General features: G+C 57.2%; 37 protein-coding genes and 1 pseudogene (2 of these 38 running past the window's edge). 18 read left to right on the top strand and 20 right to left on the bottom strand.

The genetic code is table 11. The annotated features are described in order from the left end of the window. The 7 genes from EC9_RS26180 to EC9_RS26150 form a co-directional block, all read right to left on the bottom strand. Window positions 1-279, bottom strand: the 5' end (the start) of a protein-coding gene (locus tag EC9_RS26180) for a tetratricopeptide repeat protein (protein WP_145348914.1). 312 nt of this gene lie to the left of the window's left edge; the window shows 279 of its 591 coding nt (coding positions 1-279); the start codon lies at window positions 277-279; its stop codon lies off the left edge, out of view. Between the two features lie 6 nt (window positions 280-285). Continuing rightward, window positions 286-1218 (bottom strand): vWA domain-containing protein, encoded by a 933-nt coding sequence (locus EC9_RS26175; protein WP_145348913.1) that lies wholly within the window; start codon window positions 1216-1218, stop codon window positions 286-288. Continuing rightward, window positions 1215-2252 carry a vWA domain-containing protein gene (locus EC9_RS26170; RefSeq protein WP_145348912.1) on the bottom strand — a complete coding sequence of 346 codons (1038 nt, stop codon included), beginning with the start codon at window positions 2250-2252 and terminating at the stop codon, window positions 1215-1217. The genes EC9_RS26175 and EC9_RS26170 overlap by 4 nt, the downstream gene beginning before the upstream one ends. After that, window positions 2246-2731, bottom strand: a complete 486-nt coding sequence (locus EC9_RS26165) for a DUF4381 domain-containing protein (protein WP_145348911.1) — start codon at window positions 2729-2731, stop codon at window positions 2246-2248. Before EC9_RS26165 ends, EC9_RS26170 begins: the two co-directional genes overlap by 7 nt. Window positions 2732-2733: 2 nt before the next feature. Continuing rightward, entirely contained in the window at window positions 2734-3669 is a 936-nt protein-coding gene (locus EC9_RS26160; protein ID WP_145348910.1) for a DUF58 domain-containing protein, read from the bottom strand. Between the two features lie 8 nt (window positions 3670-3677). Beyond that, window positions 3678-4637, bottom strand: a complete 960-nt coding sequence (locus tag EC9_RS26155; protein WP_145349360.1) for an AAA family ATPase — start codon at window positions 4635-4637, stop codon at window positions 3678-3680. A gap of 218 nt (window positions 4638-4855) precedes the next feature. Further along, window positions 4856-5779, bottom strand: coding sequence for a metallophosphoesterase (locus tag EC9_RS26150; RefSeq protein ID WP_145348909.1), 924 nt, complete (start codon window positions 5777-5779; stop codon window positions 4856-4858). 500 nt (window positions 5780-6279) lie between these two features. On the opposite strand from EC9_RS26150, the gene EC9_RS26145 reads away from it, so the two are divergent. The 8 genes from EC9_RS26145 (at window position 6280) to EC9_RS26115 (ending at window position 22622) form a co-directional block, all read left to right on the top strand. Then, complete coding sequence (locus EC9_RS26145; RefSeq protein ID WP_145348908.1) at window positions 6280-9420, top strand: CHAT domain-containing protein; 3141 nt, start codon at window positions 6280-6282, stop codon at window positions 9418-9420. An 816-nt stretch (window positions 9421-10236) separates the two neighbouring features. Next, entirely contained in the window at window positions 10237-12504 is a 2268-nt protein-coding gene (locus EC9_RS26140) for a caspase family protein (protein WP_218934466.1), read from the top strand. Between the two features lie 129 nt (window positions 12505-12633). Further along, complete coding sequence (locus EC9_RS26825) at window positions 12634-12807, top strand: hypothetical protein (RefSeq protein WP_218934465.1); 174 nt, start codon at window positions 12634-12636, stop codon at window positions 12805-12807. Window positions 12808-12822: 15 nt separating this feature from the next. Continuing rightward, window positions 12823-16644 (top strand): CHAT domain-containing tetratricopeptide repeat protein, encoded by a 3822-nt coding sequence (locus EC9_RS26135; protein ID WP_145348906.1) that lies wholly within the window; start codon window positions 12823-12825, stop codon window positions 16642-16644. 239 nt (window positions 16645-16883) lie between these two features. Beyond that, entirely contained in the window at window positions 16884-18713 is a 1830-nt protein-coding gene (locus EC9_RS26130) for a caspase family protein (RefSeq protein ID WP_218934464.1), read from the top strand. A gap of 221 nt (window positions 18714-18934) precedes the next feature. Further along, window positions 18935-20326 carry an FHA domain-containing protein gene (locus EC9_RS26125; RefSeq protein ID WP_218934463.1) on the top strand — a complete coding sequence of 464 codons (1392 nt, stop codon included), beginning with the start codon at window positions 18935-18937 and terminating at the stop codon, window positions 20324-20326. Window positions 20327-20466: 140 nt separating this feature from the next. After that, window positions 20467-22044, top strand: coding sequence for a serine/threonine-protein kinase (locus EC9_RS26120; RefSeq protein WP_218934462.1), 1578 nt, complete (start codon window positions 20467-20469; stop codon window positions 22042-22044). Then, window positions 22041-22622 (top strand): hypothetical protein, encoded by a 582-nt coding sequence (locus tag EC9_RS26115; RefSeq protein WP_145348902.1) that lies wholly within the window; start codon window positions 22041-22043, stop codon window positions 22620-22622. The genes EC9_RS26120 and EC9_RS26115 overlap by 4 nt, the downstream gene beginning before the upstream one ends. Before the next feature lie 35 nt (window positions 22623-22657). Here the strand turns inward: EC9_RS26115 and EC9_RS26110 are convergent, their stop codons facing one another. Beyond that, a complete protein-coding gene (locus tag EC9_RS26110) occupies window positions 22658-22882 on the bottom strand; it encodes a hypothetical protein (RefSeq protein ID WP_145348901.1) in 225 nt (74 codons plus the stop codon). Between the two features lie 537 nt (window positions 22883-23419). On the opposite strand from EC9_RS26110, the gene EC9_RS26105 reads away from it, so the two are divergent. From EC9_RS26105 to EC9_RS26095, 3 genes are all read left to right on the top strand, one after another. Beyond that, entirely contained in the window at window positions 23420-24691 is a 1272-nt protein-coding gene (locus EC9_RS26105) for a hypothetical protein (RefSeq protein WP_145348900.1), read from the top strand. 359 nt (window positions 24692-25050) lie between these two features. Further along, window positions 25051-26553: a S1C family serine protease gene (locus EC9_RS26100; protein ID WP_145348899.1), complete on the top strand. Its 1503-nt coding sequence runs from the start codon at window positions 25051-25053 to the stop codon at window positions 26551-26553. Window positions 26554-26754: 201 nt separating this feature from the next. Then, on the top strand, window positions 26755-28812 hold the full coding sequence (locus EC9_RS26095) for a serine/threonine protein kinase (RefSeq protein ID WP_145348898.1): 2058 nt from the start codon (window positions 26755-26757) through the stop codon (window positions 28810-28812). Between the two features lie 367 nt (window positions 28813-29179). Here the strand turns inward: EC9_RS26095 and EC9_RS26090 are convergent, their stop codons facing one another. The 4 genes from EC9_RS26090 to EC9_RS26075 all read right to left on the bottom strand — a co-directional run bounded on the left by EC9_RS26090 (window position 29180) and on the right by EC9_RS26075 (window position 34328). Then, window positions 29180-30037 (bottom strand): SDR family oxidoreductase, encoded by an 858-nt coding sequence (locus EC9_RS26090; RefSeq protein ID WP_145348897.1) that lies wholly within the window; start codon window positions 30035-30037, stop codon window positions 29180-29182. A 253-nt stretch (window positions 30038-30290) separates the two neighbouring features. After that, the gene (gene ahr / locus EC9_RS26085; RefSeq protein ID WP_145348896.1) at window positions 30291-31295 is read right to left on the bottom strand and encodes an NADPH-dependent aldehyde reductase Ahr; all 1005 of its coding nucleotides are present in this window, start codon (window positions 31293-31295) and stop codon (window positions 30291-30293) included. A gap of 415 nt (window positions 31296-31710) precedes the next feature. Then, window positions 31711-32394, bottom strand: coding sequence for a superoxide dismutase family protein (locus EC9_RS26080; RefSeq protein ID WP_246105886.1), 684 nt, complete (start codon window positions 32392-32394; stop codon window positions 31711-31713). Window positions 32395-32756: 362 nt separating this feature from the next. Continuing rightward, window positions 32757-34328 carry a bifunctional aminoglycoside phosphotransferase/ATP-binding protein gene (locus EC9_RS26075; RefSeq protein ID WP_145348895.1) on the bottom strand — a complete coding sequence of 524 codons (1572 nt, stop codon included), beginning with the start codon at window positions 34326-34328 and terminating at the stop codon, window positions 32757-32759. A 253-nt stretch (window positions 34329-34581) separates the two neighbouring features. Here EC9_RS26075 and EC9_RS26070 point away from each other — a divergent pair, with 253 nt between their 5' ends. Next, window positions 34582-35622 carry an AI-2E family transporter gene (locus EC9_RS26070; protein WP_145348894.1) on the top strand — a complete coding sequence of 347 codons (1041 nt, stop codon included), beginning with the start codon at window positions 34582-34584 and terminating at the stop codon, window positions 35620-35622. Window positions 35623-35702: 80 nt separating this feature from the next. On the opposite strand, the gene EC9_RS26065 is transcribed toward EC9_RS26070, so the two are convergent. Both EC9_RS26065 and EC9_RS26060 read right to left on the bottom strand, forming a co-directional pair. Then, a complete protein-coding gene (locus tag EC9_RS26065) occupies window positions 35703-38141 on the bottom strand; it encodes a serine/threonine-protein kinase (RefSeq protein ID WP_218934461.1) in 2439 nt (812 codons plus the stop codon). 122 nt (window positions 38142-38263) lie between these two features. Continuing rightward, window positions 38264-39469 carry a GntR family transcriptional regulator gene (locus EC9_RS26060; RefSeq protein ID WP_246105885.1) on the bottom strand — a complete coding sequence of 402 codons (1206 nt, stop codon included), beginning with the start codon at window positions 39467-39469 and terminating at the stop codon, window positions 38264-38266. A 240-nt stretch (window positions 39470-39709) separates the two neighbouring features. On the opposite strand from EC9_RS26060, the gene EC9_RS26055 reads away from it, so the two are divergent. The 3 genes from EC9_RS26055 to EC9_RS26045 all read left to right on the top strand — a co-directional run bounded on the left by EC9_RS26055 (window position 39710) and on the right by EC9_RS26045 (window position 43860). Beyond that, entirely contained in the window at window positions 39710-40621 is a 912-nt protein-coding gene (locus EC9_RS26055; RefSeq protein WP_145348892.1) for an HAD-IB family phosphatase, read from the top strand. 79 nt (window positions 40622-40700) lie between these two features. Then, window positions 40701-41948: an MFS transporter gene (locus tag EC9_RS26050; RefSeq protein WP_218934460.1), complete on the top strand. Its 1248-nt coding sequence runs from the start codon at window positions 40701-40703 to the stop codon at window positions 41946-41948. A gap of 655 nt (window positions 41949-42603) precedes the next feature. After that, window positions 42604-43860, top strand: a complete 1257-nt coding sequence (locus tag EC9_RS26045; protein ID WP_246105884.1) for a M14-type cytosolic carboxypeptidase — start codon at window positions 42604-42606, stop codon at window positions 43858-43860. Between the two features lie 99 nt (window positions 43861-43959). On the opposite strand, the gene EC9_RS27115 is transcribed toward EC9_RS26045, so the two are convergent. From EC9_RS27115 to EC9_RS26020, 5 genes are all read right to left on the bottom strand, one after another. Next, window positions 43960-45912 (bottom strand): BPSS1187 family protein, encoded by a 1953-nt coding sequence (locus EC9_RS27115; protein WP_145348889.1) that lies wholly within the window; start codon window positions 45910-45912, stop codon window positions 43960-43962. Window positions 45913-46864: 952 nt separating this feature from the next. Further along, window positions 46865-48346 (bottom strand): sulfatase, encoded by a 1482-nt coding sequence (locus EC9_RS26035; RefSeq protein ID WP_246105883.1) that lies wholly within the window; start codon window positions 48344-48346, stop codon window positions 46865-46867. A gap of 1803 nt (window positions 48347-50149) precedes the next feature. Continuing rightward, window positions 50150-50590 (bottom strand): ASCH domain-containing protein, encoded by a 441-nt coding sequence (locus EC9_RS26030; RefSeq protein WP_145348888.1) that lies wholly within the window; start codon window positions 50588-50590, stop codon window positions 50150-50152. A gap of 3 nt (window positions 50591-50593) precedes the next feature. Further along, window positions 50594-52699: a GNAT family N-acetyltransferase gene (locus tag EC9_RS26025; protein WP_145348887.1), complete on the bottom strand. Its 2106-nt coding sequence runs from the start codon at window positions 52697-52699 to the stop codon at window positions 50594-50596. A 136-nt stretch (window positions 52700-52835) separates the two neighbouring features. After that, a complete protein-coding gene (locus tag EC9_RS26020; protein ID WP_145348886.1) occupies window positions 52836-53771 on the bottom strand; it encodes a ParA family protein in 936 nt (311 codons plus the stop codon). Window positions 53772-54142: 371 nt separating this feature from the next. On the opposite strand from EC9_RS26020, the gene EC9_RS26015 reads away from it, so the two are divergent. From EC9_RS26015 to ltrA, 3 genes and pseudogenes are all read left to right on the top strand, one after another. Beyond that, a complete protein-coding gene (locus tag EC9_RS26015; RefSeq protein WP_145348885.1) occupies window positions 54143-54394 on the top strand; it encodes a hypothetical protein in 252 nt (83 codons plus the stop codon). Continuing rightward, entirely contained in the window at window positions 54391-54705 is a 315-nt protein-coding gene (locus EC9_RS26010; protein ID WP_145348884.1) for a hypothetical protein, read from the top strand. The genes EC9_RS26015 and EC9_RS26010 overlap by 4 nt, the downstream gene beginning before the upstream one ends. A gap of 536 nt (window positions 54706-55241) precedes the next feature. Beyond that, window positions 55242-56827, top strand: a pseudogene (ltrA, locus tag EC9_RS26000) (group II intron reverse transcriptase/maturase). 307 nt (window positions 56828-57134) lie between these two features. Here the strand turns inward: ltrA and EC9_RS25995 are convergent. Continuing rightward, window positions 57135-57671: the 3' portion of an outer membrane protein gene (locus EC9_RS25995; RefSeq protein ID WP_145348882.1), read on the bottom strand. 189 nt of this gene lie beyond the right edge of the window; 537 of the gene's 726 nt are visible here — the last part of the coding sequence; the start codon falls outside the window, past its right edge — the gene reads right to left on this strand; it ends in the stop codon at window positions 57135-57137.

Genomic DNA, 57671 nt, shown 5'->3' with positions numbered 1-57671 from the left:
ATAACTGGCGACCGCTTTGTCGTATTTACCCAACATCACCCAACAGTTTCCTTGGTTGAATTGCGCTTCGGGCGTTGCGACGCGAGCAAACGATTGAGTCGCTTTTTCGAATTCCCCCGCGCGATACCAAGCGACTCCCTGCCGCATTGGATCGTTGTAAACGGCCGCTGCGTCGGCAAATTTTTCCGCTTGCATCAAGCGATCGCCATGCTGATCGCCGGTCATCCAAAGACCGATCCAAGAGATGGCGACCACCGCAGCTCCGGTTTTCCAAATCATCACGGGCTACTCCTTGGGCTGCGAAGATTTTTGACGTCGAAACGATACGGCGACAAACAAAGCCAACAGCGGCGTCAACCAATAACCGGCCTCCTGCCAGCGGTTGCTCTCGCCCGAGACGCCTGCGGCGGCGCGACGTTGAGCGAAGCTGAGGATCTTTTGGATGTCGTCGTCTTCGATCGAAAGCGATTCGACCGAACCACCGATCGCCGCAGCGACGTCGCGAAGCGTTTTCGTCTCCGCAGAATCGGGATCGGTCAAAGCAAGGAACTCTATTGGCGGCGATCCGATCGAACGATGGGCTTTGGCCACTTCCGACGGATCGATCTCTGCGGCATCGGCGACGACCAACAGCGAGCCACCCGATCCCTGTTCTCGCAACAAGCCGCCCGCTGCCGCGATCGCCAAATCCAATCGATCCCCAGGAACGGGCATCACATCGGGGCTGATCTCCGCCGCCATCTCACCGATCACGGCGGTGTCTTGCGTCGGCGGAAGGACCAGGTGGGCCGAACCGGAATAAGCGAGCAGTCCCAACGGATCTCCCTTGCGCGCCTTCGCTAGATCGACGATTTTCAGTTGAGCACGCTCCATCCGAGATGGCGAAGGGTTGGTCTTCAACATGCTCTCGCCCGCTTTTAAGACGATCACCAAGGGCGGTGCGTCTTCGGCGAATGGATTGGGTTCCAGTTTCCAGGTTGGTCCTGCGATCGCGATCGCAGCGACGATCCAAGCGGCCAACATCGCATAACGCAGCGGATCGCGTTTCGCATCGCGATCGTCAACCAATGCTTCCAACAGATCGGGGTCGATCTGTTGCCGCCAACCGCGCAGCGGATCGAGCTGTCGCTGCCAATACCACCAGACCGCAATCGCGATTGGAATCATCCCCAGGGCAAGTGGGCGGACGAAATGCAAGTTGTGCAAGAGTCCCATCATCCGTCGACCTCCAAACTGCCAGTGATCGGATTGACGTGGACCCTTGTCGTTTGGGCGGCCAGTTCCGGCGGAGTCCGGCGGGAGAGGGCGGCGGCAAACTTGCTGGCCATCGAAAGCAGCAGCGCCACCGCTAGCGGCACGTAGTAAATATCGGTGCGTGGGCGATGGCTGACCGTTTTGACTTTCCGAGTTTCGATTTTGTCCAATTCGTCGTAGATCCCCACCAAGCTCTTTCGATCGGCAGCAAAAAAGTAGGACCCGCCGGTGGCCGAGGCGACGTCGCGGAGCGCTTGTTCGTCCAACACATCCTCGCCGACCGTCGTCGGATCGCCGATCGCGACGGTATGAATGTGGATGTCGCGTTGCGCCGCGACGCGTGCCGCTTCGATCGGCGGAATCTTGCTCTTGGTGTCGTTTCCATCGGTCAGCGCGATGATCGTCTTCGCCTGCGCATCGCTCTCGTCAAACAAACCAACTCCCAAACCGATGGCGTCTCCCAACGCGGTCCGCGGCCCCGCCATGCCGACTTGGCATTCGTCCAACAAGCGACGCGATAACTCGAGGTCGGTCGAAAACGGAGCTTGCAAATAAGCCGCGTCGCCGAAGACGACTAACCCGACGCGATCTCCCTGACGCCGGTCGAGAAACTCTCCCAGCACCTCTTTGACCGCCGCCAGCCGATCGACTTTCTGACCGCTCTTATTCGTAAAGTCTTTTTGGTCCATCGATCCCGACAGATCGACCAACAGCAGAAGATCGCGCGTTGGCAGTTCCTTGGTGATCGGCGGCTCGATCCACTGTGGCCGCGCGGCGGCGGCGAGGACCAGCGTCCAAAGAATTGCTGGCAGAATCCAACGCGTCGGCGCTGCCGCAGCGATCACGGCAACGGGACTGCGGGACATCGCTTCGGCAAGGCGATTGCCAAACGGAACGCGTACCGATACTTGTTGTGACTGGCGTGGCGGCAGCAACGCGCGCAACAACCACGGCAGCGGAAACAGCAGAAAAACCCAGAGGTAGTCGAAGGTCAGCATCCGTGGCGGTCCTCCGGCAATGAGTTCGTGGCGGCCGGAGTCTCGTGCGTTTGAATCCAGCCGCTGGCGTATTCCCGTAGCGAATTCAGTTCGCCGGTCGTTTCCGATTTGCGATAGATCGCCGATGCCAATTGCTCGCGGACCTGGGGCGGCATCGGCAGTGGAGCGGCTTCGGCTAACCAAGCCGCCCAACGATCACCGACCAAATCCGCGATCTCGCTTCGCGGTTGGATCGCCAGCGAGGTTCGACGCAAGATCTCCGAAATGGCCGCCGCGGAATCGGCCGACTGCAATTCTTGCAATGCCGCCCGCCGATAGCGATTCGCTTGCCAATGACGCCACGCGCGATAGGCAATCGCCAACACGCCTGCGGCGACCAGGATCATCACGGCGTACCAGCCCGGAGCCGGCGGCCACCAAGGGACCTCTGGCGGAACGACGATATCGTGCAAACGGTCTAGGCTAGTTGCGTCGTCCATCGTTACCGTGATTGATTGCCAAAGAGGGATCGGATCTGCGGAGCGACGGGCGAGGCGGTGGAGATCGGCAACACCGGGACTCGCAAGCCGTGAAAGATCTCTTTCCAATGATCCAGCAGCCGTTGAAACGTGGCTTGGAATTCGTCCCGAAAACCGGGGCTGTTCGAGATTTCCCAAACCCGGCCGCGATCATGGGCCAGCATTCCTGGAGCCCCGTTGATCGAGATCCCCAGCGGATCGTAGACCGCCACGATTAAGACATCGTTGTGCGCCGCCAACCGGCTGGTCAGTTGTTGCGTTTGGTCGTCGGCACCGTCGAGATCGCTGATCACGACGACCAAATGATCGTGCTTCACGACCTGCAGCGCATGTTCCAGAACGGCGTTCAGTTGGATCGGTTGATTGCCGGCATCGGTTTCGTTTTGCTTGGCGCTTGGATCTGCTAGCTGACCGTTCAATCGGACGACTTGGTGGAACAATTGCAGCACGCGATTTTGGCTGCGATGCGGACGCACCTCGGCGATTTCGTGGTCGTTGAATACCAGTCCACCGACGCGGTCGCCACTGTCCAAGGCACGCCAAGCTCCCAACGCCGCAACCTCTGCCGCCGCGACCGACTTCATCGCCCGGCGGCTGCCAAAAAACATCGGCGACCGTTGATCGACGACCATCAAAACGGGCCGCTCGCGTTCTTCGGAATAGACTCGGACGTGGGGCGATCGCAGCCGTGCTGTCGCTTTCCAGTCCATCAACCGGATGTCGTCCCCTTGGTGATAATGACGCAGTTCTTCGAACATCAGCCCCCGTCCGCGCAGCCGCGAAGCGTGCCGACCGGCCAGCAGCGAACCGACCGGCTGGCGAGGCGTCAACGAAAAGCCTCGCGCATCGGCTTTGAGCATCATTAAGTCTTCGAGCGTAATCGTCACCCGGGCTTTCATCGGCTGGCTCATACAGGGACGACGTTCTTCAACAGTTCTTCGATCACTTCGACCCGCGTAACCCCCGCCGCTTCGGCTTCGTAGGTCAAGTGGATGCGATGCGCCAAGCAGGCAGCGGCGACGGCGCGGATATTGTCGGGCGAGACGAAATCCTGCCCCTGCAACCAAGCGTGGGCCCGCGCGGCGGCGTCCAGTGCCAACGTTCCCCGCGGACTCGCTCCCAAGCGAATCCATCGCGCCAGTTGATCGCCGTACTGCTTCGGATTCCGCGTGGCGAGGATCAGGTCGACGATATACTTCTCCGCCGGCTCGGCGACGTGCACCGCATAGACCTCTTTTCTGGCCGCGAAGATCACATCTTGCGACAGCGGTGCGATCGGCTCAGCCGCTGCCCCCGACTTTTCGCCGCGGACCAGTCGCAGGATCGCGGTTTCGTTGTCGCCGACCGGGTAATCGACGCGAACGTACAACAGGAAACGGTCCATCTGGGCTTCGGGCAGCGGATACGTCCCCTCTTGCTCGATCGGGTTTTGCGTCGCCAGGACAAGGAACAACTCGGGCAGCGCGTGCGTCTTGGCAGCGACGGTCACCTGGCGTTCTTCCATCGCTTCGAGCAGCGCCGATTGGACCTTTGCCGGAGCCCGGTTGATCTCATCTGCGAGGATCAGATTGCCGAAGATCGGTCCGGGTTGGAACTCAAACGATCCGTCCTGCTCGCGGTAGATCTCCGATCCGGTGACATCCGAAGGGAGCAGATCGGGAGTGAATTGGACGCGGCCGAAATCGCTTTCGACAAGCTTCGACAACGTCTTGACCGACCGAGTTTTCGCCGTGCCGGGAAAACCTTCCATCAGCACGTGCCCGTCGGCCAACAGCGCGATCAGGATCCGTTCCACCACTTCCTGCTGGCCGATCACCGCCGCATTCATGGCAGCGGAAATTTTCAGAATTGCCTCGCGCGGCTCCATCATTCACTCCATGCATTTCCAGAGAATTCACCACCCGCGCCCCGAAGAGACGTACTTCAATGGAGCGGCGTGTTTGCGCCTCGACTTTGGGGCTTCGAGGTTGTCAGTTTAACGCCCCACCGCGCGGTGGCTACAACGACAGAACAATTTATCGATATGGATTCGCAACCGGTGCCGAGTCGCATTCAATTTTGCAGCAACAACGACGTGCGGCAGACCTATCGCGCGTCGGACGTCGTCTCGAGTTCGATCTTTTCTGGGACGTCGTCCATTCCCCAGTATCGATGTTCGATTCCGGTCTCAAGCACCGTCACGATGCGAAAGCCCGACGGGTCCTTCCCCAGCGGACGGCCGACGGGACCGGTGGTGATCATTTCCATCGATCCGGCGGTGCCGTAAGCGTTGCGGTGGTAATGTCCGGCGAAGACCGCGCGGACATCGGCCTGCTTCAGTTGGGCCAGCAAAGGGGTACGCCGCTGCAGCGGAATGTTGAAGTATTGATCGGGCTCATCCTCTTCCGCCAGAAAGAGCGGGTGATGTTGAAACATCAGGATGTGTTTCGCCTTTGCCGCGTTTGCTTCTTGCAGTTGTTGCTGGAGCCACGTTTGCTGAGCGGCCAAGACCTCGGGAGCCCCTTCGAGATCTTTGAGGACGCTGGAGTTGAGGACGATGTTGCAGACACCGCCGACCCAAAACGAAAAATAGTCGTCGCCAAAGTTCTCCTTGTAACGGGCGATTGACTGGGCAGTAGGTCGGTTGCCGACGTCGTGATTCCCACACACGCAGACCAACGGGATCTCCGCATCGACTTGGGAAAAGTCGCGATGGTACTGGGCTACCTGTTCGCGATAACGCGGATGCTCTGGCGTCGCATTTGTCAAATCGCCACAGACGATCACAAACCGCGGCCGCAGGCGGTTGATATGCTCGACAGCCCGGTGCACCAGATCGACCTCTTGCTCGAACCCCTTGTTGCCGCTGAAGAAGCCATACTGCGTATCGGCCATTTGCATAAAGAAGAACGGCCGCTGCCACGTTTGTTCCTCCTCGCGATCGAAGGCTTTAAACGTTCGATCGGCCGCCTGTTGAAATCGGCCGGTGGACGCACCGGCAAGTTCCTGTGCCGAGCAAAGATTCGCCATCGGTGTCGTGATAACGAGCGGTAAAAGGATCAAGAGTTTCTGGTGGATTCGCATTTAGATTGGGCCTGTGGATGGGAAGACAGACAACGGTCACAATCGCTGCTGCGCCGAATCGGAGCACCACCTAGGCTGCGGATTCTACAAAAAGAGAGGGGAGCGAAACCTATGGGGTTCCCGCGCGGGCTCTGTAACCTGGCAGTTTTTGACGACGAATACAGATCTTACGCCAGCGTCGAAAGGGGAGCAAACAGTAGCGTGTGGTGGCAACGATCCGCCGTCACGCGGATTAGCCATTCCCTGGGGCATCTGCAGATCAAACGCCAACATCGAATCGTTGGTACGATGCGGCATGACCGCCTGCGCCGACAAGGCATCTGTTGGAATCGGGAGTTTCTGGAAAGAATGCTGTCCGGATCGATCGCGATATCGTATCTCCATTGGACGAGGATCGTTGCGAGTCGCGGTGTGCGCGGAGAACAAGGGATCAGAGAGGGGCTGCAATGAATCACTGCAAAATTTGGAGTTTGGGATTTTTATCCCTGCTGACGATCCAAACGGCGGCCGGGCAAGAGGATCTCGCGATCGTCTTTCGCTTGGGCGACAAGGATGTCCAGTTGGAGACGTTGCCGCGCGCGGAAGCGCTCGATCAAAACAGCGGGGCGCTGACGATCTGGAGCCAGAACGGGATCGATCGATGGGTGATCGGTTCGCCCGATGCAACCGCTCCATTGGCTGCGGCAACGCGATCGTTCGACATCCAGATGACGCGGGATTCGAATCCTGTGGCAGCTTCCGCAGATGCCAACCCCAGATCTTCCTTGGACCAGATCGTGGGGCAGGTGGTGATTCGCGGGGAGGGATTTTTGACGCCCGCCCACGGAGGCCGGCATTTGGATGGAAAGCTGACTCTGCGTCGGCGGCCGCAACAAGGCGAGATCGCTTTCCCCCAAGACTCCATCACAATCTACCAGGGGAACAACCCATTACTGGAAGTCCCGCTTGCCGAAGGCGTCGCGAAGTTGTCGTGGGCTGAAATTCCCGATCTACCGCAGCAGTTCGCCGACGGCCTGCCGCCGGGCACCTATTCGCTGCGATACGCCGATGGCAAGAACAATACGTCGTTCACTGTCGAAGATGAAGAGACCGCCCAGTGGATGTTGGCGCGATCCGAGACGCTGGCCGACCTGCTGGGCGAATCATCGCATCCGCTGGTTCGCGTTCTCACGATCGGCGAAATGCTGTCGGCGATCGACGAGGATGGAAAGCCCAAGCCTTATCTGTGCGATGCGTTGGATCTGACCGAACAAGTCTCCAAAGAGGATTGGGCGCAGTACCTTCGAGAATGGAACGACAGGATTCTCCGCCAGTTAAAAGGAGAAGAGCCCGCGTCGACGCTCGAACAACCGACGGGGATCGCCACGATCGACGAAGCCCGGTCCTTGATCTTGCAGAATCGTTGGCAAGAAGCGACAGCGACGCTGCAACCCTTGCTCCAGGAGAGCGAGGACCGACGTGCGCAAGGTCTGGCGAATCTCTATACCGCGACGATCCTTTCGGAGTCCGCTGCCGACACAACCGCTGCGGCATCGGCGGATGAACATTTCGCGAAAGCAATCGAATGCCTGCAAGAAGCCCCCGCGTCCGACCGGTTTCGCGCGCACAACAACTATGCCAACTTCCTACTGCTGCGTTCTCAAGACCGCCTGTACAACTACGCCATCCAAGCTGCCTCGGGTGTCAGCAGCCCGCTGTTGCTGTCGGTCGGCCAGTGGCAACAGGCACGCGAACAATATGAGCAAGCTCTCCAACTTGCGGAGTCGCTGCCGCCGGGACAGATCGCGGCGACGCAAGTCAATCTCGCCCGAGCCTACGTGCTGTTAGCCGACATCGTCCAAACGCTGTGTCGCGATGAAGCCGAACTCAGCAGCGTCGGCCACGATCGGATCGTCGAATCGGCTCGGCAATCTGCCGCCGCAGCTAGCGAGAACGATCCCGACGCGATGACTCGAGGTGCCGCGGCGGAGATCCTCGCTCACTTAGCCTTTCGCGATGAAGACGCCGATACATGCCGTCGCCATCTGCAAGACGCTCTGAAAGCTTACACAGCGATTGGATATCTACCCGGAATCGAAAGCGGATACCGAACGCTCGGCATGATGAACCTGCGTTTGGGTTCGTCGGCGGCAGAGCAGAACCCTGCCGATACGCCTCTGAACTCGTTGATGATCTCTCAATTGCTCACCGAAATCTTGCGAGAACGGTTCGACAGTGGTCGAAGTGGTGCGATGCGATCGGGGTTCTTTGCACGACGAGCCTATGTGAACGAACAGATCGTCGAACTGCTGATCCAACAGGGCGATGCGATGGAAGCCCTGCGGTTTGCTGAACTGGGCAAAGCGCGTTCGCTGCAGGATGTACTGATGTCGAAAAACCTCGACGCGTCCGCGGCGATCGACGACAACGGCCCGGAACTCGACGAGCTACTAGAACATTGGCCCGATGACGTGGTGGGGCTGGAGTATTTTCTAGGGAGCGAAAACAGCTGGGTCTTCGTGATCGCCGCGGGAGAAGTTCAAGCCTTGCCGCTGGTCGACGGCGACGGCAATCCGATCGCTCCCAGGCAACTGATCGCCGAGGTCACTGAGTTCCTGCAGGGGATGAATTTCACGGCCCAGCAAATGTTGGCTCGATACCAATCCGAGGGCCGCTTCGACAGCAGCTGGCAAGACGCATTGGCAGACTACTATTCGATCTTGATACCGCCGTCGATTCAAAATCAGCTGACTGCCGCCGAGACCGTTGTGATCGTCCCGCATCACGTGCTGCACTACTTTCCATTTGCCGCGTTGGTCACCGAGGTGGATGTTCACAAGGCGGATGGATTCGAGACGGTGATGCCAAAGTTTTTGATCGAACAAGACCTCGCGATCACCTACGCCCCGTCGTTGGAATCGTGGGCACTGTTCCGCGATCGCGATCGACGGGTTCAGAAGGTTCACGCTATCGGGATCGCGGAATTCGAGGGTGCGGCATCGCTGCCCGGAGTGGAACAGGATCTGAAAAATCTGAAGGAACACTTCGGCGACCAAATGCAAACTTTCGTAACAGGTGATCAGGCTTTGGAATCCGAAGTTGTGAAGCTGCTGCATCAACCGGGGATGCTCTTTGCGGCGACGCACGGAATGAATCATGCCGATGCGCCGATGTCGAGCTTCTTGTTGTGCCATGCCGATGAGGTCGCCGACGGGCACCTGACGGCATCCGAAGTGTTCGCCAACGAAGTGGGAGCGGACGTGGTGGTGATGAGCGCCTGTTTTTCGGGCTTGGCGGATCGGTCGCCGTTGCCCGGCGATGACTTGTTTGGTTTGCAACGCGCCTTCTTGTCCTCGGGTGCCAATTCCGTTGTCTCCGGCCAATGGGACGTCTACGACGCAACCGGCCCGCTGCTGATGAACGCGTTCTTCGCCGAACTGAATCAAGGGATACCGGTCGCGTCGGCACTGGCTGGAGCTCAGCGATCGTTTCTTCGCGATCGTCGCATCGGCGGCCGAAAAGAGGTTTGGATCCACCCCTACTTCTGGTCTGTCTATACCGCCGCGGGAAGCGACCTAGTCCGCTTCGATGCCAAACCAGAACGCTAGCCGTTGAGCGCGTTGAATAACGGGAAGCTTGGACCGCAGTCAGTCGCTCGACTCATCTCAAAAAAACAATCATCCCGGCGCTTCCAGTCTCCCTGTTTGGAGTGTAGTATCGATTCACTCGGGCGAGTTGGTGGTTGTGGTTGCCGCCGGCGGGCGGTGACGCGGGCTCTTGCATTTCCAAGAACCGGCGTACAGCAGGAAGCAACCAGGCTCTAAGACGAAAAGCAGGGACAGGCATGATCGTGGGGTCCGCGATTTCGTCGCTCGTCGCGCAAAACGACGCTGATTCCGTCCGAACCTCGAAACGGCAGAGCTCCCTTCGCCTTTGGGCAGGGGACAACTTTGGCGGCCAACGCTCTTGCCGCCGACTGGTTTCTCCCACCTTGCTGCTCTACTGGACGCCGAAGCAGCTTCGACGTTTGTTCCGCATCAGGATGCATCCCAATTACGTCCATCTTTTGGCTTGCCGCTCTCCCGCGAAGCAACCATCTTCGGCGCTTGAGCCAAAAGCATCTTCAAAAATTTCGTCCGGTTTAAGCGACAGTTCAGCATATACAAGCCGAGGGCTAGCCGCTGCGCGGCCTCCCTTCGCGACGGGCAAGAAGAAGGTTTGTGGTTTTGTATAAATTTGAAAACGTGTCATTTCCTTCAGTCAACCAAACGTGCCGGGCTGCCAATCAGCCTGTAAACGTGTCGAGAAAGCTATCGATCGCCGCGGTGCCGTTCGCCTGGCTCGCATTCTTGTTTGGAGACCGACGCAGCGGGGTAACGGCGGGAGTGTCGATGCGTTGCGATAGGTGTCACCTGCAGTTCGCTTTGCCCTTGATCTTTCTGTTGCTATCGCCGTTTGCCTCCCTGGCAATCGCCGAGCCCAGCGATCGCCCACGCTTCGCCCTGCTTATTGGCGTTGGCCAATACGAACATCTGCGCGAAACGCTGGATGGTTGTGAAAACGACGTGCGGGCGATGCAGCAGATGTTGCAAAGTCGATTCGGGTTTGCCGATTCGGACATCGTCACGCTGCTGGACGCGGAAGCCAGTGGCGCCGCGATTCGCAAAGAAATGGCGCGGCTGCAAGAACGCGTCTCCAAAGTCGACAGCGGCCAGACGCCCGTCGTCGTTTTTCACTTCAGCGGCCACGGTTCCCAGGTCCTCGACCAACCGTCGGGCGACCCAGATTGCGATGAAGAGGATGGACTCGACGAGACGTTGGTTCCCTACGATGCGGTCCAACAGGGTGGCGAACAAGACATTCGCGACGACGAGATCTATCGATTTGTCGACAACATCTGCCGCGATGGGCGAGCGAAAATGTGGATGGTGTTGGACTGTTGCCACAGCGGCACGGGGGCCCGCGGGGTGACGAAGGTCCGCAAACTGCAACGCGATTTGCGTCCCGAACCGACAACCAAGAAACGTCGAGTTCAAGCGAAACGGCTCCCCGCCGGGGCTGTCTTCCTTTCGGCCTGCCGATCGATGGAGGTCGAACCGGAATACCACGACGGCGACAAACCGTATGGGCTGCTGACCCGGTTCCTGGTCGAAGTCCTGAATCAGGAATCGGCGGTTTCCAATTTGTCGTACGACCTGCTGCGCGAAGCAATCGTGGCTCGCTATCGCAGCAGCGGTTCGGTGGCTCAAGCCCCAACGCCTACGCTGGAATACGGCGACCCAAATTCGCTCAAGGAGACGATCATCGATGGCGTCGGGCTCGACCGTCCCTCCATCTGGCCCGTCCAAGCGATACCGGGCGACCGCGAGCAAGTCTTGATGACGGCGGGGATGCTGCACGGGGTGACGGCCGGATCGCTGTTCGAATTGTATGAATCCCCCGATTCGGCTCAGTGGGATGCGACGCCCAACGCCTCCAGCAACGGAGATTCGATCGGCTGGCTCGAGGTCGAAACGGCTGAAGGTGGTTCGGCGACGTGTCGAGCCTTTCAGTGGCAAGACCAGCAGAAAACGCCGCTGCGTCTGCCCGCTGATTTTCGCAAAGCGTTTGCGATCGAGCGGCACCATGAACATGGCGACGCGATCCTGAAGATCCGCGTCGTCAGATCGCTCGACGCGGCACAGGACAGTCGCCCGCTGACGAGCGACGATGCTGACCTTCCGGAGGTTGTGCGGACGTCGCTGCTGTCCGCCGTGCGAGGACAGGAATCTCCTTGGCTGAAATGGGTCGGCGGCGAATCAGCTTGCGATTACCTGCTGAGGATCGATGGCGATTATGCAGCCATCTTCCCGGCAACCGGTGTGTCGCACATTCCAGACGTTGTGGCAAAGGACCGCGACGACGAAGTGCCGAAGAGCTTGATCGGCGGATGGGGGCCGTTTGACCTGCGACGCGGCAGCGAAACCGTCGCGCAACTGCAAGACTCTTTGCGGCGGATCACTCGAGCAAGAAACTTGATCGCGTTGGCCAGTCGCCAGGAAACTTCGACATCGGGCCTTCCGCAAGGCGGACAGTCACCGGTTGACGTCGCGTTGGAACTATTGACTGTCGAAGAAGCTGACGCCGACTACAACATCACCCGATCGAGCGTCTGGGAACCCGAAACATCCGACATCGCTCACTCGGCAAAATTGGTGATGCACGACGGCGACGAGTACGGTTTTCGCATCATCAACAAGGAAACAGCGGGGAAACCGATCTACGTGACGGTGTTGCACGTCGACAGCAACATGGGCATCGACCAAATCCATCCCTGGCAACCCGAAGCGGGAGCTGCGGCCGAAGGCGAACAGAAACTGAAACCGGGCGAATCGCTGGTAGTTCCTGGTTACTTTGTCTGCAACGGCGAAGAGGATGAGAAACCGATCTACGGCTCGCGATGGGCGATCGTCTTAGCTACCCGCACACCCAATCGGTTTCATCTATTGGCCCAAGGCGGCTTGCCCGTAACGCGAAACTCCGCCTCACCGCTGGAGACGCTGTTGCTGGAACAAACCGAATTCAAGACGCGCGGCGGCTTCGGTCGCCGACGGCGTCCCAGAAATCAATACGACGATTCTTGGGGAGCCACCGCGGTTCCATGGCAAGTGGTCCCGCAACCTCAGCAGTTCACTATCGGTCCGGCCGAATAGGATCACCCCGGCAACGGACCGCTGCAAACTTCAGAACATACAAACCGCTTGTCGCGTGCAAATTGGAATACGACGTCGCAAAGCGGTAACAGAAAATAGAAATCGAAAATAATGAAAACCGGACACAACATGATGCCATCTACGCAGCGGTTGATCGGAAGTTTGACACTCGCCTTCACCGCGTTCCTGCTTACTCCTGCATACGCCCAACCGGTGATCGGGATCGACGAAAAATCGGCAGCAGCGATGCAGCAATTGATCCAGGCAGCTCAACCATTTATCGCCCCCGTTCACTTCGTGTGAAATTGGAGATCGTCCATGTCGATGAACTTGCCGTTCCGCTTGAATTTTTTGCTGTGGCATTTCGCCTGTGTCTTTGCTGTCGCCGTGTCGATTTGCCTGAACGCAACAGCATATGCGCAGCTGCGTGAAGTAGAAAGCGCTCCATCGCAAGAGAAGATGGAGGGATTGATGCAGCAGGCCCAGCAGCACTATGAGAATGGTGAACTGGGCACTGCGATTGAAACGATGCAGCGGTTGCTCACCATGCAACGACGGGTTGCTGGCGGGGCGAGTGTCGACACCGCTCAACTGTTGGTAATGCTATCGGATCTTCAGCGACAAAATGAGGATTTTGCTGGTGCCGAGACATCGGCCACCGAAGCGTTGCAAATCATCGAACCAGCCCTCGGGAAAAATGACTGGCGAACCGCAGAAACTCGATTGCATCTCAAGGACGTGCAAATCTATCGGGAACTTACACCCAAACAACGCGAGAGCCTCAAGCAAGCCGAGGAATTGCGTCAAAAACAACGGAAATTTGAAGAGGCAGGAGACTATCTTAAAGCGATCGATTTCGGCAAAAAGGCACTTGAGATCGAGCGTTCGATACTCGGGCTTGAGCACCCGCAGACTGCCGAAACGATGGGATCGTTATCGCTGTCGTACTCCACAATTCACGATTTCCAAGCCGCCAAACCCTTCGCCCGCGAAGCGCTTCGAATTCGCGAACTGTTGTTTGGTGATGAACATCCCGAGTATGCCGACAGTCTTGTTGCTTGGGCCACTCTCGCTACAAGCCGTGGCGACTATCAGGATGCGATTAAAAGTCTAGAGAAGGCGTTGGAAGTTTACCAACAGTCTTTCGGCGAAGCAGATCTGAAAGTACTGCAAACCTTAGATGATTTAGCAAAGAACAACGCATCGATGGGCAGGTTCGATGAAGCTGTAGCGCATTACGACAGAGCTCTGAACATTGCGGAACGGGCAGTTGGAAAAATGGCCCCCGCATACCAACTCATGTTGAATAATCTTGCCACCGTCTACAGCGACCAAGGACACTACCAAAAGGCGGAGCTCGTTTACAAGGAATCGCTCGCCCTGATAGTACAAAGCCAGGGCAAACAATCCTCCAGCTATACCTATTGTTCAAACAATCTTGCCTCGCACTACCAAACAATGGGCGCCCACCAAAAAGCTCGCAAGCTGTACGAGGAATTGCTGTATCTGCAAGAGCAAGCTGGTGGAAAGTCGCACCCAGCGTATGCTTTAACCCTTAGCGACTTGGCGAGTCTGTGCTCGCTTGAAGGCGACTTTGAGCAAGCTGAAGCATTGCTGCGACAAGCTCTCGAATTGTTTGAAAGTCGTATTGGGGTGCAGCATCCGACCTACGCAACGTGTCTCGGCAGACTGGCTGATCTGCGATTAGCTCAGGCCGATTTTGTTGATGCTGGACGGCTTTTCCAAAAGGCACTCGAAGTTCACAAGCAGAGCTCGGGCGAAGGTTCGCTCGAATACGCCAGGAGTCTCAACAATCTTGCCAGCTTCTATTCATCTATGGGGGATGAGGCCAAAGCAGTGGGTTTGTATCGTCAATCCAATACAATCGTCCGAAAAATCCATGGCGATGAACATCCCGACAGTGCAATCAGCGCTTCCAACCTTGCCTTGTCATTGGCTTCCATGGGCGAAACGGAGAAGGCAGATGCCACATTGCAACATGCGTTGTCTGTATTCAAAGTGAACTTTGGCGAATCGCACCCAAAGTATATTCAAGCACTTGTCAGCCTCGGGCGACTCTGTCTCGATGCCGGTAAATACGAGCAGGCGAAAACTCATTTGCAACATGCGCACGACTTGGTCCTAGAAGTATTTGGGGACGAAAATCATGAATATCTTAACGTGATACGCGAGTTGGCCAAGCTTGCCTTCTGGACCGGCGATTTTGAGACCGGTCAGCGGTTGCTTCGTCAAGCCATTGAGACTTCCACAACCATCTCAGGGGAACAACATCCGCAAACCTTCGGATTGCAAAGCGATCTTGCGACACTGTTCTATGCCCGCAAAGACTTCGCGCGGGCTGAGCGATTGTTTCGAGACAGCCTGCACGCTGCCCGTGCCGGATTGGATACCGCCGCGATGATCCAGTCGGAGCGTCAGCAATTAGCGATGGCCGCTAATATCCGCGTTCAACTGGACACGTATCTTGCGATGGTCGTTGATGCCGAACAGTATCAGACGCGAGCATTTCGCGAGGTCCTCCGTTGGAAAGGTGCAACATCGGTGCGGCAACAGCAAATGCGAACCGTTGCCGACGATAAGGAGCTGGCGCCCTTATTCAAAAAACTTCAGCAAACCGCCACACGTTTGGCTTCGTTGTCGCGGATCTTCCCCGAACCAGAAAATCAAGATTCGTGGAAGCGGCAAATCACAGAGCTGACGGCGGAGAAAGAGCGGCTCGAGGCGGAATTGAGCCGGCAAAACGCAACGTTCCGCAATGCCCAAGATCCCGTGACGCTGGAGGATTTGCTCACCGCATTTCCGCCCGACGCAACGCTTGTCGACTTCGTTGAATACTCCCGCCCCAACCCCGATGAAGTCACGAACAAAGACCATCGTTGGGTTCGCAGTTTAGTGGCATTTGTCATCCGGAAGGATCAACCGATCGCATTATTCGACCTCGGCCCCACCGCTCCCGTCGTCAAAGCGATCGACACTTGGCGACAATCGTTTGGAACTTCCCGCGACGGAATTGCGGCGGGACAGAGCCTACGCAAAGCGATCTGGCAACCGCTGGAAAAGCACCTCGAGGAGACCGAACTTGTATTGGTTTCGGTCGATGGTGTTTTAGGGCGACTTCCATTGCAGGCACTGCCGGGGAAGAAACCGAACACGTATCTGGTCGAAGATCATCGCCTTGCGTTCATTCCCGTCCCCCAACTGTTGCCCTCGTTGGTCGCTGGCCAACCTCCTGAGCCAGCGGCAAACAGCCTGTTTGTGATGGGCGACGTGAACTACGACGCCGATTCGAACCAGGCAGAAAAAATCGCATCGAATTCCTTGAGCACAGCAATGGTTCGCGGATCCGATACATATTTCTCCAACCTGCCGGGAACGGTCGGCGAAATCGCGACGATCCAATCGGTGTTCAGCCAACAGGCAGATGCGAGTTCCGCAGATGTGATGTCGCTTGGTCAAGACGAAGCGACCGAGCAAGCGTTTCGCGAGGCGGCATCACAGTATCGCACGTTGCATCTGGCGACTCACGGATTCTTCGCCGCTGCGGATAAACAATCTGCGTTGGCGAGCGACGCAAAACGCACGGGCGCGCAATCAGTTGCGTCGGAGCGAGATCAGATACTTCGTGGCTTCAACCCTGGATTGTTGTCGGGATTGGCCTTCAGTGGTGCGAATCGAAAACCGGAACTGGACCAAGACGACGGCATCCTCACCGCGGATGAGATCGCTGCGCTGCGTTTGGATCACGTCGACCTCGTCGTCCTTTCCGCATGCGAAACCGGACTGGGCGAAGTTGCGGGCGGCGAGGGTTTGTTGGGCGTGCAGCGATCGTTTCAAGTTGCCGGTGCGCGATCGACGGTTGCCAGTTTGTGGCAGGTTGGCGACGTGGCGACCAAGTTGCTGATGGAACGCTTCTATCGCAATCTGTGGGAAAAGAAGATGAGCAAACTCGACGCGCTGCGTGAGGCTCAGTTGCATCTACTCAATCATCCCGAAGAAGTGCTGGGCAACGAGGCATTTCGCGGTGACCGCCGCGTCCGCCCAACAAAAAACAAAACGCAACCCAACCGCCTATCGCCCCAATTCTGGGCAGCGTTTTCACTCAGTGGAGATTGGCGATGAATCGGCTCAAGCGACTAGCGAGACATTTTTCAAGTTGGTTGCGCACCCTAAAACGCAATGATTTCTCGGCCGTTGGCGGCTGGGCAAGCGATCGAAGCCAAGGTCTGAAATCTGGTGACGCCAACATGTATCGATCGGGGCTGAAGAGAAAGGACTGGATCTTGCGACAGAAAATTCTGCTTGGTGCATACTCGGACTCCGTCAAGTGTTACTTGCCCAACAGAAAGCAAGGTATCGAGATGAGGCAGATAGAACACCGCAGCGTCGCTCTCATCAGGTCGTGTATCTGCAACGTCATCCTGTTGGCGTTGCTGGGCGGACTGCCTTGTAACGCCGACTCACGGCGCGGTGGTGTCAAACCGCTCCGTTATCGGCAACAGCATGCGGTTATCGTTGGCATCAACTACGACTCGCTCGATCCCGACTCGCAGATCGAAGTGCCGCGTCTGGAGACGGCGGAACAGGATGCCCAGGCTGTTCGCGACATGTTGGTCGATCACTACGGATTCGCTGACGACAACGTGCATTTGCTGCTCGGCCAGGATGCCACGCTGCAAAAGATCCGCAGCCAATTCGGTTCCGAATTCTTGGGTGATCCTTCGATCGTGCATGAAGACGACAGCGTGCTCGTTTTTTACGCCGGACATGGCGTGCGACAGCAACGGTACAGCCAGAAAGAAGAGGCATACGTCGGGATGCTGTATCCATCGGACCTGCACGTTATCGAAGGGAAAGGTGTCGATCCCGTCAGCTGCTTGCGTATCGATGACATGATGCGAATGCTGCAGGACTACTGCTTGGCGAGACATAAACTGGTGATTCTGGACAGCTGTCATTCGGGCGAGGTGTTCAATTTCCACAGCTCTCGATCGGCGGGAGTGAACCGCGGACTGCGTGAAACGTTGTTCCATGCCCCGGCTTTGCAAGCGATCGCAGCCGCGCAAGCGACACAAGTCGCAGCGGACTCTGTAGGTGCCAGCGATCATTCGCCCTTCACCAGCGTGCTATTGGATGCGTTGAAACATGGCCCCGGTGCGGAAGAAGATCGAAGACTGTTCACCGCCAGCGAGCTCTTTGCATTTATTCCTCGCCGCATTCGACAATTGGAAAACGTTCGGCAAGATCCCCGAGGCGGCTGGCTTGACGGCGAGGGGGACTTCTATTTCTTCCCCACTGGGTTGGAAGTCGGAGCTGCGGAGATGCAGCTTGCAACATCCGCCATGCCTGAGCCAGTAGTTGCTACCGTCCCTGCGGGCCAATCGACAAGCGGCCGTTCCTATCGGTGGTTTTTGGTCGGTATCGCGATGTTTGTGTTCGCGGCGACGGCTTTGCTGCTGCGTCGAATGACATCGCAACCAACAACCACCTTCGCGTCGACACAGCCGCCGATCAACACCGCCCAACCCTTCCCCTTCACCCCGTCGTCGGCTGATGTGACAACTCATCCGACGACGCCGGCAGTTCCTGTTTCAGCAGAGGAAACGAAGAAGTGCCTTGTCTTTGTGGCGGGAGCTAACTGGGAAGCCCATTGTGCGTTTGGACCGGAAGCAGTTTTTGGCCGAGACCCGAATTGTTCCTTTACGCTTCCAGGAGCTTCAAGAAACGTCAGCAACCAGCACTCTCGCGTGACCATCGATCGACAGAACCAATCGATCGCACTCGAAGACTTGAACTCTCGCCACGGTACGACCGTCGACGACCAGCCCATTTCCGGGAAGCGGCAATTGAATTCGGGCGAGCATGTGGAACTGGCTAACGAAGTGCGATTGTTGTTTCAAACCGCAAACGCCGAGAAGCAGCAATTTGCTTGGTTTGCCACGGGCGAAGGAGCAGAGGAAACATCCCGTTGGTGTATCGCAAGCGAAGATCGGATGCCGCTGGCTTTAATTCTTCGCGATTGCGATCGATCCGCATTGCCGGAAGAAGCAGAGAACTCTGGGTTTATCGTCGATTCGAAACAGGAGATTCGCTGGCGGATGAATCTGGACGAATCGAATGATGAGGGGCAATCGATAGGCGAACAACAGAATTTTCTCCTCGGTGAATTATCGATTGAGGTACACAGTTGATGTCTGCGTCCCTACCTGCCGGCGAAGCGATTTGCCCTCATTGCCAATCGGAAAACAAAGCTGACGCTGTCCGCTGCGTTCAATGCCGGAGAGTGCTGAAAATTGAGATTGGTCCTACGGCTGAACCGGAACAAGACGGCACCGACCAACCGCAAACCTGTTCTCATTGCGGCGAGACAAACCCTGCAGACGCGGTGCGATGCTCGGGTTGCCGCCGAGTTTTGCAATCGAATTATGGGCCGACCCAAGAAGGCGATCAGACACAAAGCGCTGCAGCGATCGGGCCCGGCGCTAGCCCGCTGCCAGCGTTTGACATCCCTACCGTATTGCCGCCGAAGCAAGATGAACTGCCACCCGCAATCCGCAAACACCGACTGGCGTTGATGCTTGCAACGATCGCCGTGACCGGATTGCTGGGATTTGCGTTTCGCATTGACCGCACGGCTCGGTTGCAATCGTGGTCGGACGATTGCGAGCAGGCGTTCTCGAATTCCGGCGAAGCGAGTTCAACGCACTGGACCACGCTACCGTCGGGTCTCGTCGAACGCGTCAAAGTTTATCTGGTTGCGGATTCCCCCGGCGACATCCAGGTGGCGAGTGATTTGGCAAATCGTTTGCCGTTGGAAATCGTTTCCGAAGAAGCGATTGGAATCCAGCAATGGCGAGAAGCGACATATCCGCAAATTCAAGAGAGTGGCGGCAACCATTTGAGTGTCGTGATAACAAACGACTCGGCGCAACTGCGTTTGGCCGTGCTGTACCAGATGCGAACACAGCGTCGTTTGCCCGCGTTTGAGTATGTGGCATCGCTAGGCATCATGGATCTATATGGTCCGATCTTGCTATTGTTCTCGCTCTGTTCGGCCTTCGCTTACGGCGTCGATGTTTGGAACATTCATCAGTATCGCAACCAACGCCGAATTGCGTTTTCAGGCTATCAAGCAAAACGGGCGCAATGGTTGTTTCAGGTTCAGACGCACATGGCGCGTGCCGAACAGGCAACTGCCGGTGGGGACATCGAGACCGGGAAGCATCTGGCGAACGAAGTCCTTCGCGTCGCTCCTGGCTTTCCCGACGCGGTCGCGCTGTTGGCGGAACAGCAAAGCCCGTCCGATGCATCCTCCAGCGAATCGCAAACTTCGGCCAATCGACTCTTCAGTCAACTGTATCTGCAGGTTGCCGGATCCCCATACGCATACCATGCCCCGCGGAGTGCAAAAATCGTTCGGGTCGGTCGTCAGCGTCGCAAGCCGGGCCAAGGGCCCGAAGAAGGAAACGACTTTGTGATCCGGGTCCCCGGTTCCGAAGCGAAAACTCGCAAGCTTAGTCGGCAACATCTCGAAATCCACCGAATTGGAAATGACTACTTCGCAATCGACCGAAGTGCAGCGGGCACCCATCTCAACGGTCGCCGACTCTCCAACGATCAGGCCTCACTATTGGCAACCGGCGACCGACTGATGATCGGCGGCGTCTTAACCCTGGAAGTACTGATTCGCCGCGAAGAATTTATCGGAGCCTCTGCCGTGCAAACCGAAGTTGAGATGACGCCTTACAACAATCCAGGAATTGTCGTGGACGCTTCGGTTGGTGATCTGGTCACCATTGAATAACGAGCCCTCGACAAACCAAACTTGAAATCAATGACTTGAACAACTTTGACAAGGTGAACATGACTACTGCAACGATGCCCGACAAACCTGATTTGGATAACCGCGGTGCGCCCCCGCCCGAACGGAAGATTGGGCCATATATGCTTCGGCAAGAAATTGGCAAAGGGGCTCACGGAACGGTCTACCTCGCCCATCACGTCGACGCTCCCGAAACCAAGGTTGCATTAAAAGTGGTTGAAAACCGCGGCAACTTGGATCGTTTGCTGATGGAGCCGGAGATTCTGTCCAAGCTTCGGCATCCGGGAATCGTCGGACTGTTAGATTTTTTCATCGACAACGATCGATTGATTGTCGCACTGGAGTACTTGGATGGGCGAGATTTAAAAGAATACGCCGAGCAGCACGGGACGTTCAGTGCCGCTGAGGTTCGCGAGTTTCTACGCCAAATGGCGTCGGCACTTCAACATGCCCATGCGGCAGGAATCCTGCACCGCGACATCAAGCCTGCGAACATCCTGGTTATCACCTCCGATGACGGGCAACCACGCGATGTCCCACGTTTTGTGTTGACCGACTTTGGGATCAGCCGCGTCGCCGACGGAATTCAAGTTTCACGAAACACCGGCGGCACCTATCAGTTCATGGCTCCGGAGCAGTTGCGTGGACGCGCGACGACCCAATCGGACCTCTGGGCATTGGGGGTGGTGGCCTATCAAATGCTTACTGGCGATTTGCCGTTTGTCGGCGAAACCGTCAAAGAATTGGCGTCGGAAGTCTTTTACAAGACTCCGGTCCCGCTCGAAGAGATACTGGGAAATTCGAACGATGATCAGCTAGCCACAATTATCTACGGGCTGTTGGAAAAGCAATTGTCCACTCGAACTGGATCTCCGGCCGAGCTTTTGAAGCTGCTGGGAGATGAATCGACATCTTCGACCGGCGAACTGAATCAGGGGATTGACCACAAACTGACCATCGACGATCAGACAAACCGCGCGATTCGTTTGGCCACCATTGGTTGCGTGATCAGTGCGATCTTTTGGGCGGGCCCGCTGATGATACCATCGACGGTGATCGTTCTGCTGGGGCTGTGGTTGTTCTATACAGGACAGCGAGCGGCGTTTTTCAAACAACAGTGGGGACGGTCGCTGATCTATACGGTGCTTGGCCTATTGACGCTCGTTCTGGGGTATCTCGCAAGTGAAGCTGTTTTGCCAGCAATGCTTGCTGGACTGCAAGGAGGAGGGATTCAAGTCGACGCCGGCACACTTCGCATCGGAGTGCTGGGATCGGCTATTTTCTCGCTCATTTTTGTCCCACTGACCTGCTACCTCTTTTCACGAATCCGATATTTGCAACGCGGGCGTGACCTGCGGCGGTCGATTACTGAAAACGCAGGCGATTCGAGCATGCAGCTCAAAATTCTGGAAACGATGGCGCAAGAACGAAGCGAAGACCTCGGTGTTCGGCAAAAGTACGCAGAGACACTTCTGGCGAATGACAAAGTAAAACAAGCGGCGGTTGAGGCCAAGTTGATGCTCGATGATGACCCTTACAACATGGAAGCTGGCATGTTGTTGGCACACAGCTATTTCGAACTACGGCTGTACCAGGAAGCCATCGGAGTCTGTGATTCGTTCCTCGCCGTCGCGGGTTACTGTTTCGAGTTTCGCGAACTGCGCGATCAGTCGGCTAACCAACTGGGAGTGCAATCATGAAATTCAACGTTAAATTTCAAATACCACGCATGTCGTTATGGAATTCGATATTTGGTAAGCGCCTGGACTTTACCGGAAAGGGTGATGTCAACTTCCAAGAAACCGCGATCGTGGTGTGTGGCGACCTGCCCAAGTTTAGGATTCCATTCATCTCTCAATTCTACACGGCGCTTTTGACCGAACGAACAACGCGAACGGTGCCCTATGCGCGGATCACAAAGTACCGAACAACGGGACGTTGGGTGTCGCTTGGACTTCTGAAAATCCTGTTCTTGTTGCTTTGGTTCCTAGGAGTTGCCGGATTGCTTTTCGCTGGCATGGAGCAATCAAATCCAGTCCTTCAAATCGTGTTAGGGATCCTCGGCTTTGTTATCGTCCCGTTGATCATCCTGATGTTTGGACGCGCCACACACTATGTGACGTATTCGCTTCCCTCGGGAAAACAATCTCAATTCGCCTGCCGCGTCGCCCCTACGTCTAGCGAAAACATGGAAATGTTTTCTAACCGTTTGACAGAATATCAAACGGCAGCGACTGCTTTTGCACAAACCGATTCAACTGGAGCGACCACATCATGATCCGACAACCAATTTTCGCGATCCTTTTGACGGTGTTAAGCCAGGTCGTCACGGGAACTCTTTGCCAAACCTGCCATGCCGATGAGCGTGAGGCAGCCAACGAGATCCTTATCTTGGCTGATCGAGCACGAATCGAAAAACGCTTCGAGGAAGCGGAAACTAACGCCCTGCAAGCACTCAACGCTGCCGAGCAATTGGCCGAATCGGGCAAGCTCATTGCAGATGCCAATAACATGCTGGGGCTGATCGATATCGATCAAGATCAACCTGCCGAAGCGATGGCACATTTCCAATCCGCCCTCGATGCGCTCGAAGCAGCCAAAGAGGCTCTCGATCCCAGCGTGTATCTGCCGAATCGAGACACGATGCTGACAAACCTGGGAATCGCGGCCTATCGATCGAACAAGCTCGAAGTCGCATTGGAAGCTTTGAAAACGCAACTCGCATTGCGAATAGAGGACATCGGGGCGAATGACGCTCGGCTGATTCCGACGCTCAATTCGCTTGTCACAGTGAATAGCGAATTGAAACAATTCGATGACGTCATCGCAAACCTTGAACAGATCCTTGCGATTCAGAAGGTCGTTGCAGGACCTGAGTCTGCCGAGGTCGCAGCGGGCACTGACAAGTTGGCAACTCAGCTGGAAACTCATCGTGGACCGGCTGCTGCGCTTCCGTATCGCCAGGAATCGCTACGCTTGATTGAAAGTGCACTGGGGCCGATCCATCTAGAGGTGATCAACAGCCGATATCGGTTGGCTATCACGTTGGAGTCGGAAGAGAAATACGAAGAGGCGTTGATCGAGAACACGCTTGCGATCGAAGCAGCAGAGAAGCTGATGGGGCCGGATTCCAATGGTTACCAAAATCTCCTAACGCATCAGTTGGTCCTGTTGGAGCATCTTGAGAAGCCGGATGCTATCCAGGCGATGCAGCAGCGGATCGATCGCATCGCATCGATTTCCAAATGGAATGAAAAGCTCGCCGAAAACGGCGAAGCAGCTCGTGCGGACAAACTGGACGAAGCGATGCAACGACTAGATGAATTGCAGAAGGATGCAGCTGCGTTCGGTGAAGTTTCATCACCGATGGCTTCGATCAAGTTTCACGAAGCTGCCTTGCTGGGGATTAGCGATCGACCGCAAGAAGCCGCCGAAGCCATCCGTGAGGGGATCGCTATCGAACAGCAGATGCTAAGTGAAAACCATCCTGATCTTGCAAAATCGTGGATGCTGCTTGCTCGGTACCAACAAGCGTCAGAACAACCCGCAGCCGCGGTGGAAAGCTATCGTGCTGGCTTAGATTCGAACGAAAAATCAGGATTCCCTGACCAGATTCTCAAGCAAGAGCTGTTGTATTCGCTGGGGATTGCGGAGACCGAACGGGGGCAATCACTTGAGTCGATGCAGGCGTTGGACAAGTGTTATTCATTGCGGCGTGAGTTGGAACTTCCGTATGATGTTCGCGATGCAGATATTGGGAATCGCTTCGGGGTGTATCACGCCAATGTCTCTGGCCCAGCCAAAGCATTAACGTTTCTTAATCGCGCCCGCGAAATCTTGCTCGAAGTGGCCCCCGAACACGCTCTACTGACCACCGTCAACGCAAACATCGCGATGATGAATGAAGCGATCGCAAACCCGGCACCCACGGAAGAATCCAGCGGCGCCACGCCCGACGTCGCAGCGATGCCACCCGCTGAGCCCACTCCCCCAGCGTTGCCATCTGCCACAAGCGATGCGATGCTGGATGAGAGCGCGTCTGGGAATGCATCAGCAAGCGGTCGCGATTGGTTTTGGCTCGTGATCTTCTGCATCGTCGCAGCCAACTACGCCGAGAAAAGAGGATACTCGTTGTTCCTGTGGGTGTTCCTAACACTCACTACCAGCATCATCGTCGCCCTTTCGGTGCTGGCTATCTTACCGAACCGAAAGTTGCAAAAACGTCGCAATAAGGAACTCCGACAGTTAGAGAAACTGCTTGCGACCACGACGGCGGTTGCAAGTCCGGCTACGCCCGGGGCTGTTGCTCTGGATGTATCGATTGGCGACCAGGTTACTCAAAACTAGAGACGATTCGATGCCTGACAGTAGATCGAAGTAGGCACGAATGATTGCGACATTCGCGATCACATGTTTGAATCCCACGAGCCCTTTTGCTTTCGCCACTTGTGAACGGGAGGCTCGTGGGAAAGGCGGCAGAGGCGATCTGCATTGATTCGAAACCCAACCAAGCATTCAGACCGCCGTCCATCGACTTCGGCTTGAATACGGAACCATTCGATGCGGCTGAAGCCCGCCGTACGGCAATCGATGCTGATCCATCCTGATACCGTCCCAGGAGAAGGATTTGAACTGCCTTGCGATCCGGCGGGTCAATTCGCGTTCCGACGAAGCATTTTCCATCACTACCTTTGGAGACCGACACCGTGAAGAAAACAAGTTGGAAGAAGAACCTCGTTTTAATGTCGCTTGCGGCGTTGATGTCGACATCGACAACGAGTGCAAACGAGGAGGCGGGGAAGCCCGTATCGTTGCCGGTGCATGCCGATCAAGCGTTGGCCGCGCTGCAACCGGGATCGGGACCGATTGATCTGAATGCGAAGCCGATTCCCAAGGGATTGGGAGCACTGCTCGGTCAAGCGAGTCGTGGTCCCGCTGCAAGCGTGTTTCCCAAGATCGCTCCCTCCGTTGTTGTGGTACGTGCGGGAGGCGGTTACGGGACGGGATTCATCGTCGATGCCGACGGTTGGATCCTGACCAACAATCACGTCATTGAATCGGCTGGAATCGATATCAACACGGCTAGCCGAATGGCGTACATCCATTTTGGTGACTTGGAAGATGGGATGATGACGTTAAACCAGCAGGCCACTCCGGCACTGGTTTATGCAGCGAGTCCCGAGAAGGACCTGGCGATTCTGAAACTGCTGGCTGTCCCCGAGGGACGCGAACTGAAACCGATCGTGTTCGCGACGAAAAACGCAACTCCTGGAACCGATTGCATCACCATCGGCCATCCGAAGCGAGGCGTGTTTTGGGCTGTGCGAAGCGGTGAAGTTGTCGGTATCGCCAAGTACCCTCACGATATGATCGACACGGTCATGACGCAGATGGTGATGGCGTCCGATGCCAAGCAATCGTTTGCCAATGCGCTCAGCCAAAGCCGACCGCGGAAGGCGTTGCTTTCGACTTGTGGAATTAATCCAGGCGACTCCGGCGGCCCGTTGCTGAACAACGACGGCGAATTGGTCGCGGTGAACTTTGCGATCCCGAAAAGCGAGAAGGACTCACAGGTCAACCTGGACAAATTCAGCTACCACGTGCATCTGGACGAAGTCAAGGAATTCACAGCAAACCGACCTGAAAAGTCGGAAGTCTTCCAACCAAACTATTGGCCCCCCGCCGCGACTAGCGACTTCTTGGACGTGGACGATGACGACGTCTACGAAACCTGGCGTTTTTCAATCGACGATGAAACTCCATTCACCGGAGTTGTCGTCGACTTGGACAGCGACACTCCCGCAAATTTCATCGAGGACTACAAGGCTGGTAAACAGGATCGGAAGCAATTCGAGTGCGAGTTCGCCCTTGCTGTCATCCCCAACAATCGCGTCTTTTACGATCGCGATAACGACGGCGAATTCGACCTGATTTTGACCGACGTCGATGAAAACGGAACCAGCGATCTAACCATTGCTAAAACTATCAACGGATGGGAGAGGCTGGAATTGAACGAACAACCCATGTTCGATCCGACCGTGTTCCGAGACGCCAAACTGCAGGAACGGTTTAAGGTCTTGATGATGACCCAAGCAAAAAAGCCCGAAGGAACGACACCCGACGCAGAGTCGCCGGAAGAAAAGAAGCCGGAAACGGAGACACCGCCAGCCGAACCCGATCCTGCGGAGGCTGGTGATTCCAAGAAGTGATCTGAAGGAGTTCCAGAACGTCACTGTTGGTGACAGACGCCGCCTGATGATACGCACGTCAGGCGGCGGATGAGATCCGAAGAGCCGTTGCGTCGCATGGCGTTATCGATGGTATAGTGCTTTGATTGAGATTCCGAACGGGCTGAGTGAAGCAATTCGAGATCTCCCCCTCCACTACTAACGAGGATCGTCCTTCCAGCTATGAGTTCGCTTGAGCCATCTCTGCTATCTCAAATCATCGACGATTGGGAGAACGCAACCGATCCGCCGTCGCTTGATCGAATGTTGGTGCAGATCGCCGACTGCTCGCAACGCGACCGCGCCGATGCGCTGTTGGTCGATCAAAAATACCGCTGGGCACGCGGTGATTCGATCAATGCAGAGGAGTACCTCAAGCGTTGCCCCGATATCGATAGCGACCCCGAATTGCGGTCCGAACTGGTACTTGGCGAGTTCCGTGCACGTGGTGGAGCGACCGGGTTGCGAGAGGAATTCGTTAGCCGCTTTCCCGATTTGCAAGCCGATGTGGATCGCCAGTTGTCCGTCGATTCGGGGATCGATGCCGAGGCCGACCTGTTTGGAACGATCGTCGGATCGGTTTCAAACGATTTGGCACGCGACACATCGGAATTCAACCCCGCACCGCTTAGCCTGGATGACTTTGAATTGCAGCGTTGCCTGGGTCAGGGAGGCATGGGATCGGTCTTCCAAGCGATTCAAAAGAGCTTGAACAAGCCTGTCGCGATCAAGATGCTTCGCACGAACAACGCGCCCCAAAAATTGGTCGACCGCTTTTTGCAAGAGGCTCGCGTTACCGCATCGCTGCAACATCCGAACATCGTATCGGTGCATGGGGTCGGTCGTTGTCCCGATGGCGGTTATTTCTTGGTGATGGATTTAGTCGACGGCCAGAGCTTGCAGGATGAGTTGTCGGAGGGGCCTCTAGATGTCCGGTCTGCCGCCGAGATCGTTCGCGACGCATCGGCGGCCGTCCATTACGCGCACACGCGCCAGTTGATCCATCGCGATCTTAAACCCAGCAACATCATGCGGCATCGCGATGGCCGTGTGATGGTTGTCGACTTTGGGTTGGCGAAACTACTGGCCGACAGCGAGCACCAGATGACAGTCGACGGCGCTGTCCTGGGGACACCCAGCTTCATGGCGCCGGAACAGCTGGAATCGAAGCGTGGAGCGGTTTCTGCCGTGACCGACGTCTTTGGTCTCGGCGGTGTCCTGCATGCGCTGCTTACCGGTCGGCCGGCGTGCCAAGGCGATTCCGTCATGCAAACCATTGCCGAACTGATGTCAGAACGGCCGATCCAGCCGCCGTCGAAACTGCGTGCGGAGATCCCATCGGAGATCGATGCGATCTGTTTGTCCTGTTTGCAAAAAGAACCCTCCCAGCGGCCCGCGACAGCTGCCGCGGTCCAGCAGCGTTTGGCGGACTGGCTGAAAACATCCGAGGCATCGCCGGGCGACTCCCGCCGATCGACTCGCTCGCGATGGCTTGCACCGGCGGCCGCAGTCGCCGCGATCGTTCTCGTGGGAGCTGCTTTATTTCTGCCTTCGCGAATGAGCCCGAACTCCACCGCTTCGATCGATCCGACAAACACCGCAGCCAATCCAGCGCTTGACGTTCCGCCGATACTCGCCGATCGCGATGTGCACCTGACCTGGAACCTGCAAGTCGCAAAGGAGCCCAACGGTGTCGAACTAACGCCGTTCCAAAGTACGATCAAGGAGGGTGATCGCGTGCGGATCGATGTCACTCTCGAAGAACCACGCTACGTCTATGCCTATTGGATCGGCAGCGATGGGACAGCGCAATGGATCGATAGCGACGGGCCTCCCAATCATCCGGTCAGCCGCGTATCGCTCCCTTCCACCGAAGGCCAAGTCTTCCCTATCTCCGGCCCATCGGGGATGGAGATCTGTGTGCTGGTCACCCGCAGCGAACCGCTGGACCAACCGGAACGCTTGGTAAATGACTTCTCGATCGAAGCGTTCCCCTCGCTGCCCGAGCCGCGATTTGCGTTGGTCGACGGCCAAGCCTATCAAACGCCCGCCACCGATCCTTCCCTGTCGGAAAACCAAGAGACAAGCTTGGCGATGCTGGGTGGACCGAGCCGCGTGATCGGTCGCGCCGAATCACTCGCGGCCGGATCCGCAGGTAGCGTTCTCGCGAAGTGGCGATCGCAATGGCCGCGCGACGTCGGATACGTTCACTATCTGGCCATTCCACACAAAGATCGTTAGATAGAAGTGTGAAATTGAAATGCCTCGATATCTTCTTGGTCTAAATTGGGGATCGTCAGCGTGGTGGCATTACCACGGTCCCCAACGGCATCGTCTGCCGGTCGTGGCATCGCAAAGGCCGAGGCGACGCGCAGCATAGCGGCAAGGGATTGGGGAAGGGTCCCCCTGATTTCCAGGAATTGGGACCCTGGTTCGCCAGCTCGCGAACCCTATCAAACGCTTGCCTCACGCCGGGGCGAGCAACATGGAAAAGGTGTCAGCCGATTTTGTTGAAGGTCATACTGATGCTTCCGCCGACAAGTTTGTCGTTGAACAGACTCCCAGGCTCTTGTTTAGGACGCAGCCCGAGAATGGAGAGCAGCGACAGCTAGCCTTCATCTTCGGCAAGTCGTCCGAAGTAGTCGCCCCAGCTTTGGTGAGGTCGTCCGGCCGCTGTTTCGAAGTCGCTTTTGTTGTTGGCGGCACCGTTGCGGATCCCCTCGTAGATCCCAGCGATCACGTTGCCCAGAAAGTCACCGAGTTCGGCAATCCGTTCTTCGCGATATTCCGCAACCGACATCCCGCGGGATTTCAGATCGGTTCCGAAAGCGGAATTCAAATAGTCTGCTAGCTGTTGTTGCGTGATCGCTTCACCGTGCAGGTTATACGTCTGCCCGTCGTGCTGGGACTGGGTGAGCATCCGTGCGTAGGCGACCGCCAATTCGCCGCGCGTGGTGTAGCCGCACAAGGCGTCGCCGGCGCAGTTGGCGATCTCGCCTCGCTGCTTATAGGTCTCGATGTAATCGACGTCCGGTTCGATGTAGATTCCATTGCGGCCGATCGCCCACAACAGTCCGCTGCCGCGAACGTCGGCTTCCGTCTGGCGATTGCTTTGAACAATCGGTGAGAAGGCGGTCCCCTCCTCCGCCCCTTGGATGCTCGTGTAAACGATCTTTCGGACGCCGGCTTGTTTGGCCGCCTGGATCACGTTGCGGTGCTGACCGATTCGCTTGTCGGGGGCGTCCATCCCGGAAACCAACAGCACCGTGTCGACTCCTTGCAGAGAGCTTGCCAAGTCGCTTCGCGATTCGTAATCGCCGGGGCGGATCTCGACGCCAAGCGATTCCGCTTTGCTGGGCGTTCGCGCCAACCCGACAACATTGTCCGCGCGGACGATCTCGACCGTCGCTCGAACGATTTCCGCCCCCAGCTGACCGCTGGCTGCCGTCACTGCAATTTGATTCATGAGAAGCTCCTCGTACTCGTTGGATTCACCGTAACGGCCGTTTGCCGTCCAGGCTTTCGTCGCCCAGAAAACAGAGCCGATCCGTTTTGATCCTAACGCAAATCATCCGCCACGCTAACGTGTGGCGGATGATACATTGAACCGAAACACTGATTCGCCCTGGCTGGAATGTCCGATGCGATGACTCCGTTGCCATCGTTGCACTTACGCTTCCGCGTTGTCGTTTCGGCAAGCAACAACGTGGCGATTTCAGCTAGGCGGTCAGCACCAACCGATACCGAGGCGATCCGTTGCGGAGTTTTTCAAACGCTTCGTTGATGTCGCTCATCGAATAGACTTCCGTCATCGGTGCGATCTTGTGTCGGGCGGCGAAGTCCAACATCGAACGCGTCGTCACGATGCTGCCGGTCGGCGACGCCGAAAACGACTTCTGCCCCATAATCATAGGAGAGACCGACGCTTCGACTTTCGCTGCAGCACCAACCGTGTGCAGCACTCCACCCGGAGCGAGCGCGGCGATATAGGCGTCCCACGGCAACGCAGCGCTGGTCGTATTCAAGATCAAATCAAACTTGCCCGCCTGCGTTTGAAGCTTCGGATCCTCTTCGGTTGCCACGAAGTGATCCGCTCCCATTTTTCGAGCTTCTTGCTCCTTGCTGCGTCCGCGTGAGATCGCCGTGACCTCGCATCCCCACGCACTGCAGAACTGTAGCGCCATATGCCCCAGCCCGCCGATACCGACAACGCCGACTCGCGCCGTCGCCGACAGGCCATGTTGCACAAGCGGACTGAACACCGTCACGCCACCACATAACAACGGCCCCGCCGATGCAGCGTCGACTCCTTCGGGAATCTTGTTGGCCCAGCCCCAGTGGCAACGCACGCGATCGGCGAACCCGCCGTGTTGATGCGTGATCGTCCCTTGAGCACCGCGGCACAGATTTTGAGCGCCCGACAAGCATTCGTCGCAGTGCATGCAACTGCGACTGGTCCACCCCAACCCGACCAAGTCCCCTTCGGCCAAGCCGAGTGTGTGCGAACCCAATGCCACGACTCGGCCGATGACTTCGTGTCCACCGACGAACGGGAACTGAGTGATCTGCCAATCGTTGTCGAGCATCGAGAGATCGCTGTGGCAGATGCCGCACGACTCCACTTGGATTTCGACGTCGTCCGGCCCAACCTCCCCGGCGTCATAATCAAAAAGCTCGAAGGGTCCGCCGGGCTTGGTCGCGGCGTAAGCGTGAATGGTGGTCATGAACGACTCTCTTGGATTGGGACAGCAGAACGGTAATGTGAGGAATCCGGCCTCCGATACGTTGCCGATCACTTCAATGTAAAGCAAAAACAACACCACGACTCTTCTCGAATGCTGCGAACCCAGGGCTCTTTTAGGCAAATCAGCCGGCACGCGCTAGCGCGCTTGTCGGTTTAATCACAACGAGCTTCCTTGCATTAGCCGTTTGGGCGTTAGCCCCGGTTTAGTGGCAGCGGAACCGGGGCTAACGCCCAATCGGCTGATAAAACCGACGAGCCGCTAGCGCGCCGACTGATACCTCATATCGAAACACTGATTAGCCCTGGCACCGAACCACGGTTTCCTGGACGGATTGGTCGTCGGGAGCAACGAGAAGGTCGTTAATGCAAGAACGCGTGGAATAGACGAATACACCTCATTGATTTGAAGCGTTTTCGATCTTGCCGAACGCAACGCGAGCCCCCGCGTCGCCGGTCGGTTGCGTGAACTGGTCGGCTTCGGCGTGAATCACGATCGCACGTCCGACGATCGAATGTTCGCCTTTCAACGAGATCACCGAATCGTCGATTTTGATCATCGCGATCCCCTCTTCATTCGCTTCGATGTTGCCAAGATCGCCGACGTGGCGTTTTTCATCGGTCATCTTTCCGTGTGGCTGATCGGTCGGATTGAAGTGACCGCCAGTCGATTTGCCGGTCTCCTTGTCCGAGAGGTCTCCCTTTTCATGGACGTGGAACCCATGCTTTCCAGGAGTTAACCCGGTCACCTCGCCACGGACTTTGACGACATCACCCTCCTGAGTGAATCGCACCGCGCCGCGGACTTTGCTGTCGCCAATCGGTACCAATTCGCAGATCGCAACAGCTGACGTCGACTCCTCGACACGTGCTGCTGGATCGCCAGTCTTCGGATTATTGTTCGCCGGAACATTAGTCGCCGGATCGACCGCGACCGGATCGACGGTTATTGGATCGACGGGCAACGCGTCGGTCGACGTCGGGCTCGCCGCGTTGGGCGTTGTGTAGTCGCCCGGTTCCTCACAGCCCACGACAGCGAGTGCAACCAGTGCCGCGCAAGAATAGATTCGCATCTTCATCATCGGTCTCCATTTGCAAGTTGGTTTCGTATCGTCCAGTTCGGTAGATCCGACACCGCGAGTGGTCGCCGATAACGCTCTACGAGCTTCCAATCGGGACGATCGCGTATCGGATCCGATACGTTGCAAACGTCGCAAACCACGTGCCGACAAGGGATGAAGATCGAGGCCGCCGGGCGATTCGAGATGCCCCGGCGCGGCCGGATCGCTTACACGCAATACCGTTCAACGAAGCGTAGTGGACGAGGTTACGAGTCCTTTTGCATCAGACCAAATCGCTGGGACTCGTAACCTCGTCCACTACGTCCCGAGGCTAATTCTTTCGACGGTCCGAGGCTCCTTTTCGTTGAACGGTATTGCGGCGCTTACACGAGGCCGCGGCGAATTTCTTCGAGGATCGCCGGCATGTCGGCGGTCGTATCGACCTTGATCCCAGCCATGCTGAGAGAGACCCGATCCGCCTGGGCGACCTGCTGCCGGTAGACCGTTTCGTCGGCATCGGACAACGAATCACTGCGGCGTTGCCGATGGCGGATCCGGTCGATCGCAACCTCTTCGGGACAGACACACGTCGCGACGACGACCTTGTCACCCGCAGCGGCCAACCGCTGCTGGGCCTCTCGTAATAGATCGGCTTGCAAAAACGTGCCGTCGACGACGACGGGAACTCGGTTTTGCAGATGCTCTATCGCCTGGTCGAACATCTCGCTGTAGACGTGTTGGCGCGACTGCGCGTCGTAGTTCACATCATCGTCCGGCGAGTTTGCCTTCCGCAGCGCATCGGTCGACAGATGGACCGCTCCCATTTTCTCGGCGAGCGCCTTGGCAACGGTTGTCTTTCCGGTCCCGCTGAGCCCACGAACGATCACGGCGGTTGGGCTTCCCAATTGCTGCGCGTAGCGGTCAGCCAGCTCGATCAACCGCATGGCTCCTGGCTGGGAATCGGCTCCCGACGCCTCCGTGGTTTGATCGGATCGCAACGCTTCCACCTTCGCTCGCACGCAAGCGCGATAGCAACGATAGAAAGCCACCAGCAGCGGATCGGGGACATCTCCCAACGCTTGGCAACAGCGCCGCAGCACCGCTTCGCCCAACTCGTGGACACCCGCATCGTCGCATGTCATCGCAAAGAAGCTCAATTCATCGGCGGTGTCGACCAACCGCAACTCGCGGCTGAATTCGATGCAATCGATCGCGACCGGCGGATCGGTCAGGTAGATGTGTTCGGCTCGCAGATCGCCATGCCCTTCGACGATGTGGCCATCGGCAACGCGCTGCTGCAGCAACGCATCGCCGCGCAAGAACATGAACTGCAGCTGAGCCGCTTGCACGCGTTGGACCACGGTTGGCGGCAATTGATGTTTTGCATCGCGTAGCTCTTTCCCGTTGTCGAGCACATGCTGACGATAACAATCGCGATACGTTGGCATCTCGACCGACGGCAACTGGCGGTAGAACGTGGTTAACATATCCACGATCGGTGCGACGTCTTGATCACCCCAATCCTTTCGTTGGATCATCTGCGTCAGGCAACGTTCTTCGGGCAGCCGCCGCATCGCAACCAACCAATCGACGGGAGGGACCTCGCCGCCGATCCTCCACTTCCCGTCGTGATCTCGGCCGACCGGAAGAACGCCCCGATAGATGTTCGCCGCCATCCGGCGGTTTAGTTCGACCTCGGCCTCACACGCTGCATGCCGCTTGGCAACCGTCGAATAATCCAAGAATCCGAAGTCGACCGGCTTCTTCAATTTGTAGACATGCGCGTCGGTTAAAAACAGATACGAGATGTGCGTTTGGATCTCTTGCGGCGGCCCGCTGGCGTCGTTGTAAACATCGGCCGACCGCAATGCGTCGATCAGGTCGGTGTTGGTTTTTGGCGATTCATCCTGCATGATGCCGTCTCCATGGTGGGCTCGCTTCGGTGGGGAATGCATCTCTCATTGCATCACTCTTACGGTTTCGGTGCAATCGTGCTCACCACCGCTGTGCGGCGTGCTGCGAGCTCTCTACAGCAAAACCCTCGCAAGATCTGGACCAAACGTGAGGGTGAACTGGTAGCGAGCAGGTCGGAAGCAGGCCGAGCAATCGACGGCGTCGAAGGTGCGAAAACCGGTCCCATCGATCGATGGCGCGATTGTTGCAGTGGGTCATCTTCAAAAAGCTCACCCCAGGAATCGTCAGCCTCGAATGTCCAAAGCCAAAACCTCCCTATTTGCTCTGCTGCTGATCGCCCTCGTCTTGGCGACGGCAGGTCTGTTGGTCCCAACACTGAATGTCAGCCTGCTAATACTCGCAGGTTTGTTGTTTGGAGTCTTCGTGCATGCGATCAGCGCCTGGTCGGCGAAAAAGCTATCGCTCTCCTACCGCACCACCTATCTCGTGGTCGTTGCCCTGATGCTGGTCGCCATCGGGCTGGGCATCTTCCAATTGGGATCTCAGGTGGCCGATCGAGCCGATGAACTGTGGAGCCAATTGCAGTCGGCGGCGCAAACGGCAAACGAGCAATTGGAGCAACACGCTTGGGCGCAGAAGCATCTGCCCGACGTATCGGATATCGAAGAACAACTGACTCAGTCGAGCAGCGACATCCTGCCGGCGGTGCTTCAGCGGTTGCAGTCGTTGGGGTGGGGAATGACCGCGGCGTTGGTGATCTTCTTTATCGGATTGTACGCCGCTTACGATCCCGATCTCTATCGCGACGGCCTCGTGAAATTGATGCCACCAGAGAAACGGGATCGCACGCAGAAGGTTCTCGATCGGATGAACGGTTCGTTGCAACGCTGGATCGTCGCCCGGTTTGTCTCGATGGCGATCGTCGGAATCGCCACGGCGATCGGAATGTGGGCGTTTGGAATTCCGATGCCGATCACACTCGGCGTGCTCGCAGCGCTGCTGACCTTTATTCCCAATATCGGTCCCCTGTTGGCCGCCGTTCCGCAAATGCTGTTGGCTGTGAATGTCGGCACGCAGATGGTGCTGTATGTCTTGCTGTTCAATTTCGTGTTGCAGACACTGGAGAGTTATCTCATCACGCCGATCGTGCAACAGCGGGAGGTCTCGTTGCCGCCGGTCCTGACCATTGCAGCTCAGTTGTTGATGGGTGTTGTCGTCGGGATCCTCGGCGTGATGCTCGCCGCACCGATGGTCGTGGTTGCGATGGTGTTTGTGAAAACGCTGTACATCGACGCTCGGCAGCAAGAGCCCGAAGCATCGGCTGCGCATTCGTAGCAACCAGTGCGAAGTGGAACCCTGGCATCGAGGCGTTCTACAAGCGGCAAAGGCAACGCGTCGCTCACGTAGCGGAGCCGCTAGTCGTGTTGGATGTAGGCGATGATTCCCAGCTGAGCTTTCGGCGATCCGCCCAGCTGAACTCGGCGGGCGAAGACCTTGGTGCCGTCGCCAAATTCGCTGGCCGTTGCACCTTCGGCGAAGAAGGTTTTCAGCTGAGTAAACTCGTCGGTAATCGAAGCGTTATCGACAGCTTGGACGCGTCCATTGTGGAACTGCAACACGATACTGCCAGCGACATCGGTCACGTAGATCGTCACCCGTTCGGGAGCGACGGCGGTGAACAGTTCCTCCAAGCGACTGCGGAGATCGAGTTCGATAATGTTCAAGCCAAACAGGAGGCCGTTGCTGTCGAAGGTCGCCTGGACGCCACTGACGACCAACGGCGATCGGTTGTTGACCGGCACGTTCTCGCTTATTTGGTCGTTGGTGATCAGCACCACGTCGTCGGGACGCAGCGAATGGATCACTTGGGTTCCCTCCTCGTCGCGCTCGCTCGCCTCGCGTGCTAAAAGATCTCGCTCGGGCACACGAAAGACGCGTCGCCCGACTCCGCTACGTTCGGATCGAATCAGTTCGCGGATCCCCCCTCCTTCCTCTTCGATGCATGAATACGCGACCAAGTAGGCGGGGTTCGCCTTTAGCAAACCGCCGAACAGATGCGCCTGGCGGTTCAGCAATTCGACTGGCCCGACTTCGGCCATCGATCCGTCCGACTGCGGAGCGATTGCGGTGCCACCTTGATGCGATGCAACGACAGCTTCCATCAGCGGCAGCTCGGAAACGAAGTGCAGGTTGCGGACCATCCCCTCGGTCTCGAAGTTCAAATTCACTTCGAGTTCGCGTGTGAACTCTTGAGCCGACGCATAACGCGCCTGCTGCAGCGCCGACCTGCCTTGACGCGCGGTGTAAGCGATCGCCGCGCCACCGATCAACAGCAGCGAAGTGGCCAACAACAGCGACTGCGTTGCCGTCGGATGATCGGCCATCCAGCGTTTGAGGCGTTGTTTGGTGGGAGGCTTGTAGGCCTGCACCGGTGTCCCCGCGATAAATCGCTCGATCTCGACCTCCAGCGCCTTGGCCGATTCGTACCGCAGATACCGCTTGCTCGAGAGGGCTTTGACGCAGATCGCGTTCAATTCCGGCGGCACCGACGGCACCAATTTGATCGGCGGGACGACTTCGCCAGCAACGATCTGCGACATGATGTCCGACCGACTGCTCCCCGTCTCCGCGTCTTCGATCGCCGATTGATGCGGTGCGACGCCGGTCAGGATCGCGTACAGCATCCCGCCGAGCGCGAACACGTCGGTCAATTCGTCGACTTCATCGAGCCGCCCCGACGCCTGTTCGGGAGCCATGTAGAGCGGCGTCCCCAGCACGCGGCCGACCTGCGTCGAACCGACGCTGTGCAAATCGCCCGGTTCGGTCCGGCCGTTGACTTCGTACATCCCCGACGCGTCGTTGATCATCGCCAAGCCCCAGTCCAACAGGGTCACTTGGCCGAACTCATCGAGCGCGACGTTTTCCGGTTTCAGATCGCGATGGATCACCTTTCGCGAATGCGCGTGCCCGACCGAATTGCAGACGTTGATCAACGCCGACAGCAATCGGTGCAGCATCATCGGGTCGTCGTTTCCCGCTTCGCGTCGTTCGTGGTATTCGGCGATCGCATCCTGCATCGTCCGCTTGCCAAGAAACCGCATCACGTAAAACGACTTGCCCGTCGCTTCATCCTCGCCGTATTGATAGACCGGAACGATCCCGGGATGTTCCAGCCGGCCGGTGATCTCGGCTTCGCGGCGGAAGTGGTCCAAAGCGACATCGCCCGGAGCCACTTCGCGGGAGATCTCTTTCACGGCTACATAACGTTGCAGGTTTTGGTCGCGAGCCAACCAGACGATTCCCAGACCGCCCTGCCCCAACTTACGCAGCAACGTGTAGCGCGAACCGACCTGCCGATCTTGGACCTCGCCCTGCGACAGGACCGACGTATCGGCGATCCCCAGCAATTTGGCGACCTTGCCGTTGGGATCCAGTTGAGCCAGCCAGTGCCGCTCGCGATCCGAACTGGTCATCGGGTCTTTGTTTCCGTTGGCACCGCCGCTGCGAGCATCGCGATCCAGCTTGGCGATCGACGTCAGCATCTGTTGAGAGCGGCGTTGGACCGCCGTTCGCTGGTCGGCCGAGATCGTCTTCTGCTCGAATAAATGATCGGCCAACGACAGATTGCCGTGCGTCGTCCAGCTCTTCGCCGCTCCGGCAAGAGTTCGCACGTTGGCGTGCCCCATCTTCAGCAGCGCAACAGCAAACGCCAGATCGCGACTCTGTTTGGTCCCCTTCGCAGTGTCCGCGTCGCCCCCCGCCGACGGACTTGCTCCATCGTGCGCCAAGGTTTGCTCCAGTTCTGGCATCGCCGCCGAACCCTCGTCGGTCGCACTGCTGTCGGTTGTTTTCATCAAATCGCTCATCATGTCTCTCCCCAAGAGATTGTAGTTCGCAAAGGGGCGTGTTCGCGATCCCAACCCGTGTTTTGCATTGTTTCCTCGCACCAACGCCCGCCTCGAAACGCCGGCACGAGTCACATTGGCTGCGGTTTCATGTAAGCTCCGCACGATTCGCGGACGATCAATTGGCTTGCCAACAGGTACTGACGCGGCGGCACCACCACCTTCTCGATGCAGTCGAGCATCGATCGGAAGGCGACCATCGCGATGTCGCGGCAAGGTTGCCGGATGGTTGTCAGCGGGACGGTCAGCAGTTGCGCATACTTCACGTCGTCGAATCCAATCAGCCGGATGTCCCGGGGCACTTCGATCCCCAGCTTCGCCAGCGTTTGCATCAACGTGGCAGCAACGCGGTCGTTGGAACAGATGATGGCGTCCAGTGGATCGCGAGCGTCAGCGGCCGACGCATCGGCCACCAAACGGAACCGGGCGATCAGTTTTTCGATCTCATCGACGTCGTCCGGTTCGAACCGGGCAACCTGCAGCGGGCGGGCGGACGGCTCTTGGGAGATCACCGCCTCCCGCGCTCCGGCGATTCGTTGAGCGATGGTCGGCGCCGTTTGCGGCGGCGCCAAAAACAGCAGCCCGTTGCAGCCGAGCTTCAATAGATGTGATGCCGCGGTAAAACCAGCGGCAAAATTATCGATCCCGACCAGATCGAATTCGCTGCGCTGCGGGAAGGGATGGATGTCGCGGTCGACCAAGACGACAGCGATCCCCGCCTGCCGCAACCGATCGGTGATTCGGAAATTTAGGTTTTGGCTGTCGGGATGGTGCTCCAGCGGAACAAAAAAGACTCCCGGAACACCCCGCTGAATGAACGCGTCGCACAGCTGTCGCGAAGCTTCGATCGGATCGGCGCCAACGGTCACCGATTGGGCGTTGGTCGGATCGGCAAAGGCTTCGTTAACGTTGGGGTGCACTCCTTCCCTGCCCCACAGCAAGGCACAGTCATGCAGCCGGGCGAGTCGCGCGATGTCGCCGCAGATGACTTCCAAGATCTCGGTCGAACCGATCTCCGGCGCCAGCAGCCCGATCACTCGCTGCCCCTCTTCGACCACCGCCGCCTGCTGACGGACAAACGTTCCCGAACCGGCTCGCCGTTCGATCAGCCCCTGGTTCTGCAGCTCGCGAAGAGCCCGAGCGGCGGTCGGACGCGAGACGTCGAAACGCCTGACAAGCTGCGTTTCACTTGGCAACCTACCGGTGGGTTGGAACCGACCAGCTGTAATGTCGGCGAGCAGTTCATCGGCGATTTGACGGTACTTTGTATCGGCCACGATTCCCCTTACGTTTTCCGAATGCCTGCAAAGCATTGATTGCAAAAGATGTTATTGGATGCTAATCCGGCGCAAACTCACCTCAAGGGCTTGTCACTAACAGGTTGCCCGCACGTGCTTACAGGTATTGTGACATTCTCGGGGAGTCTGTCCATGGTAACCCGCCGTCACCTGCGTAGGATTGCCGACGTAGGGACGCAACACCACGTAATCGAAGACACCACCTCAACGGAGGCAAAGATGAGTATCGCGGTAACCCAATCCGATCGTTTCCATTTGGATAGCGACACGCGCAGCGAGCTGCCCGAACCGGCAAAGGGAGGACGAGCCAAGCACTATCTGTTGGCCAGCGATTTTGATCAGACACTTAGCTTCAACGATTCGGGGGAAGTTTTGAGCGAGATGCTGGGGCTGCCGGACTTTGAACGCAAAGTCAAAGGACTGGCCAGTTCCCATCTGGTTCAACAGGGGGGCGAACTGACCTATCTGCTGCTGCACGATCCCGATTACCGCCAGGTCCGCCGCGAACACCTGGTCGAAGCGGGACGGCGGATTCGGCTGAAAAAGAACCTGGGGCCGTTGATGGATCTGCTCGATCGAGGCATCGACGGCCATCGGTTTACGTTTTATGTAGTCTCCGCATCGCCGGAAGAGGTCGTGCGGTCGGCGCTCGAAGGAATCGTGCCGGCCGATCGGATCTTCGGTACCCGGTTGAACTTCGATCCCGATTCGGGCGAGATCAGCTCGGTCGCTCAACTGACCGCCGGCTACGGAAAAGTGACGGCGCTCGACGAACTGCAAGCGCAGCTTGGCGTCAGCTGGGACCGGATCGTCTACGTCGGCGACGGCAGCTCCGACGTGCATGTGATGCTGCACGTCAACCGCTGCGACGGATATACGATCGCGGTCTCCGAAAACCAACACCTCGCCCCGATCGCCCGCCGGACGGTGCTCAGCGACAACGCGTTCAGCGTCCTGATCCCGATCCTCGAAGATGTGATGGGCTGGACCGATCGGTCGAAGATTCGCGAGCTGTTCGAAGCGAGCGGGTTGGATGTACACGGCTGGGAAAAGTCGCAAGTCGATCGGCTGACGATTCTGCCGACCGATGCCGACACCCGAGATGCGTCGTCCGCGGCTGCCGCTTCGTGAGCATGGATGCTTCGTCGACGACCAACATTTGGCGTCGTCAATTATCAACACCAATTTGGATCCACGATTCGATTCTCCTATGAACAATATCGCCGTACCTCAATGGATTGTGCGTAACGACTCGGGAAATCTGCTAACGGCCTCTCTCTGGGCAGTGCGTGGATTGTTTTTCCTGAACGGTTTTTTGTATGCGACCTGGGCGACGCGAATTCCCGCCATCCAGTCTCAGTTCCAACTATCGCACGCTGCTTTAGGCGTTGCGTTGATGATGGTGGCGTTGGGAGCTGTCGTTGCGATGCCCACCGCCGGTTGGCTCTGTTCGCGTTGGGGCAGTCGTCGCGTTGTCGCGATCAGCTTGCTGCTCTACATCGCGGGGCTGCCGTTGGTGGCGCTGATGCCCAGCTTGACCGCGCTCTTTATCGCGTTGCTGTTGTTTGGCGTCGGGCACGGAATGCTGGACGTGTCGATGAATGTCCAAGCGGTGGAGGTGGAGCGGCGGTGGCAGAGGCCGATCAATTCATCGATCCATGCGCTCTGGAGTGTCGGCGGATTGTCCGGCGCGATCGCGGGTAGCGTGATCGGACTCTGGGGCCTCGCGGCTGGCCTGCACTTCGCTCTGGTTTCGGCGCTCCTTTCGCTTGCGATCGTACCGATCGTTACTCGCCTGTTGATCGAATCGCCAACCGCCGCATCGGACGCGCGGGACGAGTTAACCCAAGTGCCGTCCCAGCCGCGCGGCAGAAACTGGGCGTTGATCCTCTTGGGAGCGATCGCGTTTTGCATCATGGCGGGTGAAGGAGCGATGGCCGATTGGAGCGCAGTGCTATTGAACCAAGTGCTGGGAGTCAGCGAAGGGCTTGCCGCAACGGGCTACGCCACCTTTGCGATCGCGATGGCGGCGGGACGGTTTGTCGGCGATCGCTTGTCGATGAGGCTGGGGCCGATGAATCAGGTTCGGATCAGCGGGCTCGTCGCGTTGGCAGGGTTGTTGATCGTCGTCACCTCATCCCATCTCGCGTTGGCATTGTTGGGGTTTGCGTTGATCGGTGGCGGCTTTGCAACGATCGTCCCCGCTGTCTTCAGCGCCTGCGGCCGGTTGGACAACATCCCGGCGGGAGTGGCCTTGGCGACGGTATCGACGATCGGCTACTTCGGCTTCCTGTTGGGACCTCCGTTGATCGGATTCGTCGCTGAACTGTTCAGCCTCCGGATCGCGTTGGGATGCCTGTCGGTGACGACCCTGGCATCGGTCCTGCTCGCGACAACCCTAGCCCCACGCACCCCCGCAACGCACGACACCAGCCAACACGATCCCTGCGCCGCATGATCACGCTCGGCCATTCCCAAAGAGCAAGCCAGTTGTCGAAGCGAACGGCTGGAGTCGAGGCTTCAGACGAAACGGAAATCCCGCAGGGATTCTAAGAAGGTAGCCGGTGGTTTGAGCGCAGCGAACACCACCCCCGACGGGGGCGCATGAATCATTTGCCACAGAGGTCACCGAGACCACAGAGAGAAATAGAGACCATCCGCAACCCTCGGTGACCTCTGAGTCCTCTGTGGCCAAAACATTCACGATTTACCGGATCACGCAATCGAACGCCGCCCCCGACGGGGGCGCATCTCATCGCAAAAGAATCATTTGCCACAGAGGTCACCGAGACCACAAAGAGAAATAGAGACCATCCCAACCCTCGGTGGCCTCTGAGTCCTCTGTGGCAAAACCACCGATCTGCGATCCCTCCGGGATCATCGCGTCTCGGGGCCCTCAGATTCCGGAGGTGCGCCGCTGCGCGGCGACCTCCGGCTACCATCTCGCATCCCTTCGGGAGCACCTCACTCTGAGATTACCGTGGGCTCACACTCTCACCGCCGCTTCGATGGGATAATTCGACTCTTGGGTTCACCGATGGTATCGTTACGCGTTTCACGAATCGATGAATGCATCGGCCTGACGGGCCGAAAGAACGATGGAGTCCCCACCGATGAACCCGCGACAACTTCTTGTCCCGCTTGCCTTCCTGTCGCTCGCTATCGCCGGCGAGCAACTCTTCGCCAACGACCCGCTGTCGGTCGCTGCTGATTTCGAAGGGGGATCGGTTGCGGAGGTCGAAATCGATCCGGCGGCTGGCAGCATTCGATTTATGCCCGGCGGAGATCCCGCTCGCGGCTGGCCTTGCTGGTGGTACTTTCGCATCGATGGTATCCAACCCGGACAAGCGATCACGCTCCAACTGCGTGGCTCGACAGCAACCGTCGGCAAACAGCCACCGCTGGGGGCGTCCTGGGCAATGCCGAAGCGAGCGACCTATTCGACCGACGGCAAAACATGGCGACAAACCGATCCGGGGCAGCGCGACGGTCATATCATGACCTACAAACTCACTCCCGATGCATCGTCGGTGCTCGTCGCCTGGGGACCGCCTTACACACCCAAGACCGCCGAAAAACTTGCGACTCGATTGAGCGAAGCATCTCCGCACGTCGAAGCGATGCAGTTGTGCCGATCGCGCGAAGATCGCGAGGTTCCGATGCTCCACTTCCGCGAGGGAACGCGTGCGGCGGAGCAGCGTTTTGGCGTCTGGATCCAAGCCCGGCAGCATGCTTGGGAGAGTGGTTCCAGCTGGGTCGCCGAGGGTTTCGCTGATTGGTTGGCCGGCGACGATCCCCAAGCGGCTTGGTTGCGACAACACGCCGACGTCTATCTGGTTCCGATCATGGACATCGACAACACAGCGACCGGCAACGGCGGTAAAAACGCGATCCCGCGCGACCACAATCGCGACTGGTCGGCCAAGCCTCATTGGAACGAAATCCTCGCGGCTCAGCAAAAAGTGGGCGAGCTGATCGACCAAAACCGGATGGATCTGTTCATCGATCTCCACAACCCAGGCCCCGGAGATCCCACCTTCTTCTTCGTCCCGCCGCGGGAATTGTTGAAGCCTCAGGCGGTGGAAGCAGCCGAGCAATTCATGGAACTTGCCTACCAGCGGATCAGTCGCATCGAGCCTTCGATTCCGATGAACAACAAGCCGAGGGTGACGGGATCGAATTATCATCCGCTGTGGCGACAGATCAGCAAGAACTGGGTCAGCCTGAACGGCAATCCTCACACGGTCAGCGTCTGCCTGGAAACGGCCTGGAATTCTCCCGCCAGCACACAGGCGGGCTACAAAGCTGTCGGCGAAAACCTCGCCATCGCCACGCAACAGTTCCTGGCCAAACAACCCGAAAAACCGTAGCGTCGCGGGCAGCTTTCGATCGATAAGCGATCTCGCTTCCCAACCGAAGTGCCCGCGTTTAACGCGCGACGCCGACGAGTGGCGGCGCCGAGCGGCCGGTCAGTCGTACTTCACGTGAACGCGTTGGCAACCGGGATCTTCTTCGGTCGCCACGCCGACTTCATCGACGGGGTGCGTGTACAAATAACGCCAGACGGGATCGAACTTCAATTTGCCGTCTTCGTTTTTGGGCGAAGAGCGACCGGGGGTGACCGAGCCATGGGCGCGGCCAGCGTCCCCTCCCACATCCGCTGCGGTGATCAAGCTGCGCGAGTTCTCGTAGGGAGGCGTGGTGGAATCGACGTCGACGATCGGGCCAAACGCATTCATTCCTAACATTTCCCAAGAGCGACAATAATGGTCGCCGGTCCAACCGCCATCCAGGACGTGAGTGAACCCGAAGAATCGGTTTGCGGGAGTGGCCGAGGGCAAGCTCTGCCAATCCTGATCCTGGTCTCGCGGCCCGCACAACATCACAACCCGATCGACGCGTTGATGTTTGGCGAACCGAGCGGCGGTGGTGCTGCCGTGCGACGCGCCGGTCATGATGATCTTGTCCCAACGCAATCGCGATCCACCGTCGGCCAGAAACTGCTGCCAGTTCCCCTGCGGATTCTCCTTGGACAACCACAACAACAATTGACGCGATCGCTCCGCCGCTCCATCGGGAGGCAACAGATCCAATTCATCGCTGAAATCCAATCCGGTGGCTGCTTCCAACCGAATCCGTCCGCGGGCATACGCATCCGAAGGTTGGGGCTGAGCGAGTTTGCCGAACCATCCCCGTGCGTAACTGACTCCGATCGCATGGATTCCATATTCGTTCCAACGCTCGAACAGTCCGCCGTTGTGCCCCATCAACCAGATCGCCAACTTACCCTTGGGAGCGACGCGCGTGTCGACCGACGCGAACTCCAGATCGGCAGGCTTCTTATCGGTGCCCGAAACAAAACCGATCGCCGGATATTCACCGGTTCGCGAATCGATCTCGCTGGCGCGGACACGAAACTGATACCGCTGCGGCGAAGGATCTTTCACCATCTTTGGTTCTGCAGGGATGCCATGCACGACATCGCCACCTTGCTGAGCCGCCTTGTGAGCGACGGTTTGCAAAAACGCGGCGTACTCTGGGTCGAGCTTTTCGGGAACATAGCCGTTGCCGACCGCACTCTCGGCGAACAAGCCCTCGAACCAGACGCAGGCTCCCAGATATTCACCCGCCAAGTTGGCGTGATGGCCATCCATTCCGAGCGTCCGTTTGCCATCGCGATTGTTCCAGCGGTATCCGGTGTGCAGCGAATGCGTTTGAGCGGGCAGTTCGGGGTACTGCAGTTTCCCGGCGTCGAAGTCCTCCGCCGCGCGATACCCAAATTTTGGATCGTTATCGGCGATCCAAAACGCATCGCCGACAGGAATCCGGCTCGCCGACAGCTCGGCAGCAATCGTCCGGTACGCATCGCTCAACCCTTCGTACATCGCCTGCTGCGTCATCGGTTCGCCATTGGATTTACGCGAACGACGAAAGCGAGGATCATCACTTCGGTAAGCCCATGTTTGATGCACCAACAGCTTCGCCTGCGGCGCGTAGCGATGGATGATATCAGCCAACTGGGCCGCGTACGGACGATACGTCTCGACGTCATGACTCCGCACGCTCAGTTGTTGGATCGTGACGAAATCCCAGTCCTCGCTCTGCAACGCCTGCTGCAAACTCTCGCCTTTCGAATAGAAAGCCGATCGATCGCTGCGATCCTTCTCAAACGCAAGTGCTTTCGCCGCATGCAGCTCCAGCGGCGACCCGCCGATCGTCAGCGATTTGTGAGTCAGCTTGTGGCCGGCCGCCTCGGTGATCTCATCGAGATAACGCGTTGCGTTATTAGTAAAACTGTTGCCGATCGTGAGGATGCGAACGTGCTTGGGCGAATCGTCAGTCTTCGGATCCGCACCCACCGACTCGCCGATCCCGATCGTGGTGAGGGCGAAGAGCCAAAGAAATATGCGTGCTCGAAACATAGTGTCGTCTGCTGTGGGGTAGGAGAAAGGAGAGTGATGTCAGGGTCCAACAATGATAACTCAAACCGATCCCGATTGGAGACGCCCCGTTTGCTGGAGTCGAGGCTTCAGCCGAAACGGAAATCCCGCAGGGATTCAAAGAAGGTAGCCGGTGGTTGGAGCGCAGCGAACAGTTGGAGTCGAGGCTTTAGCCGAAACCGATGAGTCAGCGGATCCCATACGGTAGCCAGTGGTTTGAGCGCAGCGAACACCACCGGTACGGATCGCGCAATCGAACGCCGCGCCCGACGGAGGCGCATCTCATCGCAAAAGAATCATTTGCCACAGAGGTCACCGAGTCCACAGAGAGAAATAGAGACCATCCCAACACTCTGTGCCCTCTGAGCTCTCTGTGGCAAAAACATCGATCTGCGATCCCTCCGGGATCATCGCGCCTCGGGGCCTCACGTTCCGGAGGTACGCCGCTGCGCGACGACCTCCGGCTACCATCTCGCATCCCTTCGGGAGCATCGGTTTCGCCATAACCGCAGCAAGTCGAAATGGGCACCGGATCCCGCAGGGGATCCCAAACGGTAGCCGGTGGTTTGAGCGCAGCGAACACCACCGGTACGGATCATGCAATTGTTCGCCGCCCCCGAATGGGGACGCACAACCTTCGCAAAAGAAGCGTTTGCCACAGAGGTCACCGAGCCCACAGAGATAAACCAGAGACCACTGCAACACTCGGTGGCCTCTGAGCTCTCTGTGGCAAAAACATCGATCTGCGATCCCTCCGGGACCATCGCGCCTCGGGGCCCTCGCGTTCCGGAGGTACGCCGCTGCGCGACGACTCCCGGCTACCTTCTTGCATCCCTTCGGGAGCATCGCGTCCAGCACACCTGCCGCACGATGAACACCAACGAAAACGGTGTCGCAATAGAATTCACCGACACCGAACCCGCGATCCACTAGATCACGGAGCCCATGGTTTGGGGCCGTTCTTTTTTTGCTGGAGGAATTTCGCGTCGACCGATTGGTACCACGCGTGCAACCGACGGCGCATTTGATCGACGCGGTCGGGATCTTCGGCGGCCAGATCCTTTCGCTCGCCAATGTCCGACTTGAGATCATACAGTTGAACGCGGCCGTCTTCGTAGCGTTCGATCAATTTGAAATTGCCTTCGCGAATCGCCCCCGCCGGAATGCCTCCTTGGTTGCTGTAGTGAGGATAGTGCCAATAGAGTGATTGACGATCCAACGAACCGCCTCGCAGGGCTGGCATCAGATCGACTCCATCGACCGAGTGTTGATACTCCACGCCTGCGGCCGCCGCGACGGTGGGGAACAGATCGATCGAACAGACCGGTTCATGGCTGACCGACCCCGGACGCGTCACGCCGGGATAGCGAACGATCCACGGCTCGCGGATCCCTCCCTCGTAGACCCACCCCTTCCCGCCACGCAGCGGCAGATTGCTGGTCGGTGAACCTTCACTGGTCGACAGCCCGCCGTTGTCCGACGTGAAGATCACGATCGTATTGTCAGCCACGCCCGACGCTTCGATCTGTGCAAGCACCTTGCCAACCGCTTCGTCCATCGCCTCGACCATCGCGGCATAGACCGCGTGCTTTTGCAAAATCCGCACCTTACGCGGCTGGTTGCCAAAGACCTGCTCTTCGTCATCAAATTCCAGCCCGTTGATTTTCGCCGCCTTCTGTTTGTATTTGGCAACCAGATCGGGACGCCCTATCAGCGGCGTGTGAACCGAATAGAACGACAGGTAAGCGAAAAAGGGCCCCGCTTTGTGAGCATCGATAAAACGTGCGGTGTCGCGAGCCAATCGATCGGGCAGATGGTCGCCGTCGGGACTCTCCACCGCCATCTGCGGATTCTTAAACGGTGCGAAATATTTCTTTCCCGTGTAGGGGCCCCCTTTACTGTGACCGCCAACATTGATGTCGAAGCCCTGGTTCTGAGGGTAATACTCCTCGGACTCCCCCAGATGCCACTTCCCCGCAAAGAAGGTTGCATACCCTTTGGACTTCAGCGCCTCAGCGACCGTGACTTCGTCCAGTGGCATGTTGTCGTTTAACGGAGCCGGTGCAAAGGTGCCGCTTCGTTTGCCGGAGAAGAAATTGGTGGCATCGACGCGCGACGGATATTTACCCGTCATCAAGCTGTATCGTGTCGGTGAGCAGACCGGATTGGCTGCGTATCCATCGGTGAAACGCATCGCGGAGCCCGACAGCGCGTCGATGTTTGGCGTTTCATAAAAACAGTCCGGGTTGTTCGCACCGATATCCATGTAGCCCAAGTCATCGACAAGAAAGACGACGACATTGGGAAGTCGAGGATCGTCGTCAGCTCGAACGTCCCCATCGAGAGAGAAGACCCTCAAGACAAGAACCAACAGCGCGAGCGAATCGCGACCAACAGATTTCAGAAGCTGCATCATTACCGCCATAAAGATGAAAGATTTGGTTTCGTAAGGAACCAGGGAAAGAAAAGATTGTACATCGCCCGAATCCCCAAAACGAATACACCCCAAAACAACAACCGCGCTGGAGTCGAGGCTTCAGCCGAAAACGTTCCCGCCACCCCCAATAGGGGCGCAGACGGTGTTCGCTGGTCAGAGCGCAGCGAACAGTTGGAGTCGAGGCTTCAGCCGAACGAAATGAGTCGTGCGACGTTACAGAATCTCGACAAAAATCCCAAACAACAATCCACCGCCGCCCCCAACGGAGTCGCACAACCAAAACGCCAAAACCGGCCCGCGAATCACACCAACACCGCGAATGCCATCCGCGACACACATGTGGGGCATTCAAACAAAATCATTCAGCCACAGAGATCACCGAGCCAATAGCTAAACAGCACCCCCAACTCTCTGTGGCCTCAGAGTCCTCTGTGGCAAAAACATCCGACTGTGATCCCTCCGGGAGCACCGCGAGATTGAGTCCTCCCATTCCGGAGGTGCGCCGCTGCGCAACGACCTCCGGCTACCTTCTTGCATCCCTTCGGGATCATCGCGTCCGACACAACCGCAGCACGTTGAGATGCCTACCGGCCCCCCGCAGCGAACCCACAAACGGTAGCCGACGGCAAGATCGCAGCGACCCGCTGGAGTCGAGGCTTCAGACGAAAAAGATGAATCAATCGCCCCATCGGATCCCGGCGGGGATCCCATACGGTAGCCGGTGGTCTGAGCGCAGCGAACACCACCGGTACGGATCACACAACCGATCGCCGCCCCCATCGGGGTCGCACACCATCGCAAAAAACAATAGCCACAGAGAGCACCGAGCCCACAGAGAAAAACATATCCAAACGCAACTCTCTGTGTCCTCTGAGCCCTCTGTGGCAAAAACATCGCCACCGGATCCCCAGAAGGCATCCGGTCGTTTGAGCGTAGCGAACGGCTGGAGTCGAGGCTTCAGCCGAAATAGATGAGCCACCTGATGCCCGCTCCAATTCGCGATTCAATCAAAAACCATTCAGCCCCAGAGACCATCGATCCCACAGAGCAAACAATTTAATTGCAACCACAACTCTCTGTGGCCTCAGAGTCCTCTGTGGCAAAAGCATCCGTCTGCGATCCTCCGGGATCATCACGTCCTGCCCAACCCCAACACGTCGCAACCAACGGATCCCTCAGCACTTGAGAAGGCAACTGGTGTTCTGAGCGCAGGGAATCGCTGGAGTCGAGGCTTCAGCCGAACGAAATGAGTCGTGCGACGCCAAAGAATCTCGACGAAAACCCCAAACAACAATCGAACCGCCACCCTCTAACGGGGTCGCAGATCCACAACGCCTCAAACCAGCCCGCGAATCACGCCAACACCGCGAATTGGTGAAAACAGAATCGAACTGTCACTTCAACGCAATACACATCCGGTAGTCCCGGCAGGGACGACAGCAGGTAGCCCACGGTGCAAACCGTGGGAACCGCAAAGCCCAAGCACGCGCAAAGCCCCGGCAGGGGCGACCGTAATCGATTCCGTACAATCGCACCAACACCGCGAATTCTATCCACGACACGCATGTGGCATGCAACAAGACCTCAACACGTCGAACCAATCGGATCCCGCAGGGACCCCAGACGGTAGCCGGTGGTCGAGCGCAGCGAACACCACCGGAAACCCAAATAACGATAGAAACGCCGCCCCCAACGGGGGCGCAGATTCCCAATGACGAACTGACCCTCGAATCACGCTAACACCGCGAATTCCAACATGCACTCACAAGCGGTCTTAGACAGCTAGGATAGCGAACAACCGCCAACAGTCGTTTCTCGGGCTGTGATGAACTTCTGTTGCTTTGCGTCGAGATAGCGATACTGTTGGGGCGGCTGAAAACCGTCCCAACGCTGGCGAAGCTCCCCAAGAGAAACGGGTTCTTTAAAAACAGCGATACTCGACAGGTGAATGCCGACAGCCTTGCCAGCACCGTCGAAGTAGGCGTTGAACGCTTGCACTGAAACAGCGGACAGCTTGCCACAATTTCGCCAAATAATCGTTGGTTCCCCAACCTCGATTGCCTCGACAGTGGCGACCGCGACCGCTTCACACTTCGGCATGGTCGCGTAGATGACTACCGCGGATCCAGGATCAATACTTGGTTTGCGTTTGCGAAGCTCAACCGTCTTACGGCCTTCAACAATCGCTTTGACGTGCTCTGGATGGATAGACAGAAACAACATTGGTCAAGGCTCATGTTGTGTGGATTGCGAATAGATTTCTTGAAAAGCAGAATCGGGGATCAGCACCGCGGAAATGAACTGCTGTCGCTTCATTCCGTGAGACTCTAAAACGTCGTTTACGACCTCGAACGTGATCGGGTTCTCAAACAACTCCGTGCTCGTGAATTCAATCGCCAAGCCTTGGGCGTCGGCGTTCTTGAAGTGTTCCATCAGATGACGCCATTCGTAGACACCGAACCGTTGAAACTCACGAAACAGATTCTTGACTGTACCTTGGACACGTTTGGTCAATGCCGAGCATGCCCGAACCCGGCCACCACCTTTTCGCTTGTCGCCGCTGACGTACCACAAAATCCGTCCAAATGGGGTGCTAGGCCCCTGCCGAGGGCTCTTGTAATAAGCCGAGTCCGGGTTGATGACCAATGATGTTTCAGGATCAAAAAGAGGCATATTCCAGAGCCGGAAATCGAAAAGTTCCTGTGCCCAACGGGGTTGTATCGGTATTACCCAAGTTGGGAGTTGACCGAAAGTGACCTTGCCTGGATGAATCAAACGCTCAAGTTGCTGCGTTTCAGCCTCGTTGCCTAAGCAATTGTGATCGATATCGATCGATTTTGAAATCTGTTCTGCAAACTCCATCGGGACAATTCCCGAATCACTCATTGCTGAAAGCTCGGCACACAGGCTGGATTGACTCCACTGTCCTGGCAATGAAAGCCTCCATAGCGATCCATCGGCGTGAGACCAGCCCCGCCGCGAACATGCCCCCAAAACAAGCGGCGTCGCATAACGATCCGAAATCGTAACTATTCTACGCTGTCCGCTTCGCCATGCACCGAGCGGTTGATCGGCAATGTACTCTGCAAGGATTCGTCCAAAACGAGTGCCAACCAGACGCCGACTCAAGCGAAGTAGGTGGATTTCACGGCCGCCGCCGTCCAAAATCCGAATTGCGAACAACGCAATACATTTATCGCTTCGCGAACAAACACGATAAATTTCCCACTCACGTGGAGCGGCAAGCATCGCGATTAGTTTAGCACGGAAGACTTTGAGAGTCTCGCCGCCTGCTGAGTCAATAAAACACTTCAGATCAAAGTCGTCGATCGAACCTACTCGGCATCGTTCGATTCCCGATCGAGTCAGTTCGCGGTACTGATAGCGATGCGAGTTCAGCACTGCGTCGTATTCGGTTATGAATTCTGACGGCGGAAGCAAACGTAATCCAAGCGAGCTTTGGATTTGTTCGCGGAAGCTCAGGACCTCCTCGTCACGGGTGACGAATGCTGCGGACTCAATGGCTGCTGCAATAGCGATATGTCTTTGATCTGAAGCGCTCGCATCATCCTTTGGCTCGCCCATGACCTGACGGACCTCCTTCAACTGTCGCTCTACCTCCAGCGGATCCACTGCCACCTGGTCCCAACCGTTCTTCACCGCCGAACGCATATCGCTCCGTAAAGGCTCTGCCTGACGACCGAGATCAGCAAAAATTTCAGGCGTAACTTTCAAATTGATTTCATCAACTAGCCAATCAGATCGTAACCCACTGCTTGCTTTATGGTGCGGTCGGTCTTGGTCTTCAATGTCGATGCAAACCATCGTGTCACACACAACGGTTACCGTTTCGCTTGGCTCGTCTAGGGCGTCGAACAGCGGTGTTTCATTAATTGCCAGCGCAAAAGCAATGAGTTCACTGCCTCCTTGCTTCTTACCAGGAAAACGACGCAGTTCTGAAAATCCCATCCGACGGTATCTACCGGCGGCTTCGTAATCGACTCTGCAATTGAGGCGGATACGAGAATGGTTCGGGTGCGCCTGCACTAGCGCCGCGATTAGCTGTTTTGCAATTTTCCGATTTCCATACTCAGATTTCACGCATAGGTGAGTGATGCGAACCTCATACCGCTGATTGGTCGCGAACAGCACGTAGCCAGCTGCGTCGCTACCGGACCATGCGATCAAAATTTGCTTGGCATCAGCACGCTGTTGAAACGCTTCATCAGGAAAGAAACCCAAAAGTGCCTTTTGGGTGCGGTAAATTTCCTTCACCACATCAAGTTCGTCAGCCGTTTCAATTAGACGAACAGCAATTTCGTGATTCGTCAAAACCTTGTCCCCACTAGCTTAAATTCTTGACCACGCAACGGTTCTACAACTTGTTGTATGTTCTTGGCACGTTCTATGGTGGTGAATCGTGCGCCGGAAGCCTCGGCATTCGCGTCGCTTGACCTGTTTACTCCAATCATTCCATCACGCTGGCTGCTGCCTTCCTCTGCGGCTGCCGCCTACCTCTCCGCTTCTCCGCTCGCTCCGATTCCAACGCCTCGACCCGGTCCATCAGCTCTTCACAGATCTGCTCGTAGATCCTGCCAAACTCGGTCCCGTATTTCGCTCGGAACGTCTTGGGTTGCTTGTCAGTTAGTTCGCCGGCGTGCGCGATGTTGGCGGCTAATGGGACCGTTGTTTCGAAGGGGGTGGGGAGGTTTCGCAGTTCGGAGTGATTGCTGGCGGCCCCTTCGATGATCGCTTTGTGCAGCCGGTCGTTTCCGCGGCATATCGACCACAACGTGCCGAGACACGCTGTTTTGTAACCGGCCGTCTGGATTCGCTCACCCAGCCACAGCAGGCCGCGGATCGATAGCCGGTTCGGCTGGCACGGGACGACGTAGGCGTCGGCGATACCCAGGAACAGTTTGACCTGCAGCGAGAGGCTCGGCGGGCAGTCGACGATCACATACGCAAACTGCTTCAGCCAGCAGCGGAATTGCAGACGGTTTGCATTGAACAACTTGCGGAAGTCTTGCCAGGTATGGAACCCGTGGCCCCCTTTGGCGTAGTTGGTTTGAAAGTCGTCGATCCGGACCGAGCAGGGGATGACCGACAGGTCTTCGATCCCGCCGCCGATGTTCGAAGCGCTCGGCCTCACGTAGGCATCAAACTGTTTCGCTTCAAATTCCGGCTTCAACATCTCCGACAACAGATCGTGCAGCGTCCGCTTCTTCCGATCCAGCTCGATCAGTGCCTGTTCGCCAAGCAACAACTCGCTGGCGGTGCATTGATGGTCGGCATCGATCAACAGCGTCGGCTTGCCCGAAGAAGCCAAGCACTCCGCGACCGCGATCGCATTGGTCGTCTTCGCCACGCCACCCTTCAAATTGGTAAACAGAATAACCGCCATCTATTCCTCTTCCTTGCATTTCCCCATCGACAAACCTCGCCCCCGCCAACCTGTCGGGGATTGTCCACCAAAACAATGGCCGATGATAGCAGATGCTCGGGAGGTTTGCCGTCGTCGACGACAGGGTGTCGGGGGCTACCGAGTGTTTGTGCTTAGGCGGGTTAGCCGGCGTGTGCGAACACTGCGTTGCCCACGAGAATCGGACGCTATCGCGTGCCGGCTGATGCTTTGCATTGAAACCGAGATTCGCCCTGACAGGATGGCAAGGCCCGCCCTCGACTTACAGCCCGGAGCCATCGCGAGCGATAGAGACCAAAGCGGCGGAGGGGGAATCATTTTGCATCGGATCTGCTTGACGCTAAAATCATTGCATGACACCTAAACCGCTTTCATCGGACATCACCGACGCTTTACACGCAGCCGGTGACCAACCACTCCCCGTCGTCGATCCATCGAATCAGAAGGTCTATTTCCTGATCGATGAGCAGTTGCATCGACGGGCGATGGCGGCGCTACAACAGCAAAATGCAATGGTTTCCATCGATCGTGGGCTCCAGGGGGAAGGCATGACGCTGGAGGAATCGCAGCGACGCAACCATCAAGCGTTGCAGCAACCGCAATGACTTTCGCTGTTGTCATCAAAGACGAGGCACATCGCAACATCCTGCGGAACACTAAGTGGTGGCAGGAGCATCACTCAACGGAAAAGGCAACGGAGTGGATGGATGCTGTATACCAGCAGTTAGCGGAACTATCGACGATGCCCGAGCGGCATGGACTGGCGGCTGAAGATGGCTCCTATCCATTTCGCCTCCATCAAAAGCTCGTCGGGCTTGGATCGACGCCTAGGTACCGCGCTCTTTTTCGCATCCAGAGCGATACCGTTGAAGTACTAACTCTGCTCGCCGCAGAACAGGATCAATGGCCGGGCTGATTCGCCCGGGAGCCATCTGCGAGGCGGCCCAAGTCGCAGTTAGCATGCCTGCCTGATTGGCTGGAGCAGAACGATCGGGATCGCAGCGAAAGTGCTTTCAATGAAGAGATACACCGTTGTTTATTCTTAAAATCCCCAACCACATTCATTCTGCCCCCATCATCCTGCCAACGTTCCAACGCCGGCTGAGCAGAACAATTGCGCGCCTTATTTCAGTTGCCTGCGAAGACGGAAACGGCAGTTGATGTTTCGCAGAATGATGGGGGCAGAGAGTGCCGGGATAAAACCGGTTTGGAATAGGGAATGAAAGTGTCCTACGAAGAGATTGTAGCCAAATGCTTCGGCCTCCAACGGAGGTGCGATGAAGGTAACGACATCGTGCTGAGCGTCCGGGACGAGGGAAGCGCAGGCCAGCCATTGAGCTCCGAAATCAAGCCTTTCGCGTGCCGACCTCGTTCTGCCGTAGGGAAGGCAAAATCGATTGTACCGCTAAGGGCAAGGTGCAATCGGACGCGGCGGAGTCTGAGACCCTGTGCATGTGCGGAAATTCCAAACGCGAGAACCGGGAGATCCCATCGGTTCCTCCAACGCAAGGACGGTCAGAGAACCTCTCCGAGGGCAAGGCTGACATGAACGCCGATGGGAAGTCAGATGAGTCCGTAGTACCGCCGACACAGGCGAACAATGCTGGTGCTGAACCAGCGGCGGAGCCTGCCGAGGAAAGGGACTCAGCCAAGAGGAACGTCGATCAATCCGACCTCGCCCGCGCACCGAAGCGGAATCGTCGAAGGTCACTCGGGTTGGTAGGCGTGCGCGAAACAGCTCGGTCCAACCCCGAGCTGAAGTTCACAGCGTTGCTGCATCATGTCAACGAAGACCTGCTGACAGCGGCCTTCTTCGATCTGAAGAAGACTGCGGCAGTCGGTGTCGATGAGGTGACGTGGCACGATTACGAGCAGGACCTAGGCGACCGGATCACCGATCTCCTGGGGCGAATTCACCGAGGAGCGTACCGAGCGAAACCGTCGAAGAGAATCTACATTCCCAAGCCCGATGGACGCAGGCGTCGGATCGGGATTGCATCGTTGGAGGACAAAATAGTCCAGACAGCGGTCGCCTGGGTGTTGCAGTGTATCTACGAACAGGATTTTCTCGGTTTCAGTTACGGCTTCCGACCTGGGCGGAGTCAACACAAGGCGCTCGACGCACTGAGTGTTGCACTGACCAGTAAGAAGGTGAATTGGGTATTGGACGCCGACGTCGATAGCTTCTTTGACACGATCGACCACACATGGTTGCTCAAGTTCCTGGAGCACCGAATCGGCGATAAGCGTCTGCTTCGGCTGATCCAAAATGGCTTCGGGCTGGGATTAGCGAAGAGGGTGAATGGTCGGAGACGAACGCAGGGACACCACAAGGCGCGGTGATCTCGCCGCTCCTTGCAAACGTCTACTTGCATTACGTTTTCGATCTTTGGATCCAGTGGTGGCGGTGCCAAAAGACGCGTGGTGATATTGTTGTCGTGCGCTATGCCGACGACTTTGTAATCGGTTTTGAGCACAAGGACGATGCGGAGGTGTGTCTGGATTCGCTCCATGCCCGCTTTCGCAAGTTCGGCTTGAAACTCCACGCTGAAAAGACTCGCCTGATCGAGTTCGGTCGCTTCGCCACCGAACGTCGACTCAAACGTGGTGAAGGTCGACCGGAAACGTTCGACTTTCTTGGCTTCACGCATCGCTGTGGACACACCCGCCGTCATGGCTGGTTCACTGTCCACCGCGAATCGGTAGCCACGCGAATGCGTTCGACACTTTCGGCGATCAAGCAAAAGTTGATCGAGCGTCGACACTGGAGGACCGGTGCATTGGGTTGTTGGTTAAGGCGTGTGCTCCGCGGTTGGCAAAATTACCCTGCTATACCGGGGAACATGAACCGCCTGAGGCAGTTTCACAATGCGGTCTCGAAGCTGTGGCTTCGCCAACTGCGTCGGCGGAGCCAGCGTCACAACTGGACGTGGGCACGGATGCGTCACCTGACGCAAAAGTACTATCCCGAGCTGCGAATCCTTCATCCCTACCCTAGTGAACGCCACCGCGCCCGACTCAAGGCAGGAGCCGTATGAGGTAATTCTTCAAGTACGGATCTGTGCGGGGGGCCGCCGGCAACGGCGGTCCCTACCGCGATATAAGTCGGGTCGCAGCAGGAGCGGTTTCAATGGAGAGACGCACTACTGAACGCTTCAAAGGCCTCTGATCAAATTCATTCTGCTCCCGTCATTCTGCATCGCTCCGATGGCCGCAGAGCAGAACGGTTGCTTGCGACGGCGGACTAGACGCCGGGGGAACCGCTCATTAAGCGGACAAGCCGACCGGTGGATAACAGCTGGCCTGATCCGCTTTTCGACCCTTTTGATGCCCATGAAACAATGATCAAAACGCGAAGCTGGCTCCGAAAATTACCGAATGCAAGTCGGGGGTGACGGTATAAGTGCGGTCATAGCTCATTTCTTCTGTGCCGAAGTTGCTGTATCGATATTCGCTTCTTACACGCAAACGCTCGGAAACAGCGTACTCGAGGCCGCCACCATACGTCCCACCTGTCAGCGTTTTTTCGTCGCCGTATGTGACGCCAGTAGCGACCACTTGAGTAAATCCTTCGTAGTCGGCGAACGCAAATCCTGCGGTGCCAAACAGCAGTAGCCTGTCAAATGCGAAGCCAAATCGGCCGCGCACCGAAGCATTCCAGTCAGATGAGGCTCCGCAGTCATATGCGGGATTAAAGCAAGGCGCTGTGGCATCGAGATCAGTCAGTGTGTAGTCCAGCTCGATTCCATAGACGAGTTTCCCTCTCTGACGATTGAACCCACCGTGAACACCGCCAGAAAATCCATCCGAATCCTCTTGAACATGGGTTGACACCACGGGGTTCGGGTCAAGGAACGACCAGCCGCCTTGTAGCCCCACGTA

Origin of the sequence: Rosistilla ulvae, assembly GCF_007741475.1 — a bacterium.
Taxonomy (GTDB): Bacteria; Planctomycetota; Planctomycetia; order Pirellulales; family Pirellulaceae; genus Rosistilla; species Rosistilla ulvae.
The sequence above is the reverse complement of the archived record's forward strand: the minus strand, read 5'-3'. Positions and strand labels throughout refer to the sequence as shown.

Excerpts from the sequence above, each read along its gene's own strand:
- EC9_RS26175 (WP_145348913.1), bottom strand. The coding sequence starts at position 1,218 with ATGATGGGACTCTTGCACAACTTGCATTTCGTCCGCCCACTTGCCCTG.
- EC9_RS26170 (WP_145348912.1), bottom strand. The coding sequence starts at position 2,252 with ATGCTGACCTTCGACTACCTCTGGGTTTTTCTGCTGTTTCCGCTGCCG.
- EC9_RS26165 (WP_145348911.1), bottom strand. The coding sequence starts at position 2,731 with ATGGACGACGCAACTAGCCTAGACCGTTTGCACGATATCGTCGTTCCG.
- EC9_RS26160 (WP_145348910.1), bottom strand. The coding sequence starts at position 3,669 with ATGAAAGCCCGGGTGACGATTACGCTCGAAGACTTAATGATGCTCAAA.
- EC9_RS26155 (WP_145349360.1), bottom strand. The coding sequence starts at position 4,637 with ATGGAGCCGCGCGAGGCAATTCTGAAAATTTCCGCTGCCATGAATGCG.
- EC9_RS26150 (WP_145348909.1), bottom strand. The coding sequence starts at position 5,779 with ATGGCGAATCTTTGCTCGGCACAGGAACTTGCCGGTGCGTCCACCGGC.
- EC9_RS26145 (WP_145348908.1), top strand. The coding sequence starts at position 6,280 with ATGAATCACTGCAAAATTTGGAGTTTGGGATTTTTATCCCTGCTGACG.
- EC9_RS26825 (WP_218934465.1), top strand. The coding sequence starts at position 12,634 with ATGATGCCATCTACGCAGCGGTTGATCGGAAGTTTGACACTCGCCTTC.
- EC9_RS26135 (WP_145348906.1), top strand. The coding sequence starts at position 12,823 with ATGTCGATGAACTTGCCGTTCCGCTTGAATTTTTTGCTGTGGCATTTC.
- EC9_RS26130 (WP_218934464.1), top strand. The coding sequence starts at position 16,884 with ATGAGGCAGATAGAACACCGCAGCGTCGCTCTCATCAGGTCGTGTATC.
- EC9_RS26120 (WP_218934462.1), top strand. The coding sequence starts at position 20,467 with ATGCTTCGGCAAGAAATTGGCAAAGGGGCTCACGGAACGGTCTACCTC.
- EC9_RS26115 (WP_145348902.1), top strand. The coding sequence starts at position 22,041 with ATGAAATTCAACGTTAAATTTCAAATACCACGCATGTCGTTATGGAAT.
- EC9_RS26095 (WP_145348898.1), top strand. The coding sequence starts at position 26,755 with ATGAGTTCGCTTGAGCCATCTCTGCTATCTCAAATCATCGACGATTGG.
- EC9_RS26090 (WP_145348897.1), bottom strand. The coding sequence starts at position 30,037 with ATGAATCAAATTGCAGTGACGGCAGCCAGCGGTCAGCTGGGGGCGGAA.
- ahr (WP_145348896.1), bottom strand. The coding sequence starts at position 31,295 with ATGACCACCATTCACGCTTACGCCGCGACCAAGCCCGGCGGACCCTTC.
- EC9_RS26080 (WP_246105886.1), bottom strand. The coding sequence starts at position 32,394 with ATGATGAAGATGCGAATCTATTCTTGCGCGGCACTGGTTGCACTCGCT.
- EC9_RS26075 (WP_145348895.1), bottom strand. The coding sequence starts at position 34,328 with ATGCATTCCCCACCGAAGCGAGCCCACCATGGAGACGGCATCATGCAG.
- EC9_RS26070 (WP_145348894.1), top strand. The coding sequence starts at position 34,582 with ATGTCCAAAGCCAAAACCTCCCTATTTGCTCTGCTGCTGATCGCCCTC.
- EC9_RS26065 (WP_218934461.1), bottom strand. The coding sequence starts at position 38,141 with ATGAAAACAACCGACAGCAGTGCGACCGACGAGGGTTCGGCGGCGATG.
- EC9_RS26055 (WP_145348892.1), top strand. The coding sequence starts at position 39,710 with ATGAGTATCGCGGTAACCCAATCCGATCGTTTCCATTTGGATAGCGAC.
- EC9_RS26050 (WP_218934460.1), top strand. The coding sequence starts at position 40,701 with ATGAACAATATCGCCGTACCTCAATGGATTGTGCGTAACGACTCGGGA.
- EC9_RS26045 (WP_246105884.1), top strand. The coding sequence starts at position 42,604 with ATGAACCCGCGACAACTTCTTGTCCCGCTTGCCTTCCTGTCGCTCGCT.
- EC9_RS27115 (WP_145348889.1), bottom strand. The coding sequence starts at position 45,912 with ATGTTTCGAGCACGCATATTTCTTTGGCTCTTCGCCCTCACCACGATC.
- EC9_RS26035 (WP_246105883.1), bottom strand. The coding sequence starts at position 48,346 with ATGATGCAGCTTCTGAAATCTGTTGGTCGCGATTCGCTCGCGCTGTTG.
- EC9_RS26030 (WP_145348888.1), bottom strand. The coding sequence starts at position 50,590 with ATGTTGTTTCTGTCTATCCATCCAGAGCACGTCAAAGCGATTGTTGAA.
- EC9_RS26020 (WP_145348886.1), bottom strand. The coding sequence starts at position 53,771 with ATGGCGGTTATTCTGTTTACCAATTTGAAGGGTGGCGTGGCGAAGACG.
- EC9_RS26015 (WP_145348885.1), top strand. The coding sequence starts at position 54,143 with ATGACACCTAAACCGCTTTCATCGGACATCACCGACGCTTTACACGCA.
- EC9_RS26010 (WP_145348884.1), top strand. The coding sequence starts at position 54,391 with ATGACTTTCGCTGTTGTCATCAAAGACGAGGCACATCGCAACATCCTG.